The organism is Fictibacillus norfolkensis, from assembly GCF_014836645.1.
Lineage (GTDB): Bacteria > Bacillota > Bacilli > Bacillales > Fictibacillaceae > Fictibacillus > Fictibacillus norfolkensis.
Genome location: NZ_JACSQM010000012.1, coordinates 1 through 57,671 on the forward strand (window position 1 = coordinate 1; position 57,671 = coordinate 57,671).

Annotated in this window: 62 protein-coding genes and 1 tRNA gene (1 of these 63 running past the window's edge); 39 read left to right on the forward strand and 24 right to left on the reverse strand. The window is 38.6% G+C overall.

The window, feature by feature from the left end:
- Window positions 1-95 precede the first annotated feature (95 nt).
- A complete protein-coding gene (locus H9648_RS21025; RefSeq protein ID WP_191755235.1) occupies window positions 96-1,424 on the reverse strand; it encodes a glycosyltransferase family 2 protein in 1,329 nt (442 codons plus the stop codon).
- Window positions 1,425-1,866: 442 nt separating this feature from the next.
- Between H9648_RS21025 and sat the strand changes: the two genes are divergently transcribed.
- Both sat and cysC read left to right on the forward strand, forming a co-directional pair.
- Window positions 1,867-2,997 carry a sulfate adenylyltransferase gene (sat, locus tag H9648_RS18385; RefSeq protein ID WP_191755236.1) on the forward strand — a complete coding sequence of 377 codons (1,131 nt, stop codon included), beginning with the start codon at window positions 1,867-1,869 and terminating at the stop codon, window positions 2,995-2,997.
- 21 nt (window positions 2,998-3,018) lie between these two features.
- The gene (gene cysC, locus H9648_RS18390) at window positions 3,019-3,624 is read left to right on the forward strand and encodes an adenylyl-sulfate kinase (RefSeq protein WP_191755237.1); all 606 of its coding nucleotides are present in this window, start codon (window positions 3,019-3,021) and stop codon (window positions 3,622-3,624) included.
- A gap of 31 nt (window positions 3,625-3,655) precedes the next feature.
- On the opposite strand, the gene H9648_RS18395 is transcribed toward cysC, so the two are convergent.
- The gene (locus H9648_RS18395; protein ID WP_153238649.1) at window positions 3,656-3,808 is read right to left on the reverse strand and encodes a hypothetical protein; all 153 of its coding nucleotides are present in this window, start codon (window positions 3,806-3,808) and stop codon (window positions 3,656-3,658) included.
- A 50-nt stretch (window positions 3,809-3,858) separates the two neighbouring features.
- Window positions 3,859-4,833: a hypothetical protein gene (locus tag H9648_RS18400; RefSeq protein ID WP_191755238.1), complete on the reverse strand. Its 975-nt coding sequence runs from the start codon at window positions 4,831-4,833 to the stop codon at window positions 3,859-3,861.
- A gap of 120 nt (window positions 4,834-4,953) precedes the next feature.
- Between H9648_RS18400 and H9648_RS18405 the strand changes: the two genes are divergently transcribed.
- The 5 genes from H9648_RS18405 to H9648_RS18425 all read left to right on the forward strand — a co-directional run bounded on the left by H9648_RS18405 (window position 4,954) and on the right by H9648_RS18425 (window position 8,803).
- Window positions 4,954-6,069, forward strand: coding sequence for a BMQ_0737 family morphogenetic spore coat protein (locus tag H9648_RS18405; protein WP_191755239.1), 1,116 nt, complete (start codon window positions 4,954-4,956; stop codon window positions 6,067-6,069).
- Between the two features lie 134 nt (window positions 6,070-6,203).
- Window positions 6,204-7,091, forward strand: coding sequence for a hypothetical protein (locus H9648_RS18410; protein ID WP_191755240.1), 888 nt, complete (start codon window positions 6,204-6,206; stop codon window positions 7,089-7,091).
- Between the two features lie 63 nt (window positions 7,092-7,154).
- Window positions 7,155-7,484 carry a hypothetical protein gene (locus H9648_RS18415; RefSeq protein ID WP_191755241.1) on the forward strand — a complete coding sequence of 110 codons (330 nt, stop codon included), beginning with the start codon at window positions 7,155-7,157 and terminating at the stop codon, window positions 7,482-7,484.
- Window positions 7,485-7,615: 131 nt separating this feature from the next.
- Window positions 7,616-7,843, forward strand: a complete 228-nt coding sequence (locus H9648_RS18420) for a hypothetical protein (RefSeq protein WP_191755242.1) — start codon at window positions 7,616-7,618, stop codon at window positions 7,841-7,843.
- 45 nt (window positions 7,844-7,888) lie between these two features.
- Window positions 7,889-8,803 (forward strand): MBL fold metallo-hydrolase, encoded by a 915-nt coding sequence (locus H9648_RS18425; protein ID WP_191755243.1) that lies wholly within the window; start codon window positions 7,889-7,891, stop codon window positions 8,801-8,803.
- Here the strand turns inward: H9648_RS18425 and H9648_RS18430 are convergent.
- The 4 genes from H9648_RS18430 to H9648_RS18445 all read right to left on the reverse strand — a co-directional run bounded on the left by H9648_RS18430 (window position 8,775) and on the right by H9648_RS18445 (window position 11,302).
- Complete coding sequence (locus H9648_RS18430; protein ID WP_191755244.1) at window positions 8,775-9,470, reverse strand: YetF domain-containing protein; 696 nt, start codon at window positions 9,468-9,470, stop codon at window positions 8,775-8,777. The two genes, H9648_RS18425 and H9648_RS18430, sit on opposite strands and share 29 nt — an antisense overlap.
- 85 nt (window positions 9,471-9,555) lie before the next feature.
- On the reverse strand, window positions 9,556-9,990 hold the full coding sequence (locus H9648_RS18435) for a GNAT family N-acetyltransferase (protein WP_191755245.1): 435 nt from the start codon (window positions 9,988-9,990) through the stop codon (window positions 9,556-9,558).
- A 2-nt stretch (window positions 9,991-9,992) separates the two neighbouring features.
- Entirely contained in the window at window positions 9,993-10,511 is a 519-nt protein-coding gene (locus tag H9648_RS18440) for a YjcG family protein (protein WP_191755246.1), read from the reverse strand.
- A 62-nt stretch (window positions 10,512-10,573) separates the two neighbouring features.
- Window positions 10,574-11,302, reverse strand: a complete 729-nt coding sequence (locus H9648_RS18445) for an alpha/beta hydrolase (RefSeq protein ID WP_225218989.1) — start codon at window positions 11,300-11,302, stop codon at window positions 10,574-10,576.
- Window positions 11,303-11,443: 141 nt separating this feature from the next.
- Here H9648_RS18445 and H9648_RS18450 point away from each other — a divergent pair, with 141 nt between their 5' ends.
- Together H9648_RS18450 and H9648_RS18455 are read left to right on the forward strand one after the other, a co-directional pair.
- Window positions 11,444-12,001 (forward strand): phosphatidylglycerophosphatase A family protein, encoded by a 558-nt coding sequence (locus H9648_RS18450; RefSeq protein WP_153238641.1) that lies wholly within the window; start codon window positions 11,444-11,446, stop codon window positions 11,999-12,001.
- 150 nt (window positions 12,002-12,151) lie between these two features.
- A tRNA-Val gene (locus H9648_RS18455) sits at window positions 12,152-12,227 on the forward strand.
- Window positions 12,228-12,299: 72 nt separating this feature from the next.
- On the opposite strand, the gene H9648_RS18460 is transcribed toward H9648_RS18455, so the two are convergent.
- Window positions 12,300-13,625 carry a short-chain fatty acid transporter gene (locus H9648_RS18460; protein WP_191755247.1) on the reverse strand — a complete coding sequence of 442 codons (1,326 nt, stop codon included), beginning with the start codon at window positions 13,623-13,625 and terminating at the stop codon, window positions 12,300-12,302.
- Between the two features lie 175 nt (window positions 13,626-13,800).
- Here H9648_RS18460 and H9648_RS20810 point away from each other — a divergent pair, with 175 nt between their 5' ends.
- The 3 genes from H9648_RS20810 to H9648_RS18475 all read left to right on the forward strand — a co-directional run bounded on the left by H9648_RS20810 (window position 13,801) and on the right by H9648_RS18475 (window position 16,100).
- On the forward strand, window positions 13,801-14,250 hold the full coding sequence (locus tag H9648_RS20810; protein ID WP_225218990.1) for a CotD family spore coat protein: 450 nt from the start codon (window positions 13,801-13,803) through the stop codon (window positions 14,248-14,250).
- 121 nt (window positions 14,251-14,371) lie between these two features.
- A complete protein-coding gene (locus H9648_RS18470) occupies window positions 14,372-15,118 on the forward strand; it encodes an SDR family NAD(P)-dependent oxidoreductase (RefSeq protein WP_191755248.1) in 747 nt (248 codons plus the stop codon).
- 91 nt (window positions 15,119-15,209) lie between these two features.
- Window positions 15,210-16,100, forward strand: coding sequence for a cation diffusion facilitator family transporter (locus H9648_RS18475; RefSeq protein ID WP_191755249.1), 891 nt, complete (start codon window positions 15,210-15,212; stop codon window positions 16,098-16,100).
- Here H9648_RS18475 and H9648_RS18480 read toward each other — a convergent pair.
- A complete protein-coding gene (locus tag H9648_RS18480; protein WP_191755250.1) occupies window positions 16,092-16,457 on the reverse strand; it encodes a VOC family protein in 366 nt (121 codons plus the stop codon). The two genes, H9648_RS18475 and H9648_RS18480, sit on opposite strands and share 9 nt — an antisense overlap.
- 6 nt (window positions 16,458-16,463) lie before the next feature.
- Window positions 16,464-17,195, reverse strand: a complete 732-nt coding sequence (locus H9648_RS18485) for a sulfite exporter TauE/SafE family protein (RefSeq protein WP_191755251.1) — start codon at window positions 17,193-17,195, stop codon at window positions 16,464-16,466.
- A gap of 123 nt (window positions 17,196-17,318) precedes the next feature.
- Here H9648_RS18485 and ccpC point away from each other — a divergent pair, with 123 nt between their 5' ends.
- From ccpC to H9648_RS18510, 5 genes are all read left to right on the forward strand, one after another.
- Window positions 17,319-18,188, forward strand: coding sequence for a transcriptional regulator CcpC (gene ccpC, locus H9648_RS18490; RefSeq protein WP_191755252.1), 870 nt, complete (start codon window positions 17,319-17,321; stop codon window positions 18,186-18,188).
- Between the two features lie 69 nt (window positions 18,189-18,257).
- Window positions 18,258-18,974, forward strand: coding sequence for a 2,3,4,5-tetrahydropyridine-2,6-dicarboxylate N-acetyltransferase (dapD, locus tag H9648_RS18495; RefSeq protein WP_191755253.1), 717 nt, complete (start codon window positions 18,258-18,260; stop codon window positions 18,972-18,974).
- A gap of 24 nt (window positions 18,975-18,998) precedes the next feature.
- The gene (locus tag H9648_RS18500; protein WP_191755254.1) at window positions 18,999-20,123 is read left to right on the forward strand and encodes an N-acetyldiaminopimelate deacetylase; all 1,125 of its coding nucleotides are present in this window, start codon (window positions 18,999-19,001) and stop codon (window positions 20,121-20,123) included.
- A 270-nt stretch (window positions 20,124-20,393) separates the two neighbouring features.
- Window positions 20,394-20,639, forward strand: a complete 246-nt coding sequence (locus H9648_RS18505; protein ID WP_137789798.1) for a YkuS family protein — start codon at window positions 20,394-20,396, stop codon at window positions 20,637-20,639.
- A 116-nt stretch (window positions 20,640-20,755) separates the two neighbouring features.
- A complete protein-coding gene (locus H9648_RS18510; RefSeq protein WP_191755255.1) occupies window positions 20,756-22,075 on the forward strand; it encodes a hemolysin family protein in 1,320 nt (439 codons plus the stop codon).
- A gap of 7 nt (window positions 22,076-22,082) precedes the next feature.
- Here the strand turns inward: H9648_RS18510 and H9648_RS18515 are convergent, their stop codons facing one another.
- Complete coding sequence (locus tag H9648_RS18515) at window positions 22,083-22,286, reverse strand: ChaB family protein (protein ID WP_137789796.1); 204 nt, start codon at window positions 22,284-22,286, stop codon at window positions 22,083-22,085.
- Between the two features lie 254 nt (window positions 22,287-22,540).
- On the opposite strand from H9648_RS18515, the gene H9648_RS18520 reads away from it, so the two are divergent.
- Window positions 22,541-23,083 (forward strand): peroxiredoxin, encoded by a 543-nt coding sequence (locus H9648_RS18520; protein WP_066393264.1) that lies wholly within the window; start codon window positions 22,541-22,543, stop codon window positions 23,081-23,083.
- 176 nt (window positions 23,084-23,259) lie between these two features.
- The gene (locus H9648_RS18525; RefSeq protein ID WP_137789795.1) at window positions 23,260-23,925 is read left to right on the forward strand and encodes a potassium channel family protein; all 666 of its coding nucleotides are present in this window, start codon (window positions 23,260-23,262) and stop codon (window positions 23,923-23,925) included.
- Window positions 23,926-23,970: 45 nt separating this feature from the next.
- Here the strand turns inward: H9648_RS18525 and rnjA are convergent, their stop codons facing one another.
- Both rnjA and H9648_RS18535 read right to left on the reverse strand, forming a co-directional pair.
- Entirely contained in the window at window positions 23,971-25,641 is a 1,671-nt protein-coding gene (rnjA, locus tag H9648_RS18530; protein WP_191755256.1) for a ribonuclease J1, read from the reverse strand.
- A gap of 3 nt (window positions 25,642-25,644) precedes the next feature.
- Window positions 25,645-25,854 carry a DNA-dependent RNA polymerase subunit epsilon gene (locus H9648_RS18535; protein WP_144701031.1) on the reverse strand — a complete coding sequence of 70 codons (210 nt, stop codon included), beginning with the start codon at window positions 25,852-25,854 and terminating at the stop codon, window positions 25,645-25,647.
- Between the two features lie 380 nt (window positions 25,855-26,234).
- Between H9648_RS18535 and H9648_RS18540 the strand changes: the two genes are divergently transcribed.
- Entirely contained in the window at window positions 26,235-27,146 is a 912-nt protein-coding gene (locus H9648_RS18540) for a DMT family transporter (protein ID WP_191755257.1), read from the forward strand.
- Window positions 27,147-27,223: 77 nt separating this feature from the next.
- Window positions 27,224-28,657 (forward strand): carbon starvation CstA family protein, encoded by a 1,434-nt coding sequence (locus H9648_RS18545; protein WP_191755258.1) that lies wholly within the window; start codon window positions 27,224-27,226, stop codon window positions 28,655-28,657.
- Window positions 28,658-28,761: 104 nt separating this feature from the next.
- Here H9648_RS18545 and def read toward each other — a convergent pair whose 3' ends face one another.
- The gene (gene def, locus H9648_RS18550; protein ID WP_191755259.1) at window positions 28,762-29,313 is read right to left on the reverse strand and encodes a peptide deformylase; all 552 of its coding nucleotides are present in this window, start codon (window positions 29,311-29,313) and stop codon (window positions 28,762-28,764) included.
- A gap of 555 nt (window positions 29,314-29,868) precedes the next feature.
- On the opposite strand from def, the gene pdhA reads away from it, so the two are divergent.
- The 4 genes from pdhA (at window position 29,869) to lpdA (ending at window position 34,778) form a co-directional block, all read left to right on the forward strand.
- Complete coding sequence (pdhA, locus tag H9648_RS18555) at window positions 29,869-30,951, forward strand: pyruvate dehydrogenase (acetyl-transferring) E1 component subunit alpha (protein WP_066393280.1); 1,083 nt, start codon at window positions 29,869-29,871, stop codon at window positions 30,949-30,951.
- A gap of 1 nt (window position 30,952) precedes the next feature.
- Entirely contained in the window at window positions 30,953-31,930 is a 978-nt protein-coding gene (locus tag H9648_RS18560; RefSeq protein ID WP_144701024.1) for an alpha-ketoacid dehydrogenase subunit beta, read from the forward strand.
- 105 nt (window positions 31,931-32,035) lie between these two features.
- The gene (locus H9648_RS18565; RefSeq protein ID WP_191755260.1) at window positions 32,036-33,361 is read left to right on the forward strand and encodes a dihydrolipoamide acetyltransferase family protein; all 1,326 of its coding nucleotides are present in this window, start codon (window positions 32,036-32,038) and stop codon (window positions 33,359-33,361) included.
- A 4-nt stretch (window positions 33,362-33,365) separates the two neighbouring features.
- The gene (lpdA, locus tag H9648_RS18570) at window positions 33,366-34,778 is read left to right on the forward strand and encodes a dihydrolipoyl dehydrogenase (RefSeq protein ID WP_191755261.1); all 1,413 of its coding nucleotides are present in this window, start codon (window positions 33,366-33,368) and stop codon (window positions 34,776-34,778) included.
- A 567-nt stretch (window positions 34,779-35,345) separates the two neighbouring features.
- On the opposite strand, the gene H9648_RS18575 is transcribed toward lpdA, so the two are convergent.
- Together H9648_RS18575 and H9648_RS18580 are read right to left on the reverse strand one after the other, a co-directional pair.
- Window positions 35,346-36,839 carry a glycine betaine uptake BCCT transporter gene (locus H9648_RS18575; protein ID WP_191755262.1) on the reverse strand — a complete coding sequence of 498 codons (1,494 nt, stop codon included), beginning with the start codon at window positions 36,837-36,839 and terminating at the stop codon, window positions 35,346-35,348.
- 133 nt (window positions 36,840-36,972) lie between these two features.
- Entirely contained in the window at window positions 36,973-37,401 is a 429-nt protein-coding gene (locus tag H9648_RS18580; RefSeq protein ID WP_191755263.1) for a DUF1885 family protein, read from the reverse strand.
- Window positions 37,402-37,611: 210 nt separating this feature from the next.
- On the opposite strand from H9648_RS18580, the gene H9648_RS18585 reads away from it, so the two are divergent.
- The gene (locus H9648_RS18585; RefSeq protein ID WP_137789786.1) at window positions 37,612-37,911 is read left to right on the forward strand and encodes a DUF3055 domain-containing protein; all 300 of its coding nucleotides are present in this window, start codon (window positions 37,612-37,614) and stop codon (window positions 37,909-37,911) included.
- 113 nt (window positions 37,912-38,024) lie between these two features.
- Entirely contained in the window at window positions 38,025-38,147 is a 123-nt protein-coding gene (locus tag H9648_RS18590; RefSeq protein WP_082861350.1) for a GapA-binding peptide SR1P, read from the forward strand.
- A gap of 41 nt (window positions 38,148-38,188) precedes the next feature.
- Here the strand turns inward: H9648_RS18590 and H9648_RS18595 are convergent, their stop codons facing one another.
- On the reverse strand, window positions 38,189-39,664 hold the full coding sequence (locus H9648_RS18595; protein WP_191755264.1) for an aminotransferase class I/II-fold pyridoxal phosphate-dependent enzyme: 1,476 nt from the start codon (window positions 39,662-39,664) through the stop codon (window positions 38,189-38,191).
- 123 nt (window positions 39,665-39,787) lie between these two features.
- Here H9648_RS18595 and H9648_RS18600 point away from each other — a divergent pair, with 123 nt between their 5' ends.
- The gene (locus tag H9648_RS18600; RefSeq protein WP_191755265.1) at window positions 39,788-40,747 is read left to right on the forward strand and encodes an NAD(P)H-dependent flavin oxidoreductase; all 960 of its coding nucleotides are present in this window, start codon (window positions 39,788-39,790) and stop codon (window positions 40,745-40,747) included.
- A 105-nt stretch (window positions 40,748-40,852) separates the two neighbouring features.
- Here the strand turns inward: H9648_RS18600 and H9648_RS18605 are convergent, their stop codons facing one another.
- Window positions 40,853-41,482 carry a YktB family protein gene (locus H9648_RS18605; protein ID WP_191755266.1) on the reverse strand — a complete coding sequence of 210 codons (630 nt, stop codon included), beginning with the start codon at window positions 41,480-41,482 and terminating at the stop codon, window positions 40,853-40,855.
- A 166-nt stretch (window positions 41,483-41,648) separates the two neighbouring features.
- Here H9648_RS18605 and H9648_RS18610 point away from each other — a divergent pair, with 166 nt between their 5' ends.
- Together H9648_RS18610 and H9648_RS18615 are read left to right on the forward strand one after the other, a co-directional pair.
- A complete protein-coding gene (locus H9648_RS18610) occupies window positions 41,649-41,837 on the forward strand; it encodes a hypothetical protein (RefSeq protein WP_066393326.1) in 189 nt (62 codons plus the stop codon).
- 110 nt (window positions 41,838-41,947) lie between these two features.
- The gene (locus H9648_RS18615; protein ID WP_191755267.1) at window positions 41,948-42,742 is read left to right on the forward strand and encodes an inositol monophosphatase family protein; all 795 of its coding nucleotides are present in this window, start codon (window positions 41,948-41,950) and stop codon (window positions 42,740-42,742) included.
- Window positions 42,743-42,771: 29 nt separating this feature from the next.
- Here H9648_RS18615 and H9648_RS18620 read toward each other — a convergent pair whose 3' ends face one another.
- Window positions 42,772-42,942: a DUF5325 family protein gene (locus tag H9648_RS18620; RefSeq protein WP_225218991.1), complete on the reverse strand. Its 171-nt coding sequence runs from the start codon at window positions 42,940-42,942 to the stop codon at window positions 42,772-42,774.
- 152 nt (window positions 42,943-43,094) lie between these two features.
- Here H9648_RS18620 and typA point away from each other — a divergent pair, with 152 nt between their 5' ends.
- From typA to H9648_RS18635, 3 genes are all read left to right on the forward strand, one after another.
- The gene (typA, locus tag H9648_RS18625; RefSeq protein ID WP_191755268.1) at window positions 43,095-44,930 is read left to right on the forward strand and encodes a translational GTPase TypA; all 1,836 of its coding nucleotides are present in this window, start codon (window positions 43,095-43,097) and stop codon (window positions 44,928-44,930) included.
- A gap of 84 nt (window positions 44,931-45,014) precedes the next feature.
- The gene (locus tag H9648_RS18630) at window positions 45,015-45,293 is read left to right on the forward strand and encodes a YlaH-like family protein (RefSeq protein ID WP_225218999.1); all 279 of its coding nucleotides are present in this window, start codon (window positions 45,015-45,017) and stop codon (window positions 45,291-45,293) included.
- A gap of 13 nt (window positions 45,294-45,306) precedes the next feature.
- Window positions 45,307-45,585: a hypothetical protein gene (locus tag H9648_RS18635; protein ID WP_191755269.1), complete on the forward strand. Its 279-nt coding sequence runs from the start codon at window positions 45,307-45,309 to the stop codon at window positions 45,583-45,585.
- Here H9648_RS18635 and H9648_RS18640 read toward each other — a convergent pair whose 3' ends face one another.
- The 3 genes from H9648_RS18640 to H9648_RS18650 form a co-directional block, all read right to left on the reverse strand.
- Entirely contained in the window at window positions 45,586-46,032 is a 447-nt protein-coding gene (locus H9648_RS18640; protein ID WP_191755270.1) for a hypothetical protein, read from the reverse strand.
- Window positions 46,022-46,222, reverse strand: coding sequence for a YlaI family protein (locus H9648_RS18645; protein WP_191755271.1), 201 nt, complete (start codon window positions 46,220-46,222; stop codon window positions 46,022-46,024). The genes H9648_RS18640 and H9648_RS18645 overlap by 11 nt, the downstream gene beginning before the upstream one ends.
- A gap of 346 nt (window positions 46,223-46,568) precedes the next feature.
- Window positions 46,569-47,204: a YhcN/YlaJ family sporulation lipoprotein gene (locus tag H9648_RS18650; protein WP_191755272.1), complete on the reverse strand. Its 636-nt coding sequence runs from the start codon at window positions 47,202-47,204 to the stop codon at window positions 46,569-46,571.
- Between the two features lie 134 nt (window positions 47,205-47,338).
- Here H9648_RS18650 and H9648_RS18655 point away from each other — a divergent pair, with 134 nt between their 5' ends.
- A complete protein-coding gene (locus tag H9648_RS18655; RefSeq protein WP_191755273.1) occupies window positions 47,339-48,673 on the forward strand; it encodes a PhoH family protein in 1,335 nt (444 codons plus the stop codon).
- Between the two features lie 58 nt (window positions 48,674-48,731).
- Here H9648_RS18655 and H9648_RS18660 read toward each other — a convergent pair whose 3' ends face one another.
- Window positions 48,732-49,235, reverse strand: a complete 504-nt coding sequence (locus H9648_RS18660; RefSeq protein ID WP_191755274.1) for a peptidyl-prolyl cis-trans isomerase — start codon at window positions 49,233-49,235, stop codon at window positions 48,732-48,734.
- Between the two features lie 143 nt (window positions 49,236-49,378).
- On the opposite strand from H9648_RS18660, the gene H9648_RS18665 reads away from it, so the two are divergent.
- The 3 genes from H9648_RS18665 (at window position 49,379) to pyc (ending at window position 54,559) form a co-directional block, all read left to right on the forward strand.
- Window positions 49,379-49,648, forward strand: coding sequence for an Fpa/YlaN family protein (locus H9648_RS18665; RefSeq protein ID WP_370630111.1), 270 nt, complete (start codon window positions 49,379-49,381; stop codon window positions 49,646-49,648).
- A gap of 278 nt (window positions 49,649-49,926) precedes the next feature.
- A complete protein-coding gene (gene ftsW / locus H9648_RS18670; protein ID WP_191755275.1) occupies window positions 49,927-51,093 on the forward strand; it encodes a putative lipid II flippase FtsW in 1,167 nt (388 codons plus the stop codon).
- A 22-nt stretch (window positions 51,094-51,115) separates the two neighbouring features.
- Entirely contained in the window at window positions 51,116-54,559 is a 3,444-nt protein-coding gene (pyc, locus tag H9648_RS18675; RefSeq protein ID WP_191755276.1) for a pyruvate carboxylase, read from the forward strand.
- A 259-nt stretch (window positions 54,560-54,818) separates the two neighbouring features.
- On the opposite strand, the gene H9648_RS18680 is transcribed toward pyc, so the two are convergent.
- Window positions 54,819-55,706 carry a COX15/CtaA family protein gene (locus tag H9648_RS18680; RefSeq protein ID WP_225218993.1) on the reverse strand — a complete coding sequence of 296 codons (888 nt, stop codon included), beginning with the start codon at window positions 55,704-55,706 and terminating at the stop codon, window positions 54,819-54,821.
- 378 nt (window positions 55,707-56,084) lie between these two features.
- On the opposite strand from H9648_RS18680, the gene cyoE reads away from it, so the two are divergent.
- Both cyoE and coxB read left to right on the forward strand, forming a co-directional pair.
- A complete protein-coding gene (cyoE, locus tag H9648_RS18685; protein ID WP_191755292.1) occupies window positions 56,085-56,978 on the forward strand; it encodes a heme o synthase in 894 nt (297 codons plus the stop codon).
- 248 nt (window positions 56,979-57,226) lie between these two features.
- Window positions 57,227-57,671 carry the beginning of a cytochrome c oxidase subunit II gene (coxB, locus tag H9648_RS18690; protein WP_191755277.1) on the forward strand. It continues 575 nt past the right edge of the window, so only the first 445 of its 1,020 coding nucleotides appear in the window; its start codon is at window positions 57,227-57,229; the stop codon falls past the right edge of the window.

The following is a 57,671-nucleotide window of genomic DNA, read 5'->3' on the forward strand; positions in this document are numbered from 1 at the left end:
CCTAAAGAATATAGAGCTGAAGCCGCTTAGCTGGTTTTTATTATTTTCACTGTCTACTTGACAGGGTGCAGTTCATTTTCTAGGGACGCTTTTCTTTATTTCATTCGCTTATGGTACAGAGCCATATTCATCCAATGCATATGATCTGCTTTAGCATGCTGATTATAAAAGTGGGATTCAATTTGATCATCTAAAACGCCGCTTACATTTTTCTGCAGGGATCTAAGTCTATATAGAACTGCGTACGGTTGAGTGGTTTTGTTAAGAGCAACTTTTCCATATAGATTTCCTAGTATTATAGGTCCTGCAATCATTTTTCGTTGACGATCAAACCATACTTTATGATTGGTTAGTAACATTTCAATATTAGAAGGTAAAGTATCCATCTTTTGCACCATTAATTGCAAAGCCTGTGGATCTAGCCAATCCTCGCCAGTCATAAAAAGAACATAATCTCCGATGCAATATTCTAGGGCTATACCGATTGAATCGGATTTACCGCGGTGATTTAGCAATAATGGAACCATTCGGGAATCATGTGTAAGGTGTATCGAATCAGGAGTAAGGTCGGTTGATCCATCATCTATGACAACAAGCTGAAAATCGCTAAACGTTTGTTGAAGAATGCTGTTTAGGGCATGATTTATTGTTTTTACATGATTGTGTGCATAGAGGACAACACTTACTTTTGGCAATTTGCCTATTCTTTTTCGAACATCGATGCTGCTAGCCATGCTTTCCATCGTTAGCTGTTCAGGCGGTATATTCGTTGTAAGAGCAAACCTTCCATTGAACCGATATTCCATAATATATTCACGTAATAAAACAAACTCTCCATGCTGTAGCAACCTAATCCAAAAATCATGATCTTGCACGTTAGGAAAATCTGTCCTGTATCCTCCTGCTTTAGAAAATGCTTCATTCGTAAATAGAAATGAAGCGCCGATGAAACAATTTTGAAAAATCTCCTCTTTCTTTCTAGTCATAAAATGTTCTACATATTCATACCAAGCTTTTGTGTAAGTGATCGGTGTTCCATGTTGATCGATTCTTCTATAGAAAGAATAGACTAAAACGGTTTCTTTTGAAGCTTGATCCATCGTTTCGACTAAACGCTCTAAAAAATTTGGATCATATCTGTTGTCACTCGAGATCCATGTTAGATAAGGGCAATCTTGCAGAAGTTGAAAGCCCTCATTTAGAGTTGGAGAGATTCCGAGGTTAACTTTTCGATCGATAATCTGATGGGCGATTGTCAATTGTTTACTAGCCTCTTTTATTGCCGCAACCGTTTCTTCGTTAGGCCCATCGAGTACGATTACAAGTTTATAATCACGAAATGTTTGTTTCTCCATTGATTGTATACATTCAAAAATATACTCCCTTTCTTGATGGTATACAGGGAGTACTACGCCTACTTTCACTAAAGTTCCTCCTTAGTTCAATTGCTCTATGATTGATATTGTCATAGTGCGATACTAGCATTCTATTCGTCTATCCATGATTCGGACTGGTTATTTTGGTAAATAAATTATTTTCTAATATGACTTCTAATAAAGTAATACATGCTGTTTAAAAACCCAATAGCTTAAACGTAGTTGCTTTCCGTTATTGGATACCCGCTCTCTGCATTGTGCGGTGTTTTACTATTGTTTTGCATCTATTAGAGGTCTCACCTGTCTCGTCCGTCTTGTAGAAGTCTAGTACCTTACACTCCAATCAAATTAACAAGGAAGGACAAGAATTAAGGATCTAAATGATAAAATCCATTTGTAGTGTAATTAGTTTACTCACAGAACTTGTCTAACCTTCATACACTAGTAATGATTAGCAAGAGCTAATCGACTAATAGTTGAGGTGAAATCGATGCTCCTTCTTCCTCATGGTGGAAGTTTAATCAATCGACAGTTTTCTAACTTCGATTACAATGAAAACCAAATTAAAATTGAATTAGATCCAATCAGTTTATCTGATTTAGAATGTCTTTCTAACGGTGCATTTAGTCCTCTTGATTCTTTTATGAACAAAGCTGACTACGAAGGTGTTGTACACAATATGAGGCTATCTAGCGGACTTCCTTGGAGTGTACCTATAACGTTACCTGTTACTGATGAAAAGGCCAGACAATTAATAAAGCACCAAGAAGCTTTACTAATTTATGAGAATAAAATTTATGGAAAAATTGAAATCACGGATATTTATAAACCTGACAAACTTATAGAAGTAAGGAAGGTCTATCGTACGGTTGATCAAACCCATCCAGGGGTCCAGAATGTAATGAATAGAGGAAGCTGGTACGTAGGCGGACGAGTTACGCTGGTAAACAAACCGCCAAGAAAAGTTGGTTCTCCCTATTATTTAGATCCACAAGAGACGAGGGAACAATTTACTAAGAGCGGCTGGGAAAAAATCGTTGGGTTTCAAACAAGAAATCCCATTCATCGTGCACACGAATATCTCCAAAAAACTGCTCTAGAACAGATGGACGGGCTCTTATTGCATCCTTTAGTTGGTGAGACGAAACAAGATGACATACCTGCTGAAGTTAGAATGGAATCTTATGAAACACTTCTTCAGCATTATTATCCAAAGAATCGCGTTTTGTTAAGTGCCTTTCCTGGATCAATGAGATATGCGGGTCCTCGTGAAGCGATCTTTCACTCCATCATAAGAAAAAATTATGGATGCAGCCACATTATAATAGGAAGAGATCATGCCGGAGTCGGAGGTTTTTATGGTCCTTATGATGCGCAGCATATTTTTGCAGAGTTTGAAAAGGATGAGATAGGAATAACCCCTATATTCTTCGAGAATAGTTTTTATTGTACGAAATGTGGAACAATGGCCACGATTAAAACATGTCCTCATGACGAAAAAGACAGACTTACTTTTTCAGGAACAAGAGTAAGAGAAATGCTTAAAAATAACGAGCCGATACCAACAGATTTTAGCCGCAGTGAAGTCATTTCAATATTACGCGATTATTATGCTAAATAAAATGATAAGGAGGCTAACGAATTGACTCAAGAAGATAAAAATATAACATGGCAACAGCATAATGTGACGAAGGAAATGAGACAGAAACTTCATGGTCACAAGAGCTTTGTACTTTGGTTTACAGGATTATCTGGTTCTGGAAAATCAACGATAGCTTCTGAAGTTGAGAATATGTTATACAAAAGGCAGCACAGTACCATGTTGCTTGACGGTGATAATGTTAGACACGGATTAAATCGAGATCTAACTTTCTCAAAAGAAGCAAGAACGGAGAACATCAGAAGAATTGGAGAAGTAACCAAGTTATTTGTGGAAGGCGGATCGATTGTTTTAGTTGCAGCTATTTCTCCTATTGCTGCAGATCGAGATGCAGTCAGAAGTTTGTTTTCTGATGGAGAATTTGTAGAGGTCTATATAGATTGCAGTATTAGAGAATGTGAAAAAAGAGATCCAAAGGGACTCTATAAAAAAGTAAGAGAAGGATTGATTACTAACTTTACAGGTATCTCTGATCCGTATGAAGCACCAGTTTCTCCTGAAATTATTGTAAAAACCGATTTTCTTGAGGTAAAAGAAAGTGCTGAACAAATCATGAATTATTTGGTGACAAATCAATATATTTCATAATGAAAAAGCTGCACCCTTAGGTGGCAGCTTTTTAGTTAGATTTATTAGGTTTCCACGTTACTTTTCCGCATGAACTGCAGCCCTTCTTTACAGGAGGATTAATTAAAGATTGATTCTTTCCTGCGTTGTTCAATTTCTTTGTTTTGATTTCAGCATAAAGCTTCTGTAGATCTTCTTTATTCACTTATGATCTCTCCTCATGATTGGATATCTTTGAACAATAGCATTATATTCTCAATCTGAGGACGGGGTGTTCTTATTCGGTTGAAATGGACGAATGACTGATGTTTTCTTTGCATCAGAAGTATTCTTATTAAATGGTTGAATGGTTTTTTCAGTGGGGCTGTTTGATTTAAAAGGACTGATCGGACTTGCGTTTCTTGATAAAACCTTACTTTGCTCATAAGATTTTGGAATCTGGTTGGTGATGAGCGAACCCGCAGATGAAAAGGGTCGAATCTGCGGAACAGTGGCCTTTGGTGCATCTAATCGTTTATTAACAGGCTCCTGTTCGGTTGCCTCATAAAAAAGATCTTCCCTCTTGTTTTGTACAGGAGAAGAAGTTGGTGGCTTCTGTTTCGTTTCTACATTTGGACTTTCTTCAATACCGTCTACTAATGGGATTTGAGCGGCTGCAAAATAAGGATTAATAGGCTTTAAGATTTTGTTCGCACAAGAAAAGAAAGTTGATTCTGAAACGGAAGAAAGAGATTCAAAAGAAACACGTAAAAAGGTTTGAATGACTAAATAACTGATCCACTCTACAACTTTCTCTTCATAAGAAGGCTGGACGGCTAAGAAGAGAGGTCCATCTTTTCTTTTTAAGGTAATCCCCTTGTGAATGCCCGCTTGAACGGGAAGCCTGAATGTGGGTGAAGGGTTCAAATAATACAATTGTTTTTCAGGTGTATTCAGCGCGAGTGGCATAGGATGACCGCTATGAAAATCTACGTAGAAACGATGATCGCATTTAACGTGATCATCTGTCGTAATTCTAATTCCTGTATGACTTAAGTGCTGATTGAGTTCTTTTACTTTCTTTTGTGATAGCCCCTGGATACCAATGATAAATGTAGAAAGAGCTCCTGAAATGGTTTCTCCGTCATCAGAGATCTGCAATCCCCAATAAGGCAATAAAAGACATAAAGCCTCATATTCTATGGATGATAACTCACACACTTTCTGATCTTGATACCAGATTGGTCTCATGATAGCTTCCTCCTTAACGCTTATCTATAAAAATAGGCTTTCGTTCTTGTGTCATAACCCACTCTATTTCCATAGTATGTATGGAATCTTCAGATCATGATGAGGAAAGGAAGGGAAACAATGGGAAATAATCATAAACACTTGCAGGATGAGTGTATCCGCGTTCAGAAAGTTTACGACTGGGTGACTGATACACTAAACGTAAGAAAGACCGTTTCTTTTACTCCTGAACAAATTAAAGCCATAGAAGAAGCATTGGATGATCCTTCACGCCGTCCGTTAAGATTGGTTACGAAGGTACCTAAAACTCCTCCAGCATTCCCACTAACAGGTGAAACAAATGAAGCAGCATGCCCTGAATTATATCTATGCGAGCAAGTTGGAGATAAGAGAGATGTTACAGTAGCACTTAACGGAGGTTTTGCTGAAGCACAACTTGTAGAGCTACTCTTTACAACAGATATCAAAGTTCAAGTTGTCGACCGTAACGGTGCAATCGTTGTAGAAAAGTTGGTTAATGCATCAGTATTCGAATCTTTCGTCTTGTGTTATCCAGATGGAACAGACTTATACTGCCGAATTACTAAAATCTTTGCTCGCATCCCAACAGGGACTGTATTGTTGAATAGTCCATCACCAACTTCATTCGTTGTAGACATTACATTCTGTGTGGATATCCAAGTTGAAGCAGAAGTTAAACTAGAGGTATTGGCGAAGTTCTGCTCGCCTCGTGAAAATGACCTAAATGCAGAGGAAAGCGAGGGAGAAATGTGTCCAGAGGTAGTGTTTCCACAACAATGCCCGGACATATATCCCAGGCCAGGCTGCCTGTGTAGATCACGAGGAAGTGCCAGCGGATTAACGAGTGAAGAGGATGGAGCTACAGAAACTGGAAGAGTATCAGTATCTGTTGATATCTGTCCGAACTATAATCTATCAGGAAGTAGATTTCATTTCAGTCTAAACGATACAGGATATACAGCATCTGAATTTACCCAGGATACACTTTGTTGTGATGATTATAACAGTGGATTAAGATTAACTGTTTCAGGAAGAGGCGCGATGGATGCTTCTGGAGAACAGTATAAGTTTAACCTGGCTATCGTTGAGACAGAAGATGGAAACCAATTTGAGGTAGAACTTATTGACAGAGCAGGAAATAAAGTATTTAGTACAGGTGTTGTAAAAGCAGATTCTGGAGAAATTTCTATAGAAAATTGCCTTCAACATCAATAATCAATGGATCTGAAGAACAGAAAGACCTCAGGCGATTGCCTGCAGGTCTTTCTTGTTTATGAAAAAAAAGTGAACGAATAATTGTCGCTTACATACAATAGGGAAAGAGCCTAATTATGCAAGGGGGAAGATGCATGGGGACGAAGGATAAATTAAGTTATGAGCGGCTCGTTTCTAGGGTGGACTATTACAAAGATAAAGCACTTGATCTTGAAAAAAAGCTTGTCTTTGCTGAAGAGACTATTGAACGACTCGAGAATGAGACGAACAATGATCGATCCCTTAAAATAATTGAAGAGAATGAAAAAGAACTTCAACAACTGAGAAAACAAGTCGAAGAACTCACGAGAAAATTAAAACGGCTAGAAGAACATGAGATGGAGAAAAGGATGCAGGATTATGAGGAGTTACTAAAAAGCATACAAGAAGAAATGAACGATAAAGACCAACAGATCGATCTGTATCAACAGCGCATTAAAAGTATGGAAAAGCGGATCAACATTAACCGCACATCTGAACCGGTATTTGAAGAGCTTGATACGGAAAATAACTCAGAACCTCAGAAAAAAGAAGGTTTTAACAGTGCGTGCTATTTTGATTATTCGGTAATTTTCACAAAAGATAAGAAGGGATTTATTAGAGGCTCATTCTTTATCGAAAACACTGGAACAGAGACGATGGAAAATCCTTATATTTGTTTCAGGTTCCAACCAGCTGAAGCGTGCGCATTAAAAGGAAAAATCATATCGTTGATTGCGTCACCCTCACAGGAAGAGATGACCCAGTCTATTTGGATGTATATGGATAATGAGTGGGCAGAAAAAGCAAAAGAACGGGGAGAGATGTGGATCTGTCCACTACGTGAAACCAAGTTTAAAAGTGGTGACAAACTCTCTTTGGATGATTTCCAAATTCCTTTTAAGAGTGGTATCGATAAAAATATTACGGTAGAAGCGTTTGTTTATTTTAATAAACAAAACTATCGAACAAAAGCAGTTAATCATATAGCTATTAACTTTTAGTGAGACAGCCTATAACCAACTCGTCAGACTTGCATATGATGTACTATACGAGGAGGTTGTAACATGGAAGATTGTTATTATTGTAAAAGGAAGAAGAAGCATAAAAAACATAAGAAGGTTTATGCTGATAAAGTAATCATTAAAGCAGATAAAGTTATTATTCATGAAAAGAAGGTAGAGTGCGAATCAAGCTCTAGCAAATGGGAGTCTAGTCATAAACATGAGTCTAGCCACAAACATGAGTCATCTTCTAAACATGAATCTAGTCATAAACATGAATCTAGCTCAAAGCATGAATCTTCTTCAAAACATGAATCTTCTTCTAGCTCAAGCTCAAGTTCCAGCTCAAGCTCAAGCTCAAGCAACGGCTGCCACTATGATCCTTGGGTTTAAGCAATCTAAATGTTTCTTTAGAGTACTCTCAACAGAGTGCTCTTTTTTTTTTTAGTATTACACTTAAAAAACATAGATTTAGAAGGATTAGGGTAAGAATTATAGAAGTAATGATAAAGGAGAGGATATCGATGGGCTATATCTTGCCGTACCTACCAATTCAGCAGTTGCAATATGCTAGTCGGATGGAGAAAGCTGAAAGAGGATTACCTGTTGTTACTAGTGTTCCTCCGATCCAAAATGAAGACTTACGTTCATTTCAGAATAAGAAGAGATTGACATTTGAAGAAAAGTGTTCTTTTGATCAGATCTTAAGTGAGATGGAAGGCAAAGGGAATATAATTAACGAAACCATATGATGGTTTCTTTTTTTGTTCATAACACAATGACTTGGGGTGTTTAAAGTGGAATTTATTGAACTTTCGACTGATTGTTATTACTTCAAGAGTGCCGTTAACATAGGGTATATCGTAAATAATGATAAAAGCAAAGGTATGTTAATAGATGCTGGTCTTGATTCATCAGCAGCTAAAAAAGTGATAAAGCATCTTCATAATGAAAAGCTTCCATTAACCCATCTATTCATTACTCATGCTCACGCGGACCACTTTGGAGGTGCATCCTATTTACAGCAAAAGGTTAATGTACATACAATCGCCCCTCTACTAGAGGAAGCAATCATGAGGAATCCTGTACTTGAACCGATCTATTTATCTCATGGAAATTTTCCTTTAAATGAAATGCGCAATAAATTTTTAGAAGCACCCGCTATACGTGTTGATGAAATATGTTCAGAAGGAAATGTAGAAGAATTTCCAGAAGTTCAAATTATTCATCTCCCAGGTCATAGTTATAATCAACATGGCATCTTATTCCGCGGCATTTTATATGCTGCCGATGCGTTTTTAGGAAAAGATGTAATCCGAAAGCATAAAATCCCCTTTATTGTTGATGCTGGTGAAAACATAGCAACTTTAAAGAAGCTTAAGATGATGGATGTGGAAGGGATGATCCCTGGTCATGGTAAGTATGAAACTGAGTATAAGGATGTTATTCAAGAAAACATCCTCATATATGAAACAATTACTTTAGAAGTACAGAATGTGGTCAACCATTCAGGTAACTCTGGAATATCATTAGAGGATATGGTGGCGGCAATGTTAATGAAATACGAAGTTGAACCAGCAAACCTAGGGGCATATTCTTTGTTTCGAACGGCCATCGCTGCTCATGTTATATATTTGCTAGAGAATGGAAGCGCAGGATATCAGATCATAAAAGGACGGCCGGTCATTTTTTCGGCTTCGTACATGGCATGATTAACAGTTTATCGTCTGAGAATTCTGCATACACAATTTCTTTTATATCCGAATAACCTTGTTTGTGAATTTGTTCTAATAGTTTATTTTTTGAGAGTCCAGCTGTTGAGAGGTTATCATGGTTTAATTCACCGTCTAATATAAGTGTAACAGGCAATTCCGGCTGCTCCTGACTTTGCAGGTTCAAATCTTGTCTGTTTGGAGGGCCGTATTGATATTTAGGCAATATGCTTAAAGATCCATTAGATTCTAATATGGCATATTCAACTTCTCTTAAACCGAAAAACCCTTTTTGTCTAACTAAGTTTTGAAGCTGGTTGATATCGAGCTTGCTCTTTTTGAGCATATCACGATCGATCAGTCCGTTACGAATGACGATAGTGGGGGCGCCTTCCAGAAATTTTCGCGTACCTTTAAATTTCTGAGATATAATTTCAACTACATAAACCATGGAGCCCCAGATTAGAATGGCATACAAGATAACAAATATAGAAGTCTCATCATCATACATAGCATTACCGACTAATTCACCCAAGAAAATAGACGAAATAAAATCAAAGGGTGTTATCTGAGAAATCTGCGTTTTTCCTAATACTTTTGTTAACAAAAAGAGAGCGATAAACCCTACGATTAATTCGGTTGTCAATTGTCCAACATGAATGTCCATCAACCTTAGTCTCCTCAACTTACGTTTTATTGTACAGTTTTGACGAGATTAGACCGTAATAAACAAAAAAGCATTGAAATCGCCATTACGACGATTTCAATGCTTTTTTCATAGCAACATGCGGAATGTTAGCATCAAGAAATGGTTCTTTAGAGGTTGTGAGATACCCCAGTTTTTTATAAAAGTCTTCTGCTTGTGTTTGTGCATATAATATAAGGCTAGGTAAAGAACGTTTGATGGCTGCTGTTTCCATAGCGTTCATCAATTCTTCTCCTAGTCCTTTTTTTCGATGAGAAGACAATATACAGACGCGTTCTACTTTTCCTTCTCCATTGACTTCACGTAGTCTAGCGGCACCAACCGGCTTGTCTTCAGCGTAAAGAACAAAATGCAAGGAGTCATCTTCATTGTTGTCAATTTCTTCGTTTTCATCAATCTGCTGTTCGCGAACAAAAACATCTCTTCTTACAGCTAAGGCATCTTGAAATCCTTGCTCGCTCGTTGTAAACGTCTTAATCAATATTATTGTACTCCTTTTCCAAGACGAAATGTTTCATAGACCGTCCAAGAACCGTTATCAAGTTGATAGAGAAGCTGAAAACGATCGATTCGTTCTTCGTGTTCAATATCTATCATACGCAAACGTTCTAATACGTCTGAATGTTCTTCATCAGACAGCTTTTGTCCAAGTGTTAAATGCGGTACAAAATTGTACGGCTGTTGGTGTTCAAGCGGACCAGTATATAACTGCTCATGAAGTGATTTTATTTCATCTGCTTCATTAACTTTTAAAAAGATTACATTGTTCACAGGATGGAATGATCCTACTTTATTAATCATGATAGAAAACGGATCTATATTTTTTGCAACAGAAGAAATATAAGAGATCTGTTCTTGAATTTCTTCCTCGGTTGCCTCATAAGGTTCCTTAAGTGTGATATGAGGTGCGATAAGGGCATAATGCGGATCATAACGCTTTCGGTAGGAATTCACTTTATCTTGTAGATTTTTTGATGGAAAAATTGCAATACCGTATTTCATATTTCTTCCTCCCTCATCTTTTGAACTAGTATACCAAATATTCTATTTATTTCCCACAGTTACTAATCGCTGTAAAGAAACCTTAACGCGGGAACTAAGTCTTTCTGCCAATTTACCCAGAGATGATTTCCTTGAAACTCAGCGTACTCATAATCGAGAGCCAAATTGTTCAAAAGCTTACTCAGCTGTCGGTTGGGTGTTAAAAAATCTTTGGTTATTCCTTCAGGATTTGTAAATTTTTCTTCTTCATCACCTATTGAGTGATAGATGGTCAACGTTTGCATTTGTTCTATGGATTCAACGGTATCGATAAGGCTCTCAGGAACGTAAGGAGACTGTACGATTACTTTACCGAACGTATTCGGATACAGAATACTCAGCTTAAAAGCTATGTAACCACCTAAGGAATCACCAATTAACCCCATGCCTGCACCAAGTTGGAGCGTGTTAAACTTCTCATTAAGGTAAGAGGTAAGTTCGAATGCCATGAATCGAATGTAATTTTCGTGCTTTTTTCCTGTTGGGTCATATTTGGCTTTTCGATCTTCGATTCCTTTATGATTTACACCAACAATGATACAGCTTTGTAAATTTTCTTCTTCCATTAGTCGATCGGCGGTTTTCGCCAGCTTTCCTAACTGAAAGTAGTCTCTGCCATCTTGTGCGATTAAAATAGGGTATTTAACGAGTGGAGTAAACTTAGAAGGCAGATAGATGAGCAATTCAATCTCCTCATCCAAGTAGTTGCTGTATATTTTATCATCTGTAATAGAACCTTTAAGAATGGCCATAAAAAGTACCTCCTATGCTGACTGTCCTTTAAATTATAAGCGTTTTCATTCAACTCGTTTTATTGTATCACATAATGATATAATGAAAGAATCAATTCGTTTTGCCATAAGAGATCGAACATTAAGAAGAGGTGAAGTCTGTTGAATAATAGAGTGCACAGTCGAGAAGTTGAAGCAGCAGCTAGAAGGCTGTTGAATGAAAGAGGCGTCACAATTCCTGAAATCGCTGAAATCGTATATGAGATGCAGATCCCATTCTCACCTGGCTTAACGAAAGAAGAGTGTATCGAGAGCGTTGACGCTGTTCTTATGAAGCGTGAGATTCAGCATGCTATTCTAGTCGGTGTAGAACTTGATATACTTGCCGAACAAAGAAAATTATCTGAACCTCTACAAAGTATCGTTGAACAAGATGAAGGATTGTTTGGGGTAGATGAAACAATCGCACTAGGTGCTGTTTTCGGATATGGCTCTATAGCTGTTACAACATTTGGTCATCTAGACAAATTTAAAATGGGTATTATTCAAAAATTAGATACAAAGATAGCGAATGGTAAAGTGCATACATTCTTGGATGATTTAGTTGCAAGTATTGCAGCTAACGCATCGAGTCGACTCGCACACAGACTTCGAGATAAACAAGAGCGCCTTGATACAGAAGAGATAAAAATGCGAGATGAGGAAGAGAAGATCGGATAACAAAATAAAAAGAAGACACCTTCGATCATCGGAGGTGTCTTTTTTGATCCGTAATTTAAAGAATAAAAAATTTTTTTAAGTAACCGAAATTTAAGTGTTGTCAATACTCCTAAAAAGGATATATAATAACTTTTGTTAGATGAAGACATTGATTCGATAGCTCAGCTGGGAGAGCGCTACCTTGACAGGGTAGAGGTCGGGGGTTCGAACCCCTCTCGAGTCACCATACATAATAAGTTAACCTCCTTTGTGATAAGGAGGTTTTTTTGTACAGTGTTTAACTACATACATTAAAGTGTTACAGCAGCAAAAACACTCCAGAGATAAAGACACCTGTAATGATCATCATAACAAGGCCGTAACCCATGATGTCTTTTGCTTTTAATCCTGCAATGGCTAAAGCGGGAAGCGCATAGAATGGTTGGATCATGTTTGTCCATGCATCACCCCAAGCTACAGCCATAGCCGTTCTTGATAAAGAAACGCCTAAGTTTTGTGCCGCTTCTAACATAACGGGTCCTTGTACCGCCCATTGTCCACCGCCAGACGGAACAAAAAAGTTAACGAGACCTGCACTCCATAAAGTAAATAAATGAAAAGTATGTTCGTTCGAAAAAGAAATAAGCATATTGGACAGAACGGCCACTAATCCAGATGAAGTAACAATACCCATTAATCCGGCATAAAAAGGAAACTGTATAATAATTCCGCTCGCATTTTTCACAGCATCCGTAACCGCTTTCAAAAATAACCGAGGTGTTTTATGTAAGATGATACCGATGAATAGGAATAAAAAGTTTACGATATCCAGATTTAAGCTAAATCCATTTTTAGTGAAATAATAGACGAGGTATGAGATTCCTAAAAGTCCGATGAGTATTGATAATATCTGACTATTTTCAAGTCGATCAGCAGGAGTTTGAAGTGTTTCTTCTTTACTTGGTGCTTCTAAAGAATCCTTTTCCTCTAATAATGATGGATCGATGATAAACGCTTTTTCAATTGGAGGAACCATTAATCTGTTAATGAGCGGTACCATTATGAATAAGCCAGCTAGGATAATTAAGTTGAACGATGAAAAGATTGTCTCACTCGTTGGAACAACTCCCATAATATCCTCGGTAAAATGTCCCGGTGTAGCGATCGTTAAGACAACAGAGCCCGATAGACCTCCACTCCAAATGATAAAGCCACTATAAGCACTAGCGATCAATAACCGATAGTCCACGCCCTTTACTTTTAGCGCGATCTCTTTTGCGAATAGAGCACCTATTATAAGACCGAAGCCCCAATTGATCCAGCATGCGACGAGCGCGACTAACGTTACGAGTATGATAGCTTGTCCTGGTGTTTTTGGAATTTTTGCTAAAGAACCTAATAGTTTCTTAAATAACGGGGAGCTTGCCATAACGTGACCAGTCACTAATATTAATACCATCTGCATAGAAAAGGTTAATAAACTCCAAAAACCTGTACCCCAATAATTGATGATTTGTACAGGGGTGCTGTCTGTCGCAAATAGAGCTAAGCCACATACGAAGAATGTCAGCAAGATGACCAACAAAAAGGGATCGGGCATGTACCTTTGCATGAATCTGTTTGAAAACGAAATTAATAGTTTCAACTTTGTTCTTCCTCTCCTCTTTAATGTTATTTAAATAGTATGTATTTCAAGTACAGTTCGATTTTTTTCTACAAAATCCTTTTAATACTTATTGATAAATGGACGAACTTTTTAAGTCGTCCTACATAAAATATAGAGAAATAGGATATAAGGTTTTTGAAAGGAGAACATTTTTTTGGCTTTATTTAAACGCCCTGGCATTTTTGCCAAAAAGGGAATGGTTCCTAACATGGGTGCAATGGGACCTACAATGGGAGCAATGGGACAGATGGGTCCTACAATGGGAGCTATGGCACAGATGCCTCAGATGGGTGGATGTGGATACCCAGCAGTATCACCGTCTCAATACTATCCTCCACAAGTTATGCCTGCACAGTTTAGTCCTACGAATCAACAAGTTCAATATAACCAGCAAGATGTATATGTTCCGATGATTCATCCAACTCAAACGACTCAAGTCAATCAGATGAACTATAAATATGTACATTACTTTCCGCAGAACACGAACGTCGTAAACCAAGCAACGCAGCAAAACCTTTGTGGAACGGTCCAACCAATCATGGCACCTTGTCCCCCGCCATGCCCTCCTCCATGTGGTCCATGTGGTCCTTGGAGAAAGAAGTAATAGTGAAGCTGTCGACAGTGTCGGCAGCTTTTCTATTCTATTTTTGTATGAATTTGTGTGAAATTAATACGGTATGGGGAATGAATAGATTAGTACACATAAAATTCTGGAGGTTATGAAGATGAGTCGTGATACAAAAGTTGTAATCGTTACAGGAGCAGCAAAAGGGATAGGTAAACAAATCGCAATTGATTTTGCCAAAGCAGGTTATATTCCTTCATTAATAGATTTTGATAAAAATGAACTTGAATCAACTTTGTCTGAGGTTACATCGATTCAAAAGGATGCAATCGCGATAACATGTGACGTTAAGAATCCCGATGAAATCATTCAAGCAGTAGCAGAAACACATGATAAATTAGGTGACATTCAATGTTTGATCAACAATGCTGGTCTCTCGAAATGGAAATCCCCCTATGAATTATCTGTAGATGAATGGGATGATATTTTAAACACAAACTTAAGAAGTGTATTTCTTTTTTCAAGAGAAACAGCCAAGTACATGTCTCAATCAGGTGGAGGATCCATTATCAATATGGCCTCCACTCGTGCGGTAATGTCTGAGCCTCATTCCGAAGCATATGCCGCAACTAAGGGCGGAATCGTTGCTTTAACTCACGCGTTGGCTGCATCGTTTTCTGAAGATTTTATTACTGTAAACTCCATTAGTCCTGGTTGGATACATACAGGAGATTATAAGGAGCTGCGTGAAGTTGATCACGATCAGCATCTCTCGAAAAGAGTGGGTATGCCAGCTGATATTTCAAGGGCATGCTTATTCTTAGCGCAGTCTGACAATAATTTTATTACCGGGGAAAATATTACGATCGATGGCGGGATGACTAGAAAAATGATCTATGAACATTAATGTTTCCTATAGGGAAAAAGATTGCTCTAGACCCACCCGGAATCCATTCTTTATGATGTAAAAGGTATTATTTAACGAAGGAGAATAGAGAATGCAATCTGATCAGCAAAAAAGAGTGGAACGCGGTGTTTATCTTAGTCTAGGAGCATATATTTTTCTATCAATTGTTAAACTTGTGTCAGGTATTTTCTATAATTCCGATGCATTAGTTGCTGACGGATTAAACAATGCAACTGACATAATCGCTTCTATCGCAGTATTAATAGGATTGAAAATTTCAAGGAAGCCAGCAGATGAGGATCATCCTTATGGACACTTGCGTGCAGAAACGATTGCATCGATGGTTGCTTCCTTTATTATGGTAGTTATCGGTATAGAAGTATTGATATCTTCTATTAAAAAGATGTTTAACGGAGTGGAAACGGAGCCTTCGCTGACTGCAGCCTTGATCGCACTGTTTGGTGCAGCAGTGATGATCACCGTTTATTTGTATAATATTAAGGTAGCAAAAGAAACAGACAGCCAAGGGCTAAAAGCAGCCGCTCTTGATAACCGTTCAGACGCTTTCGTTAGTATAGGAGCAGCAGTCGGAATCTTTGGTGCACAGATCGGCTTACCGTGGCTAGATCCTGCCGCAGCAGTTCTTGTTGGTCTAATCATCATTAAAACTGGTTGGGAGATTTTCACTGAAACCTCCCATAACCTTTCAGATGGTTTTGATTATGAAGAAGGCAAGGAAATGGAACACAAGATTTTAGATGTTGAAGGTGTAGAGAATGTGGGAGACCTGAAAGCTCGTAAACACGGTAATCGAGCGATTATCGATGTAACGATTAAAGTTGATCCTTCCCTTAATGTAGTTGAAAGCCACGAAATCACAGAAAAGATAGAAGACACGATCAAAGAAGCTTATAATGTCGAGAGTATACAAGTTCACGTTGAACCAGAGGACGGAAAGAACAAAGATAACCCATTAAAGTGAAGAGGACTGAATGAATTCTATCCGATTTCCGAATGGATCTCTTATCGTAAAGCGATAAAATCCAGGAATAGGGAGTTCTTCTTGTATCTGTAATTGGTGAAGAGTTAAATGTTTCTTGAAGCTTAAGAGGTCATCAACTAAAAATGCGGGATGGTGTTTACCTTTGTAAACCTGATCTTCCACTCCGATGTGTAGTTGTTGCTGACCGAATTGGAACCACATCCCACCATTTTTTCGAAGAGCCTCTGGTTTTGGAATTTCTTCAAGTTGCAGGATTCCTTCATAAAAAGCTCGTGCTTCATCTTCCTTTTCTCGTGGAATACATATTTGGACATGATGGATGCCTGTTATTTTCATGGTTTATTACCTCCATTGAATAATTAATTGAAGAATAAGCAGAACAGTTACAGTCCTCATAAGGATTGTAACTTGTTTTGTTTTTAAGCGAGGTGCAAGCTTTACAGCAACTTGTGCTCCACAGATGCTTCCGATCGTAAGCGGTATCGCTACGTTCCACATATAATGACCAGCCCACAAGTAAGTGAATACAGCTCCCGTGCAGCTTAAGAACGTATTAAATCTTGTAAATGAAACGGTGCGAATATATGTAAAGCCGTTTCGTAAAAAAAGCTGCATCTGTAAGGTTCCCTGACCTGGACCAAATAAGCCATCGTAAGCTCCGATACCAAAAAGATAGGGATATTTACTTACAGGCAGCTGTTTGATCTCATCATTAGGGTCTGTTTCTCTTTTTGTTTTTAGAAAGGTTAAGAAGAGTGCACCTGTGAGTAAGAAAAGAGCGATGATGGTTAAATTTTCTCTAGAGATTGAGGAAGCAGTCAAGCCGCCTGCAATTCCCCCTAGTAGACTGATGACACCTGAAATGAGGTAAGGGGTAAGCTTCGTATCATTTTTTCGTAAGAGAACAAAAAAGCTGGAAAAAGAACTGAACATGTTGGCAAATTTATTCGCTGCGATCGCAGAGTGAACGGGAACACCTAGTAATAACATGATCGGAAAATTAATCATGCCCCCACTTCCAGAAAGGGTGCCGATAAAAGTAGCGATAAAGCCCACGAATATGAGAATATACAATGAATTCACATCCCTTCATTTTCTCTTTACATATCTATCCTATGTTAAGGTATACTTAAAATAAATTACATATATTAGATAATTTTCAATAAGAAAAACTTATGAATGCTAAAAGGAGAAATAATGCAGTTATCTGAATTTCGTATATTAAAAGTTCTTGCTGAAGAATTAAATATGAGAAAAGCATCTGAGCGTTTATATGTATCTCAACCCGCTCTCAGTCAGAGGCTTCAAACGATTGAGAACAATTGGGGAACCATTATTTTTATTCGTTCTCAAAAGGGATTGAATTTAACACCAGCTGGAGAAAAGATTCTAGCTTTTGTTACGGAAGTTCTTCAAAAAGAGGAGCTTGTAAAAGAAGAACTTCAATCTCTCTCAGAGCATGTTCACGGCACATTAAAGCTTGCGGTAGCCTCTATCATAGGTCAATATTGGTTGCCTCATGTGCTAAAAGAGTATGTGAATCTATACCCTCATGTAAATATTTCACTAATAACGGGTTGGAGTTCGGAGATCATTAAACACCTTTATGAAGATAAGATCCACCTTGGAATTGTTAGAGGAAACCCAGAGTGGAGAGGCAGCAAAGAACATATTTTGTCAGACCACTTATATTTAGTCGATACGACGATCTCATCCATTGATGAGCTTTCTGATACGACGAAACCATTTATTCAGTTTAGGAGTCACTCAACCTATTATCAAGAAATACAAGATTGGTGGCATACTCATTTTAAAACAACGCCACAAAAAACAATCGTTGTTGACCAGATTGAAACGTGTAAACAGATGGCCCTAAATGGAATTGGTTATGCGATTCTCCCATCGATCAGTCTTCGGCCAGAGGACGATATCTATAAGATCTCATTAACAGATAAAAAGGGCAATGCCATTAAACGAGATACTTGGCTCATCCATCACGGCACAGGATCCGAGCTCAAACAAGTAAATGTATTTATGGATTTGATTCGAAAACTAACGAATGAATAAGGTTTGAATCTTTCTATATTTAGTGGTTTAATACAATACAGAATGATTTTTAAGGAGGAACTACCAAACATGAAAATGATGGATGCAAACGAAATTATCTCATTTATCCAAAACGCAACAAAATCTACACCAGTAAAAGTTTATGTAAAAGGAAATCTTGAAAATATCGATTTTGGACAAGAAACGAAAGTGTTCCCTTCAGGCAACACAGCTGTACTATTCGGCGAGTGGAAAGATATTGAAGCTGCTCTAAAAGCAAATGAAAGCAGCATTGAAGACTTCGTGATCGAGAATGACCGCCGCAACTCAGCGATTCCATTGTTAGATATGAAAAACATCAAAGCTCGTATTGAACCGGGTGCAATCATTCGTGACCAGGTTGAGATCGGTGACAATGCCGTAATCATGATGGGTGCTTCTATAAACATCGGAGCTGTAATTGGCGAAGGTACGATGATCGACATGAACGTCGTTCTAGGTGGACGAGCTACAGTAGGTAAGAACTGCCACATCGGTGCAGGAACTGTACTCGCAGGTGTTATTGAACCACCTTCTGCAAAACCAGTGGTTGTAGAAGATGATGTAGTCATTGGAGCGAACGCAGTTGTTCTTGAAGGTGTTACAGTAGGTAAAGGTGCTGTCGTAGCTGCAGGTGCCATTGTGATCGAAGACGTAGAACCATACACAGTAGTTGGTGGAACTCCTGCTCGTGTACTAAAGAAAATCGATGAAAAAACAAAATCAAAAACAGAAATTAGACAAGAGCTTCGTCAGTTAAACGACTAATTTTAGCGTAGGGGATGAGAGAAGATGAAATCGTTGCTTGAGATAAGAAAAGACTTGCACCGTATACCGGAGCTAGGATTTTTAGAGTTTAAAACTCAGAGTTATATCCTTGATCTCATCTCTACTTTTCCTCAGAATCATCTTGAAGTTTACACGTGGGAAACGGGTATATATGTAAAAGTGATCGGAAGAAATCCCTCAAAAACGATCGCTTATCGAACAGATATGGATGGACTGCCTATTGTTGAAGAAACTGGTTATGAATTTTCTTCCCTTCATGAAGGAATGATGCATGCCTGTGGACACGATATTCATATGACGATTGCGATCGGTTTATTGTCTCATTTTGCACAGAACCCGATAGATGACCATCTGTTATTTATTTTTCAGCCTGCAGAAGAAGGACCAGGGGGAGCCCTCCCGATGAGAGAGAGTGAGCTGTTTAAACAGCTGCAACCTGACATGATCACAGCGCTTCACATCGCACCGGAATATCCGGTCGGTACGATTGCTGTAAAGGAAGGATTATTATTTGCGAATACATCTGAATTGTTTATCGATCTGATCGGAAAAGGCGGTCATGCTGCTTATCCGCACTTAAGCAACGATATGGTAGTTGCCGCAAGCCATCTGGTTACACAGATGCAATCGATCGTTTCACGTAATATTGATCCACTGGATTCTGCAGTTGTTACGATCGGCAAGATAACGGGTGGAACCAAACAAAATATTATCGCTGAAAAAGCAAGGCTAGAAGGCACGATTCGAACTTTGTCTCCAGAAGCGATGGATAAGGTTAAAAAGAGAATTGAAGCCCTAGTTGAAGGTATTTCAGGCAGTTTTGAATGCGAGACCGCGATTGATTATGGTTCAAACTACCGTCAAGTAGATAATGAACCGATCTTAACTAGAGAATTCATGAAATTTGCTAAGCAGCAAGGAACTGTGAATGTTATTGAATGCAAAGAAGCTATGACAGGTGAAGACTATGGATACTTTTTAGAAAAAATCCCTGGTTTCATGTTCTGGCTTGGGGTTGATACCCAATATGGTCTTCATCATTCTAAGTTAAAGCCGCATGAAGAAGCGATTCAGCATGCGGTAGATCTATTAATTCAATATTTCCTCTTTAAAGGGAGTAGAATGTAGGAAAACGGCCACTTCGGCCGTTTTTTGTTTGTGCATTTCCCGGGTGTAAGACACTTAAGCACGCTTAATCCACGAAATTCACCCTACTCTCCACGAATTTTAACCGTCAATCCACAAGTTTCGGTGCTCCATCCAAAAGTTTTTATGATTTATCTGCTAATCGACACATAACGCCATATATCGACATGCGTGCTTAGAGCAACACTTCATTCTGCCTTACATATTCCCAATATGAGTTGGAAACATTAAGAAAAGTAAGGAGGTGGGAATATGGCTAGAATTGGTGTAGAACAATCGTTATCGAATGTATCAGATGCTTTGCGATCAAAGGGATATGATGTAGTAGAACTTCGTCAAGAACAAGACGCGAACGGCTGTGATTGCTGTGTAATTTCCGGACAGGATCAGAACGTTATGGGCATTCAAAATGCAGCAACACAAGGTTCTGTGTTAAATGCTCATGGCATGTCAGCTGATGAAGTATGTCAGGCTGTTGAAAGCAGATTACAATCATAACACTCCTGGGGACAGCCATGCTGCCCCTTTATTTCTGTTTAACGCACGTTTTAACAGGGAATTAATTGACCAATCACAAAAATATATGTTGTTTAGCAGCAGATGGGGAGGTCCATATGCCAATCGTAAATGTAATCATGATTATTTTACTTATTGTATTAACCGCATTTTTTGTAGTCACTGAATTTGCCATCGTAAAAGTACGAAGAACTCGAATTGACCATTTAGCTTCAGAGGGTAATAGTAAAGCGATCGCTGCACAAAAAGTTATCGGAAATCTTGACGGTTATTTGTCAGCCTGTCAGTTAGGAATAACGATTACAGCATTAGGACTTGGGTGGTTGGGTGAACCGACTGTTGAAATCTTTTTAAGACCCTTATTTGAAAACGCTGGTTTGACTGAAGGCCTCACGCACACGCTCTCGTTTTCAATCGCCTTTTTCTTAATTACATTCTTACACGTGGTACTAGGTGAATTGGCACCGAAAACAGTTGCGATTCAAAAAGCTGAGATGGTCTCGTTAGCTACAGCAAAACCAATTATCCTGTTTTATAAGGTTATGTATCCTTTTATTTTCTTGCTAAATGGATCAGCGAATCTTTTGACACGGATGTTTGGCATTAGTCCAGCTAGTGAACATGAAGTAGTACATACAGAAGAAGAGTTGCGTCTTATTCTTTCTGAAAGTTTACAGGGTGGAGAGATCAATCAATCAGAATACCGTTATGTGAACAGAATTTTTGAATTTGATGACCGTGTAGCGAAAGAAATCATGATTCCTCGAACAGAGATGGTCTGTTTATTTCTAGAAAATACGTGTGAACAGAACATGGCGATCATGCGTGAAGAAAAGTTTACGAGATATCCTGTTGGGCATGATGATAAAGATCATATTGTAGGGATTGTAAACATTAAAGAATTCTTTAACGAAAATTTCAGCAAAGAAAATTTTGACTTAAATGACTATATTCGTCCCATTATTACCGTCCATGAATCTATACCGATTCAAAAACTGCTAGTCAAAATGCAAAAAGATCAGACACATATGGCGGTGCTCGTAGACGAGTACGGAGGAACTGCAGGAATTGTTACGGTTGAAGACATCTTAGAAGAAATCGTTGGGGAGATCAGAGATGAATTTGATATCGATGAAGAACCCGAAATTCAACAAATCGATCAAAATCAAACGGTAGTGGACGGTAAAGTGCTCATCTCACAGATCAATGAATTATTTGCACTCGATATTGATAACAGTGAAATCGATACTATTGGTGGGTGGGTCCTAACCAGGTCTGTTGATTTAGAAACAAACCATTCGTTTAATTACGAAAGTTATCGATTTACGATTTTAGAGCTGGATGGCAGACAGATTAAAAAAATTGGAATTGAAAAGATATCAGAAGAAAAGAATGCTGATACTAGTAAAGACTCCTGAACATTGTTCAGGAGTCTTTACTTTTCCATTGCCCATTTTCTGTTTTTTCATATTTATGTTTTACTGCGCTCCATGCTACCTTATGAGCTGTCTCTTCTTCTTTGTATTCTTCAAGTGCAGAATTGAATGCTTCCTTATATATTTCCTGACCGTGATGAGGAAGGTGATCTCTTACTCCCTCAGGCAGATCTTTAAGTGAATCATACGGCATATGAATCCCTCCTAATTAAAATAAAGAGTTCCCTTGAAATCCTCAATATAAACTCTTTATTGAGAATGAATAGAATCTGAAATGAGCGGATAATTTCACATTTTTAGTTTAAGTTGCTATGATTAAGGAGAAGTTAAGACGTGGGAACAACTTTCCTTATTTAAATTAATTATTATTTAACATTGACTAAAAATAAGGACTGTACTATAATTACCCATGTAAATAAAACAGTTTTTTTGGAGGGATTTTCACCTATGGCAGAACGTATGGTAGCAAAACAAGCACCTAGATTTGAAATGGATGCAGTATTACCTAACAAAGAATTTGGAAAAGTTAGCTTAGAAGAAAACATGAAGAATGACAAGTGGACTGTTCTTTTCTTCTATCCTATGGACTTCACTTTCGTTTGTCCTACAGAAATCACATCACTTAGCGACCGTTTTGACGAGTTCGAAGATTTAGATGCTGATGTAATTGGTGTTTCTACAGATACAATCCACACTCACAAAGCTTGGATCAACACGCCACGTGACATGAATGGTCTAGGTGAGTTAAAATATTCTCTAGCAGCTGATACTAACCACACTGTAGCTCGTGATTACGGTGTACTAATCGAAGAAGAAGGTATTGCTCTTCGCGGTTTATTCATCATCTCTCCAGAGGGTGAATTAATGTACTCTGTTGTTAACCATAACAACATTGGCCGTGATGTTGATGAAACATTACGTGTACTTCAAGCACTTCAAACAGGTGGACTTTGCCCAGCAAACTGGAAGCCTGGTCAAAAGACTCTTTAATCGTTAAATAGCGTACATTTCATAACCCAAGACGTTGTTCTTGGGTTATTTTTGTAATTAATAATGAAAACGCGAACATATTCTGTGAATTTTACATAAGAGGTATTAGTTAGAGATTGATTTTCAAATAATGTGGTAAAATAAGGCTATACCGCGAGAGATTGGAGTGATGGACTTTGAAAAAGCAATATGCTGTAATCGGACTAGGTCGTTTCGGCGGTAGTATGTGTAAAGCATTGGCCGATCAAGGAATGGAAGTCTTAGCGATTGATATCGATGAAGATCGAGTAAACGAGTTTTCCAACGTTGTTACACACGCTGTAATTGCCGATTCTACAGATGAAGGTGTATTGAAAAGTCTTGGGATCAGAAACTTTCAGCATGTTGTGGTGGCGATTGGTGACAACCTGCAATCGTCTATTCTTACAACACTGATTCTAAAAGAGATGGGTGTAGAAAAGATCACGGTTAAAGCTCAAAATGATTATCATGAAAAGGTATTAAGAAAGATCGGAGCAGATAAAATCATTCATCCAGAGCGTGATATGGGTGTTAGGATCGCTCATCAAATCGTCTCGAACAACGTTCTTGATTATTTAGAACTATCCGATGAACATAGCATTGTTGAATTGGTCGCAACCAAAAAGATGAACAATAAGTCTTTGATCGAGTTAGATATAAGGGCTAAATATGGTTGTAACGTTGTGGCTGTCAAACGAGGAAAAGACATATTCGTTTCCCCACAGGCTGACCAGAACATTCATCAAGGAGATGTATTGATCGTAATCGGTGGAGATAAAGACATCAATCGCTTAGAAAAACAAATGGCAAATGAAGAATAAAAAAAACCGTTACCCTTGAAACAGGGAACGGTTTTTATTATGAAACTAAATCTCCATGATGATAGGAAGAATCATTGGGCGTCTCTTCGTTTTTTCATATAAGAAAGGTGACAATGTATCTGTGATTTCATTCTTGATCTCAGACCATTGTGTGGTTCTTTTTTCGTTCATGATCGTTTCTAGATGTTTGCTTAGAAGACTTTGAGCATCGTGAATCAAGTCTCCAGACTCACGCATATAAACAAACCCTCTTGAAATAATATCAGGTCCTGCTTCAATTCTAAACTCTTTCATGTCCATACTAACGACTACGACTACGAGACCTTCCTCTGAAAGAATTTTACGATCTCGAAGAACGATGTTTCCGATATCACCAATTCCACTTCCATCGACATAGACAGAACCGGAAGGAATCTTTCCTGCTACCATCGCCTCGTTATGAGAAAGAGCTAATACTTCGCCATTATCCATTACAAATGAATTCTGAGAAGGAACATCACAATCAGAAGCAAGTTTCGTGTGCATCTTAAGCATTCGATATTCACCATGAATCGGCATAAAGAACTTAGGCTTCATAAGACGTAACATAAGCTTTTGTTCTTGCTGCCCACCATGACCCGATGTATGGATATCATTTAATGATCCATGAATCACTTCTGCACCTGCACGGAACAACTGGTTGATCGTCTTACTTACACTTAATGCATTTCCTGGAATAGGTGAGGATGAGAAGACAACTGTATCTCCAGGAATGATTTGAATCTGTCTATGTGTTCCGTTAGCGATTCTTGAGAGAGCTGCCATTGGTTCACCTTGGCTACCTGTACATAGAATAGTAACTTGGTTATCAGGCAGACGATTGATCTGATTTGCATCAACAAACGTATTTTTAGGTGCTTTAATAAAACCAAGCTCTTGTCCAACGGTAATGGCAGAATCCATACTACGGCCAAACACAGCAATTTTTCTATTGTTTGCAACAGAAGCTTCAACCACTTGCTGCAATCTATGAATGTTTGAAGCAAATGTAGCGAAGATCACTCGGCCTTCCATTTTTCTGAAGATGTCTTGAATGCTTTCTCCGACACGTCTCTCTGAAAGTGTAAACCCAGGAACCTCACTGTTTGTGGAATCAGAAAGTAAGCAGAGTACACCTTCTTTTCCGATCTCTGCCATCTTTGTTAAGTTCGCAGGTTCACCAACAGGCGTGAAGTCAAATTTAAAGTCACCAGTATGAACGATGTTTCCTGGTGGCGTTTTCACTACAAGTCCATAAGAATCTGGAATACTGTGAGTAGTTCTAAAGAAACTTACAGATGTTTTACGGAATTTGATCACATCGTCCTCAGTAATTTCATGTAACTGTGCCCTACGCAGCAAACCGTGTTCGTCTAGTTTGTTCTTGATCAGAGCAAGCGCGAGTTTACCACCATAGATAGGGATGTTCACTTGTCTTAAAAGATAAGGAATACCGCCAATATGATCTTCGTGTCCATGTGTGATAAATAACCCTTTGATCTTTTCTTCGTTCTTAACAAGATACGTGTAATCTGGTATTACGTAATCAATTCCTAAAAGTTCATCTTCTGGAAATTTAATTCCTGCATCAATAAGGATGATCTCATCTTGAAATTGAACGGCATACGTATTTTTACCGATTTCTCCTAGACCGCCAAGTGCGAAAACGGCGGCTTGATGATTTTTTACAAATTTCATAAATTATACATTCTCCAATTCCAATGAATTCGTGTCTTTTTCATACTCAAGAAATTTACCGTTAATTTCTTGTATGTATTCAATGTTGTATTTGCGATCAGCAAGCTTTTTACGTACGTCGTTAATTGTTTCAGCTTCTACATATACTGTTTGAGTGTGTTCACGAACAGGAACCTCTGTTAAGCTAGTTTGAAAAAATACTTTAAAAATCATATTTCATGTCTCCTTACCGGTCTGTAGTTTTTGAGTATCTTCGTCCTATTATAAAGGAAAGTGACATGTTTTTCATGTTTTTTCATAATGCTTCATTTGAAATCCATAAAAATATAAAAATAATAACTGTTAACCTATAGGTATTATCCTATATAATTACTTTAGTTAAGAGAGAAACTTAACCTAGTTAAGAATTAATTTCCCGTTATTATTTTGTTGTCTTACCCATTTCCTAAGTCTTTTTAATAAGCGCGTTCTCATCTTCATTTATTACCCTCCACGACTCTTTTTATTACTAGTATGTGTAGTTGAATCGATATTTTTGGAGGGAAATTGTTACATTTTTATTTGCTATATTTTATATGAGAAGGGGTTAACCAATGAAATTATATTCTGCCCTCTTTGTCTTAAGTTTGATATGGGGAATGTCTTTTTTATTTATAAAAGTCTTACTTGGTATTTTCGATCCATGGCAGATTGTATTTATTCGATGTTTGCTAGGAATATTGACAATCGTTCCTTTGTTTATGATTAGCAAGCAAGCTGTTCACTGGAAAACACTTCCCGTGAAAAAGTTGCTTCTTGTAGGTTTTTTGAATGCTGGTCTTCCTTGGGGACTGATTGCTTGGAGCGAAACTTTTTTAGATAGCGGGTATACCGCTATATTAAATGCTACTACTCCGATTTGGACGTCAATGATGGGTGTGTTCTTTTTCTCCATATCATTGCAATGGAAACAATGGGGTGGGGTACTCGTCGGTTTTGTAGGTATTTTATTGTTAATGGACATTGATGCTCCTGGACTGACTAAGAATCAGTTGGGCTTAGGGATTGTTTTGATGCTCGTAGCTACGTGTTGCTATGGATATAGTTCACAATACGCAAAAAAACATCTTCAGAACACAACGGTTTGGATCACGGCTTCTTCCACACTATTTGCAGGTATGCTTCTAAGTGCTCTCATGATGATACTGACGGACAGTTGGACATTGCCTGAAAATCCTATTAACTACAATACTTTATTATCCCTTATCGGTCTCGGAGTCTTTGGTTCAGGAATTGCCTACTTGCTATATTATTATATGATCTCTGCTGGTTCAGCCGAGTTTGCTACACTAGTCACTTACTTAGTGCCTGTATCTGCCGTCATGTGGGGTAGCGTCTTGTTAGATGAACAAATACACTCAAGTGCATTTTGGGGCTTGCTGCTTATTTTTGTAGGAGTCTATCTAACAGGTAAGAAAAAGAAGAAAAAGGACGTTTTACACCTGGAACGTGATAGAACAGCTTGAAAACATTCAATTTAAAATTGAGTGTTTTTTTTGTTTCGTGTAGAATGTAAGCGTATACAACGTGAGGAGGAATCTGGTTGAATACATTCTTAGTTTCAATTGTATTGTTAGTCGTTGGTTATTTTACGTATGGAAAGTACGTTGAAAAAGTGTTTGGAGTAAAACAGGAAAGAAAGACCCCTGCTTATGCACAAGAAGATGGAATTGATTATGTCCCGATGGGTACAAAAACGAACTCTCTTATTCAATTATTAAACATTGCAGGAGTAGGTCCGATTTTTGGACCTATCATGGGTGCATTATATGGTCCGGTAGCGTTTCTTTGGATCGTACTGGGAGCAATATTTGCAGGCGCTGTTCACGATTATTTAACGGGCATGATTTCTATTCGAAATCGAGGAGCGCATTTACCACAACTCGCAGGTAAGTTTTTAGGAAATGCGATGAGACATGTTGTAAATGGTTTTACTCTTCTTCTTTTATTATTAGTAGGAACAGTTTTTGTTAGTGCTCCAGCAGCGCTAATTCATGATCTTACGGGAGATTGGGTAAGTTTAAGTCTCATCATTGGATTGATCTTTGTTTATTATATTCTTGCTACACTCTTACCAATCGATAAGATTATTGGGAGAGTCTATCCATTCTTTGGTGCGTTGCTCGTACTTAGTGCAATTGGAATAGGTGGGGGATTAGTAGTTACAGGTGCACCGATTCCAGAACTCTCATTTGAGAATATGCATCCCGATAACGTACCGATTTTCCCACTCTTATTCTTGACCATTTCATGCGGAGCACTTTCAGGATTTCACGCTACACAATCGCCCATTATTTCACGAACAACTAAAAATGAAAAAGAAGGAAGAAAAATTTTCTATGGCATGATGATAGCAGAAGCTGTTATTGCAATGATCTGGGCAGCAGCTGCAATGAGTCTATTCGATGGAAAATCATTATCAGGCATTATTGCAGACGGCGGACCTGCAGCAGTTGTTAGTGAAGTGTCAGTAACGATGCTTGGAGCAATTGGAGGAACGCTTGCGGTAATCGGTGTCATCATTTTACCAATCACCTCAGGAGATACTTCATTCCGAAGTGCTAGAATGATACTAGGTGATTACTTCAACATCAGTCAAAAGAAACTATCTTCGAGACTTTGGATTGCGATACCCATGTTCGTTATTTCATTTTTATTAACAAAGATTGACTTTACATTACTATGGCGTTATTTTTCATGGGCAAACCAATCTACTGCTATGCTAGCTCTTTGGGTAGGAGCTATGTATTTAAAAAGATCGAAAAAGAATCATTGGATCGCTACATTGCCCGCCATTTTTATGACGATGGTGACTGTTACTTACATTTGTAATGCTCCAATCGGCCTCGGTCTCTCGAACGGAATAGCTTATACGATTGCAGCAATAACAACAATAATAGCAACTTTCTTGTTCGTGCGAAGTAAACCAAGCGACGAAGAAGCAATGCTCGTTGATGATGATCGCGATGTAGCTTAACAGAGGATCATTAGATAAAATCTATAATTTGATAGAAAAACGAGCGTCAAAGAATAAAAAAAACTCACTAAGGTGGTATGTCAGCTTAGTGAGTTTTTTTATCGTTACCTTATTACTACAGAGTTTGCAGGAGGTTCAAAGGGCTGCTTTTCATTGATTCGGTCAAAGAACATGATGCCGTTTAAATGATCAAGTTCATGTTGAAAACATATACCAGGAAGTCCTTTTAGTTTCAAGCTCACTTCTGATCCGTCAGGTGTGAATCCTTTTACCGTAACTTTAGCATATCGAGGTACAAGTCCAGGTACTTCTCTGTCTACAGATAAGCACCCTTCTCCTCCGTCTAAATAAGTCATCTGAACCGAATGACTAATGATTTTCGGATTTAACAGTGCATAACTGTATAAATTCCCATGTTCATCAGAAACATGAAAAGCAAAGATTCGTTTTGAGATTCCAATTTGAGGAGCAGCAATTCCGATACCGGGTCTTAAATTATATTTTGCTGCAATCTCTGGATCTTGGCTGTTCTTTACAAATTCAAGAAGCTCATTCGCTGTTTTAATGTCTTCATCTGAGAATGGAAAAGGTACTTCGACCGCTTTTCCCCTTAGTGTTGGGTGACCTTCTCTTAATACATCTTTCATTGTTAACACAAGCAAAACCTCCGTGCCGATATACTTTTAAGTTAATTTAATTTCCTCTTATCATAACATAGAGGATTTTTAATAAAAAAGAACGGGAATAAAATATTTTGGGCAATATTCTAGTTCAATCTTATCTTGTAAGGTGGTCTACAATTGTCAAAAATAAGCTAATAACGACTGATACAGCGGAAAAATTAATATGAAACAGTTAGGTTAATGAGACTGGATAAACGTTTGATGAAACAAGGTCGTAAATATGTGATAACTATATACAACCTATAGATTGACTGTATATGAGCAGTGGTGTAAACTAATTTACGTGAAAAGGATTGTTGTGTTACTCTATTTATATTAATTAGTAATACAGTTAGGGTGCCGCAAGATGGTTTAGCTCTTGAATTCAAGGGAAAACTTCAGGTGGGTACACAAAGGCATACCTAAAAGCCTTTTAATAATATAAACCTGTCTTAAAAATGTTTCACTTTGGGCAACCTGTTAAATATGTGCATGTTTTTAAGATTAGGGAAAATTGACAGGGTAAAAGAAAGGAAGAGGTGACTTTTCATGACGAAAACAATTGATGCAGTTCAAGATCAATTTGAAACGTTCCAGATTCTTTCTGAAGACGGAGAAGTTGTTAACGAATCGGCAATGCCGAATTTGTCTGATGAAGATCTGCAAGAACTAATGCGCCGCATGGTTTACACTCGAATTTGGGATCAGCGTGCTATCTCTTTAAACAGACAAGGGCGTCTTGGATTCTATGCTCCAGTAGCAGGACAAGAAGCATCTATGCTTGGAACTCACTATGCTTTAGATAAAGAAGACTGGATTCTTCCAGGATACCGTGATATCCCTCAAATGGTTTTCCACGGCTTCCCATTAACACAAGCATTCTTATGGTCTCGCGGACACTTCCAAGGTGGACAGATTCCTGAAGGTGTTAACGTATTGATGCCTCAAATCATCATCGGTGCTCAAATCATTCAAGCGGCTGGTGTTGGTTTTGGACTTAAGAAACAAGGTAAAAAGAACGTGTGTATCACTTACACTGGTGACGGTGGAGCATCACAAGGGGACTTCTACGAAGGATTAAACTTTGCAGGAGCATACCGTGCAAATACGATTTTTGTTGTTCAAAACAACCGTTTTGCTATCTCAGTTCCAGTTGAAAAGCAATCTGCAGCAAAAACGATCGCTCAAAAAGCAGTTGCAGCTGGTATTGAAGGAATTCAAGTTGATGGAATGGATGTTCTTGCAGTTTATGCAGCGACTCAACAAGCTCGTGAACGTGCAGTTTCTGGTGAAGGTCCTACTTTGATCGAAACTCTTACTTATCGTTACGGACCACATACGATGGCAGGAGATGATCCTACTCGTTACCGTACAAAAGATCTTGATAACGAATGGGAAAAGAAAGATCCACTAGTTCGTTTCCGTAAGTTCTTAGAGAAGAAGAACCTTTGGTCTGAAGAGCAAGAAAACAAAGTTGTAGAAGAAGCAAAAGAAGATATTAAAGCTGCGATCAAAAAAGCAGACGGAGCGCCTAAACAAAAAGTTACTGACCTTATCGGCTTCATGTTTGAAGACCTTCCGTTCAACCTTCGTGAGCAGTTAGAAGAATACACAGCAAAGGAGTCGAAATAATATGGCTCAAATGACTATGATTCAAGCAATTACAGACGCTATGCGCAATGAATTAAAAAGCAATGAACAAGTTCTTGTTTTCGGTGAAGATGTTGGCCAGAACGGTGGAGTATTCCGTGCTACTGAAGGACTTCAAAAAGAATTTGGAGAAGATCGCGTTTTTGATACTCCGTTAGCTGAGTCTGGAATTGGGGGACTTGCAATAGGTCTAGGGCTTACAGGTTTCCGTCCAGTAATGGAGATTCAATTTTTTGGTTTCGTCTTTGAAGTATTTGATTCAGTTGCTGCACAAATGGGTCGTATGAGATACCGTTCAGGCGGGGTATACACTTCTCCAGTAACAATCCGTTCACCATTTGGTGGAGGCGTTAAAACACCTGAGCTTCATGCAGACAGCCTTGAAGGTTTAATGTACCAAACTCCTGGTATCAAAGTTGTTATTCCTTCAACTCCATATGACGCAAAAGGTCTATTAATCTCTGCGATTCGTGATAACGATCCAGTAGTTTACCTAGAGCATATGAAATTATACCGCTCTTTCCGTGGCGAAGTGCCAGAGGAAGAATACACGATCGAACTTGGGAAAGCAGATGTGAAGCGTGAAGGTAAGGATGTATCTATCATTACTTACGGTGCTATGGTTCACGCATCATTAAAAGCTGCTGAAGAATTAGAAAAAGAAGGCATCTCTGCTGAAGTTATCGACCTTCGTACAATCAGCCCGCTTGATATCGAAACAATCATGGCGTCTGTTGAAAAAACAGGACGAGCGATTGTCGTGCAAGAAGCACAGAAACAAGCTGGTATTGGAGCGTTCGTTGTAGCTGAAATCAACGATCGTGCAATCCTTCACCTAGAAGCACCTGTATTGCGTGTAACTGCACCAGATACAGTGTTCCCGTACGCTTCTGCTGAAGATGTTTGGATTCCAGATCATCGTGATATTGTAGATAAAGCGAAGAAAGTCTACAATTTCTAAGAAAAAATGAATGTTAGCTGAAAGAGACGTCAGTTCATGACTGTTTCTTTCAGCTCTTTCACATCAGTGACGAAAAAGATTGTTATAAAATAGGAGGCGTTAATCGTGGCATTTGAATTTAAGCTTCCCGATATTGGAGAAGGAATTCACGAAGGTGAAATTGTAAAGTGGTTTGTAAAAGCAGGGGACGAAGTTAAAGAAGACGATATCCTGCTTGAAGTACAAAACGATAAAGCTGTAGTTGAAATCCCATCTCCTGTAGACGGTAAAATTCTTGAACTTAAAGTAGACGAAGGAACAGTATCTGTAGTTGGTGATGTTCTAGTAACAATTGAAGCAGAAGGTGAAATTCCTGCTGATGCTCATGGCGGTGGTGATGAAGCTCCGGAACAACCTAAAGCTGAAGAAGAAAAGAATGTGACTGCTGATCAAGCTAAAGAAGCTGACAAATCAGAAGACAAAACAGATAAAACTGAAGATACAGCTAAAGAAGAACCAGCAGACGAATCTAAGCGTGTTATCGCAATGCCTTCTGTTCGTAAATATGCTCGTGAAAAAGATGTAGATATTCGTAAAGTACAAGGTTCTGGAGATAACGGCCGTGTACTTAAAGAAGACATCGACAAATTCGTAAGTGGCGGCGGAGCAGCAGAAGCAGCACCACAAGCTACTGAAGAAGCTCCTAAAGCTGAAGCGAAGAAAGAAGCGCCTCTAGCAATTCCTGCTGGTGAAATGGAAACTCGTGAAAAGATCAAAGGAATTAGAAAAGCGATCTCAAAAGCGATGGTTAACTCCAAACATACAGCTCCACATGTTACACTTATGGATGAAGTGGACGTTACTGATCTTGTTGCACACCGTAAGAAATTTAAGCAAGTTGCTGCTGATAAAGGCATCAAGCTTACTTATCTTCCATACGTGGTAAAAGCATTAACTTCTGCATTGCGTGAATACCCTGTGCTTAATGCATCTATCGACGATGCAAACGAAGAAATCGTATACAAGCACTATTACAACATCGGTATTGCGGCAGATACAGATAACGGACTAATGGTACCAGTTGTTAAAGATGCTGATCGTAAATCGATCTTCAAAATCTCTTCTGAAATCAATGAACTAGCTACTAAAGCACGTGATGGTAAGCTTTCTGGTGAAGAGATGAAGGGCGGATCTTGTACGATTACGAATATCGGTTCTGCAGGCGGTCAATGGTTCACACCAGTAATCAACCACCCAGAAGTAGCGATCTTAGGTATCGGCCGTATTGCTGAAAAAGCAGTTGTTAAAGATGGAGAAGTAGTAGTAGCTCCTGTTTTAGCTTTATCTCTTAGCTTTGACCACCGTCTGATCGATGGTGCAACAGCTCAAAATGCATTGAATCACATTAAGCGTTTATTGAACGATCCACAACTATTAGTAATGGAGGCGTAATTCGATGGTAGTAGGAGATTTTCCAATTGAGTTAGACACACTTGTCATAGGTTCAGGTCCTGGGGGATATGTTGCAGCAATTCGTGCAGCACAATTAGGACAAAAAGTGGCTATTGCGGAAAAGGCAGAAATGGGCGGCGTTTGTTTGAACGTTGGTTGTATTCCATCAAAAGCTTTGATTAATGCAGGTCACCGTGTAGAACATGCTAATCACTCTGAAGATATGGGAATTACTGTTGATAACGTAACAGTTGATTTCAGCAAAGTTCAAGACTGGAAAGCAGGCATCGTTAAGAAGCTTACTGGCGGAGTTGAAGGACTTTTAAAAGGAAATAAAGTTGAAATCATTCGTGGTGAGGCTTATTTCGTAAATGAAAACACTGTACGTATTATGGATGAGAAGAACTCTCAGACTTACACGTTCAAAAATGCGATCATCGCTACTGGTTCACGTCCTATTGAAATCCCAGGATTTAAATGGAGTGACCGTATTATCTCTTCTACAGGAGCTCTTGCTCTTCAGGATATCCCTAAAAAGATGGTAGTTATCGGAGGCGGTTATATCGGTATGGAGCTTGGAACAGCTTATGCGAACTTCGGTACGGAAGTAACAATCCTTGAAGGAAGCAAACAGATCCTACCTGGTTTTGAAAAGCAAATGAGCCAAGTCGTTTCTAAACGCTTAAAGAAAAAAGGCAATGTGGAAGTATTTACTGAAGCTATGGCTAAAGGCGTTGAAGAAACTAAAGACGGTGTTACTGTAACAGCTGAGATCAAAGGTGAGTCTAAGACTTTTGAAGCTGATTATGTTCTCGTAACGGTTGGACGTCGTCCAAATACTGAAGAACTTGGTCTTGAGCAAGTTGGTGTTGAAATGACTGAACGCGGTCTTATCAAAATCAATAAAAAAGCTCAAACAAGTGTTAACGGCATCTATGCAATCGGTGATGTAGTAGAAGGTCCAGCACTTGCTCATAAAGCTTCTTACGAAGGTAAAGTAGCAGCGGAAGTGATTTCAGGACATGCTGCAGAGATCGATTACATGGCTATCCCTGCTGTAGTGTTTACAGATCCTGAACTTGCAACAGTTGGTTACGATGAGAAATCTGCTAAAGAAGCAGGATTTGATGTGAAAGCTTCTAAATTCCCATTTGCAGCTAACGGTCGTGCTCTATCTATGAACGAGACAGATGGGTTCATGAAACTTATTACTCGTAAAGAAGATGGACTTGTACTAGGAGCTCAAATTGCTGGTGGAAATGCATCTGATATGATCGCGGAACTAGGTTTAGCGATCGAAGCGGGTATGACTGCTGAAGATATCGCTATGACGATTCACGCTCATCCGACTTTCGGAGAGATTTCTATGGAAGCAGCTGAAGTTGCAATCGGACTTCCTGTACACATTGTAAAATAAATAAACAAATGAAAACCCCTTGTGGCTGTTCGCAGCTCACAAGGGGTTTTTTTCTGTTCAATCATATATAAGTAATCGCATCATAATCTTTATTTAGAAGCACTTGTCTAAAAAGAAGGATTTAGACAGTGGGTTTTTCTAATTTGATTAGGTCCCTATCAAAATAATTAATATAGTTAAAATGGAGGAAGCGATGAGAGTTTTATTATGCACTTTCATTCAGATTGTAATGTGGTGCGGTTATTCAATCGTGCTGTTTCTCTCACATCATGACCATAATTTTTTTGAAACAATACTAATGTTGATGTTTGGGTATTTCAACTTTCTGGTAGCCCAGCGATTGAACATAAACAAATCAGTTGCTCTAAACATGACAATATCGTTAACACTTATTTATGTCACAGGTAAAATGATGATTGGATAATCGTAGATGCTTCCTAAGCAATGTGGCGAGACTCTGAAATGGCGCAAAAGCCGCATGACGCTCACCATACGCGACATGGAATACGAGCAAATCTGAGCGTATATCAACTACTTTAGGTAGCAACAATGAATACCATAAACAGCTTATTTTAATTTTGTCTCTTCAGAAAGGGCCTTTTTAAGAGAAATCATCATAAAGATCAATACAAATGCAAATGGGAAAGCTGCGATGATTGATGCTGTTTGTAACCCTTCTAATCCTCCTGTATACAACAAGATGGATGCTGCCGCTGCTATAACAATACCCCAAATGAATTTTGTCATAGAAGAAGGATTCAATCGACCGTCACTTGTCTGCATTCCTAGGACGAAGGTAGCTGAATCAGCAGATGTAATGAAGAATGTACTGATCAGGAAAATAGCTAATATAGACATGATCGTTCCGAACGGAAGATGCTCAAATAGTGCGAAAAGCGCTACCTCAGTACCTTTATCTGCAATGATCTTGTTTAAACCAACATTATTAAAAATTTCTAAATGTAGAGCTGCACCTCCGAAAATTGAAAACCATAGTGCACCAAAAATGGTCGGGACAAGCAATACACCCATAATGAATTCACGAATGGTTCTTCCCTTTGATACACGGGCGATAAATGTACCAACAAACGGTGCCCATGCGATCCACCAAGCCCAATAGAAGACTGTCCACCCTTGAATCCAGCCGGCTTCACTAGGTCTGAACGGACTGAGTTTTAAACTCATACTAGGAAGGTACTGCAGATAGTTACCAAGAGATTGTACGAATACATCCATGATAAAGTTCGTTGATGACGCAAAAAGCAAGAACGCCATTAAAATAACAGCTATTATAATGTTCAAGTTACTTAAATATTTTATTCCTTTGTTTAATCCTGTTTGAGCAGAAAGAGTAAATAATACAGTAACGATGGCGATAATAATTAATTGTGTGGTGAAGTTATTTGAGATGTTCGTTAAATAAGAAACACCACCACTAATTTGTACGGCACCAAGTCCTAAAGAAGTTGCAACTCCAAAGATAGTGGCAAAGACAGCAACAATATCTATCGTTTTACCAATCGGTCCATTAACTCTGTCTCCTAACAATGGAGTAAATATTGCACTGATCAATCCTGGTGCACCTTTTCTAAATTTAAAATAAGCAAGTGACAATCCGATTAACGTGTATATTCCCCAAGGGTGTAATCCCCAATGAAAAAAGCTGTATCGAAGCGCAGCTTGAGCAGAGGCAGCATTTCCTCCTTCGCCGGATGCTGGCGTATAAAAGTGGCTGATTGGTTCAGCTACACCCCAAAAGACAAGCCCTATACCCATACCAGCACTAAACAGCATAGCAAACCAAGTGACTGTTGAGTACTCAGGCTTGTCATCTGGCTCTCCAAGTTTAATTCTTCCGTACTTACTAAAAGCTAGATATAATACAAAAATTAAAAAACTTGTAGCTGAAAGCAGGTAGAACCATCCAAATTTCTCTTGTAAGAAATTTTGAATAACGGTAGCCTTAGCTTGGAATTCGGTAGGAAATAAACTTCCTATGATAACAAAAACGACAGAAATAATTAGTGAAACGATAAAAACAATATTCGGTTGTTTTTTCATTTCTTCACATCCTTTCATGATATGTATTCATTTTATTTTCCCCTAAGGGCCCGAAAGTTTACATTGTAGTAAAAATAAAATAAGAAGTCCAATCATATGATTGGACTTCTTATAGAAAAAACCTTGATCCTCTTTACTTTTTAGGATAATAATACATCACTCTTCCGTTAAATAGATGAAGTTGACCCTTAAGTTTTGAAGCGATAAACTTACAAAACTCATTGGCTTTCCCCTTATCGCCATGAGTGGAGATGTCAGTTAAAGTAAATTGTATGTAACATTGTTCAAGGTTAGGATCATTGTTATTATCTGTTCCGATACCAACTAAAATATATTTATTTTTTCTTTGATCTAATCCTTTTAAGTAAAACCATTTTCCTTTAGCTTCTTTCTTTTCTTCAATCGTGTAAGGAAAAGCTGCGTCTGCATAGCCCCATGATAATTGTTCGCCTGTTTTAGTCGTGATAGAACGGTAATAAAGCAGAAGGTCTTTGAGTTCCTCTATAGTGATCACTTGTTTTAAAGATGCGGGAACAAGCTTGACATAGGCGCTTTGAGACATCTGATCCACTCCAATTTGTAATTTTTATCGTCATAGAAACATACTAATAGTATATCATATTGTAAGAAGATTTTGACAAATCGAGTTTAAAAAATCTTAGATGAGGGAATTACTCTTACATTCAATGACTTTCTTATTAGTATAACTCATTTAATTCCAGTAATGAACGACCCGATCGATGAACGAGGTAATCATACGAGGAGGGGTAATATGGAATGGTTTGAAAAATTGTATGACGAGAGTGAGTCCGTGAATGTCCGGTTTGTAGGTTTTACTACAGATACGGTTAGGTATGATTTTGGTATTGTTTATACGAATATGTTTTTTGGTAAACCATTAGTAGTATGCATGCAAACAGGAAGGTCAGCATTATTAGATTCAAATGATATAGGGAATCTTGAATATATCAAGCAAGCCTTTCACATTAAAACACTTAAAGAAGCTGAGGATCTGGCGCTTTTCTTTGAAGAAGCTGTACCGAACATTCAAACGATAGAACAATATGATTAAATAACATATTAATTTTAATGTGTTATACTAAATGTGTTGACAAATCAAATGTGACATAATATTATAAAGATATAAACGTAAGCGCTTTCAAAATGTGAAGGGAGATGGGACGGATGGGAGTAATCATTTGCCAAACGTGTGAAACAACAATTGAACATTTTGAAGAGGAAAAAGTGACCACTTTATATTCAAACACATGCCCGCATTGTCATGAGCAAACGAACTTAGATAAGTAAGAAAAAAAGAAGACCCCATGGGTCTTCTTTTTTGTGGTTAATTATCGAATAGCAACTTGTTCTTGAATAACCTTCAGATACTTTAAATCTGCATTTTCTGGGCCTTGAACGGGTAGACCGGCTTCAAGGTTTTCTTTAATATAATCCAAATTTTCCTTCGTGATGATTTCACCAGGGATGAAGATCGGAATTCCTGGCGGATAGACCATCACGAACTCTGCAATAATCCTACCGGCAGATTCTTCGAAAGGTACACTCTCTGTATTTGCGTAAAATGCATCACGAGGCGATAGTGCGAGCACAGGTATATCTGGAACATGTACAGGTATCGATTTTATCTCTTCATTCTTTGAATGGCTTAATTCATCAGAAAGTTGAGATAACGCTTGAACGAGGACCATGGTATCTTTTTCATGATCGGCCGTTGTAATCAAACATAGGATGTTGTACAGGTCAGATAATTCCACTTCAATATTAAAGTTTTGACGAAGCCAAGTTTCCGCGTCATATCCTGTAATGCCTAAGTCTTTTACTGATATTAAAAGCTTTGATGGATCATAATCAAAAGTAGCAGATGTGCCAAGCTTTTCTTCACCTACACAGTATAGGTTTGGGATATCATTAATCTTTGCTCTCGTTTCATTAGCAAGTCGAATTGTTTTTTCAATAAGTGTATATCCTTCAGTAGCAAGTCGGCGACGAGCTGCATCCAAAGAGGCAAGAAGGATATAGGATGTAGATGTCGTAGTCATCATACTTAGAATGGTTTGCACGCGTTCTGGTGAAACAAGACCTTCTCTTACGTTTAATATAGAGCTTCCCGTCAAAGACCCGCCAAGTTTATGAACGCTCGTTGCTGCCATGTCTGCTCCAGCTTGCATTGCAGATAGTGGCATGTGATCATGAAAGTGGATCAAAACACCATGTGCCTCATCTACAAGGACAGGTACGTCAAATCGATGAGCAATATCGACGATTCCTTTTAAGTCAGCAGCGAAACCAAAATAAGTTGGGTTGATAACAAGCACAGCTTTTGTGTCAGGATGCTGATTTAAAGCCTTTTCCACACTGTCTGGCGTTATTCCGTGTGAGATCCCTAGTTCAGGATCGATCTCAGGGTGGATAAAGATCGGCGTTGCACCTGAGAATACGATAGCTGTCATAATCGATTTATGAACGTTTCGCGGTACAAGAATCTTATCTCCTGGTGACACAACAGACATGATCATCGTCATGATGGCACCGCTTGTACCTTGTACAGAAAAGAAAGTGTGATCCGCACCAAATGCTTGTGCAGCAAGTGCCTGTGCTTTTTTAATCATTCCTTTTGGATGATGCAGGTCATCTAGTGGTGTAATGTTAATAAGGTCAATTGATAATGCGTTCGGTCCGATAAAATCTTTAAATTCTTCATCCATTCCTTGTCCCTTTTTGTGACCAGGAATGTGAAACTGCAATGGGTTCTTGTTTGCATGTTCACGCAAACCAGTAAATAAAGGAGTTTCGTGTTGAGACAATGTAATCTACACCTCATCTATCGTTAACTTATAATGAATTTCATCTTTCTATAAAACAAAAGAAGTATAACAGAAAATGCATGAAGATGTAAGTAAATGATTTAATTTTCAAGGAGGAAATAAATGAACACTAGACTTACTGAACTTTTACATATTAAATTTCCGATTATTCAAGGGGGGCTCGCATACTTGGCGTATTCTGAACTTGCTTCAGCTGTTTCAAACGCGGGTGGTCTAGGTCAAATTACAGCTATGTCATTACCAGATTCAAAAGCGTTGACAACTGAAATTCAAAGAACAAAAAAATTAACATCAAATCCTTTCGGAGTTAACTTTGCGATCGGACAACATGGAAGACCGTATGAAGAGATGCTTGAGGCGGCAATCGAAGAAGGGGTTGAAGTAATAAGTGTAACTGGAGGGAATCCTGCGCCTGTATTAGATCGTTTAAGAGATACAGGTATTAAAACATTAGTACTTGTATCAAGCGTCAGACAAGCTGTGAAAGCAGAACAATTAGGAGCTGATGCTGTGATGGCAGTAGGTCAAGAAGGCGGCGGCCATATCGGGAAGGATGACACGGGAACATTTGTCTTAGTTCCTAGAGTTGTTGAGAACGTTTCAATTCCAGTGATCGCCTCAGGAGGTATAGGTGATGGCAAAGGACTGATGGCTGCGCTTGCTTTGGGAGCAGAAGGAGTTGAGATGGGTACAAGGTTTATAGCGACAGAAGAATGTGTTCACGCGCATCCCTTATATAAACAGCTTGTTGTTGAAAGCTCAGAATTAGATACAGTGGTTATCAAGAGAACACTAGGAGCACCCGGCAGAACGCTACGGACAGATTTCACACTTGAAATTTTAGAAGAAGAAAATAAAGGTGGTACCTACCAACACTTAAAAGATTACATTAGTGGTGAAGCGAATAAGAAATTAATCTATGAAGGAAAGAATGAAGAAGGGTATGGTTGGGCTGGACAAATTATTGGAAGGATCAACGATGTACCTTCAGTAGAAGAGTTGTTCAACAGGATGAATGCTGAAGCTGAAACCATTAAACAAAAATTAAACAACCTTATCTAACACTTTTCTAACAATGAGGATACTTACCCATACATTTCTGTTGTACGGCAATATACTAGTGGTAAGAAGCAGCGGAAATTCTGCTTCCTGCCACTATTTTTTTATCTACAGCTTCTTCTTAAGCTCATATAGAGGTAGCAGCGTTTTAAACGTTTCATCAATTCGTTCGTACCAATCATTCTCAGTCATGGCTGCAGCCTCATCTCTATCAATACGAACGCCACAAAGTAGTTCTGCTTTTTTTACAGTGCTAAGACGGGTTGCCATTTCTTCAAGACGATCCTTTTTTACCTTACGATGAGGAAAGCTATCAGGTTTCATGTGATCATCAGACCATACAAAATCGTTAGGTATATTCTTCTTAATCTTGTTTAAGTTCTTTCGGATTATTTGTCCGAATGCATCCTTGATTGGTGCTTCGTAAATGAGCGCGAACCACAGAAATACATGTGTTTCCCAAAGTCCTATCTGAAAATGCGGCAGCATTTTATAGCCTCTTTTGTTAGGTGCGAAGGCTACCCATGTATCCTTTGGAGGATTTACCGTTCTTCTAGCATGTTTAGCAACGTGAAAGAACATCTCTTCTCCAGTAAGAGCAGTAAGTTCTTCTGCATATTTATTCCCTAAGGCCTCTAGTTTTGGCCGAATCTGGTTGATGATTTCTTCCATACGCTCATCAAGTCCTTGCGTTTGGAAAACCTTAAAGTCTGAATCATTGAATCCGTTAAATGTCATTTGAAAATCCTCCTGGTCGTCAAGTGCTACAAAGAATTTTAACATATGAAAAGCTTTATAAAAAAATGTTTGCATTAGATTCCGCAAAGTGCCGTTTCCATATACATGGCTGCTTCATAAAATGGAGAAAAGAAGATAACGAGAAAAGAAAGGATGTGCCGGTGAAATGAAACAAGTAATGAACACTTTGAAAAGAACGGATGCAGAAAGAAGAATTCCTGTATTAAAACTTGAGATTGATTATGAACTAGCTACTTTGTTTGATGCTTTAAAAGCGAAAGATCAAAAACAGATCAACGAATCAAAACGTAAGCTCGAACGATTAAGGCTGGAGCTCGTGAGATTAGAAGCATGATCCAAGCTGATAGCGGATAACAAAAACGAATCCATCATGTACGGATGGTTCGTTTTTTTGTGAAGAGAATGAAATTGACTTATACTATAAGAAAGGTAAGGAGTGAAAACATGACGAATGAAGAAATGATAACGTTAGAGAAACACTTGAAGACATGGACACTTGAAGCCGCACAGCTCTTAAAAGATTCTTTTCAGAACACATTAACGATTACATATAAATCACATATCGCTGATCTCGTAACAGATATGGATAAGAGTATTGAGAAATTTTTTATCACTAAGATTCAACAAACCTTCCCGGAACATAGAGTACTTGGGGAAGAAGGATATGGAGATGAAATTAAAGGGAACTCCAAAGGTGTTATTTGGATAATCGATCCGATCGATGGAACGACAAACTTTATTCATCAACAAGCTAATTTTGCGATCTCTATAGGAATATATGAAGATGGTATAGGGAAATTAGGACTCATTTACGATGTGGAAGGAAGTAACCTATATTTTGCTAAAGAGGGTGAAGGTGCTTATTTAAATGGTAAGAAATTACCGAAGTTAGAAGAAGTAACTTTATCAGAATCTGTTGTTGGTGTTAATGCAACTTGGGTTAGTCCGAACAGACGCATCAATCATGAACATGTACAACAGATCATCAGAAAATCTAGAGGGACTCGCTCATACGGATCTGCAGCGATCGAACTTGCTTATGTTGCATCCGGTAGACTTGATGCATATATGACACTCCGACTATCACCGTGGGACTTTGCGGCGGGTTTAATCCTTTTGAATGAGGTTGGTGGAATTGTGAGCCGAACGGACGGTGAACCTGTTCAACTTCTCGAACAGAACAGTATTCTGGCGGCAAAGCCCGGATTGCATAAAGAAATATTAGATCACTTAATATAAAACGAGTCTTAAAAAAAGAGAGCGTTCGATTATGAACGTTCTCTTTGCTTCTTTTTAAGAGTAAAACCATATCCCATAAGTAAAAATACAGAAACGATCGATATAAGAAAGACCAACCAGCTTTTTTCACCAATAGCTATTCCGATGCCGCAAATTGCAAATGCCGTCAATAGAGCTATAAAAAAGAAAATAATATTCATGATGACCTCCAAAGCCAAAAACTTGTCTATATTGTATTAAGTGTACCGAATTTACATAAAAAGAAAAAGCCTTTCTGTAAATTTGTGATATAATAGTCGAGTTGAACAAAAAATGATAAGAAAAAGAGATAGGATATAAGGAGAGAATACATTTGAATAGAAGAGATGATTTACGCAATATAGCAATTATTGCCCACGTTGACCATGGTAAAACGACATTGGTGGACAAATTGCTACATCAGTCAGGAACTTTCCGTGACAATGAACAAGTTAATGAACGTGCTATGGATTCCAATGCTCTAGAACGTGAGCGTGGAATTACAATTCTAGCTAAAAATACAGCGATTAACTATAACGAGAAACGCATTAACATCATGGACACGCCTGGACATGCCGATTTCGGTGGTGAAGTAGAACGTATCATGAAAATGGTTGATGGTGTTCTACTTGTTGTAGATGCATATGAAGGATGTATGCCTCAAACGCGTTTTGTTTTGAAAAAAGCGCTAGAGCAAAAGCTAACGCCAATCGTAGTTGTAAACAAAATTGACCGTGACTTTGCACGCCCAGAAGAAGTAGTAGACGAAGTAATCGATCTATTCATTGAACTAGGTGCTGAAGAAGATCAATTAGAATTCCCTGTTGTTTATGCATCTGCACTTAAAGGGACTGCTTCAATGGACCCAAGCAAGCAAGATGAAGATATGACAGCTCTTCTTGATACGATTATTGACACAATTCCTGCACCAGAAGATAACAGTGCTGAACCACTTCAGTTCCAAGTTACGATGCTTGATTACAACGACTACCTTGGCCGTATCGGTATTGGTCGTGTATTCCGTGGAACGATCAAAGTAGGTCAAGCCGTTTCATTAATGAAGCTTGATGGATCAGTTAAAAAGTTCCGTGTAACAAAGCTATTTGGTTTCTTAGGATTAAAGCGTATCGAGATTAACGAAGCAAAAGCGGGAGACTTAATTGCCGTTTCTGGAATGGAAGAGATCAACGTTGGGGAAACAGTATGTCCTGAAGGTCAAGAAGAAGCGCTTCCTGTTCTTCGTATCGATGAGCCAACATTGAAGATGACTTTCTTAGTTAACAACTCACCGTTCGCTGGTCGTGAAGGTAAATATGTAACAAGCCGAAAAATTGAAGAGCGCTTGATGTCTGAGCTTGAAACAGACGTAAGTCTTCGTGTTGAAAACACGGATTCTCCGGATGTTTGGACAGTTTCTGGTCGTGGTGAACTTCACCTTTCAATCTTAATTGAAAATCTTCGCCGTGAAGGATTCGAACTTCAAGTATCAAAACCTGAAGTAATCGTACGTGAAATCGATGGCGTAAAATGTGAGCCAGTTGAACATGTTCAAATTGACATACCTGAAGAGTACACAGGTGCAATCATGGAATCTTTAGGAGACCGTAAAGGTGAAATGAAGAACATGGTGAACAATGGTTCTGGTCAAGTGCGTCTTGAATTCATGGTACCTGCTCGTGGTTTGATCGGTTACACTACTGAGTTCTTAACACAAACACGCGGTTACGGCATCTTAAACCATACGTTCGACAGCTATCAGCCAATGGTTGCTGGAAACGTTGGTGGACGTCGCCAAGGTGTACTCGTTTCAATGGAAAACGGGAAAGCTTCTCAATACGGAATCATGGGGGTTGAAGACCGTGGTACGATCTTTATTGAGCCAGGAACAGAAGTATACACGGGTATGATCGTTGGAGAACACACTCGTGAGAATGACATTACAGTTAACATCGTAAAAGTAAAGCAGATGACTAACATGCGTTCTGCGAACAAAGACCAAACAGTAAGCATGAAGAAGCCTCGTATCATGTCACTAGAAGAAGCATTAGAATATTTGAACGATGACGAGTATTGCGAAGTAACACCTGAAAGCATCCGTCTTCGTAAAAAAGTACTTGATAAGAACGAGCGTGAAAGAGTAGAAAAGAAAAAGAAACTTGCTCAAGGCTAAACATATTTCTTAACAAAACGATCGGGAGTGGGAATCGTGGAGGAACAAGAAATCATGAAAGCGACAGGGGAAGATTCGTCCTCCATGGCATTGCTGCTAGGGATTGAGAACGACCCTGTCAGAGCTTTTCTGCTGTTATATCTCATCATAACAGCGTTAAGCATCATTGTTTTTAAGTTAGGATTTGCTAAGAAACTACCGCCGTTAAAAGCGGTAGTGATCTATTTGTTTTTGATTATCGGATGTTTGCCACTAGCATTTTTCGGTATTGGTTTGCCGGTTGCTGAAGGATTGATGGTAGCGGCACTTATTTTAATCATCTATAAAGTCCGGCTTCATCAGAGCAAGAAAGAAAAAAGCTGATAGGGGGTTCGTTATGCAGCTTGTTGACGCTCTATCAAATTGGTTGAGCATTAAGAAAGTACATGAAGAAAGACCCCATGATCTAGCAGCTAAGGAGACTTTTGAATTTTTCACTGAGATTCTTACAGAAGATCATCATGTGAATATTTCTGCTGTAACGACTTCAGGTCCGTTTTACATCGTAATGTATGAGGTGAACGGGAAAGAAAACTCTGAAAAGTTTTTTATCGACAGCATCGATGCTTTATACGAAGGGATTCAAAGTGAACCAAGATTTAACGAGGAGTACTGATTAATCAGTACTCCTTTTTTTGTTTAATTCTGTAACGAAAAAAGCAATGATAATCGCGAAGATTAGATGGCCGAGCAGCCAAATGATAAAAGGTAGCGTAAGTGGGGCTGAAAAAGGTTTTTCAACAGCTAAGCGGTAAAGAGGGAAGAATGTGAAAGACATAATTGCGTTGATGACTAAAGAGATCTGATAAGGATGGTTATAGACTTTGCAAAAAACATCTGCAAAAGCGATAAGGATGATCGCGATGATGATATGAAGGACAAACTGAAAAGGCTTATTATAGAGAACATAATCGGGAAGAGGCAGGAAATCAATATTTAATAGAAATGTGTAAAGATTTATTCCAAAAAGTACTTCTGGAATGTAAAAAAAACAAGCCAGCAGAATGCCGGCGATGGTCCCAAATAAAATCCATGAAATAATCCTTATGTTATTACCAATCATTGTTTGTATCCGGGCTTCGATACAATGTGAAATTACCGGTAGCTTCACGCTCCGCGGTTTTTCGCGTTATGCGTTCTCTGCAAGATTCGCACATAAACGTGTGTATAGGACGGTTTCTTAGTTTTTTTGCAAGGGTGCATTCATTTTCAATAACTTCGATCGTATCGCATAATACGCATTTTACACGCATTGTATTTCACCTCTTTCAAACAGTATACCATAAAGAAATTGGAAAATTAAATGATCGATGCTTCGTATGCGAGAAGAGAGTATTGAAACAGATAGTTTTTATGAAAATGCAGTATACGTAATCCTCAGGTGAACAAAATTAACAGAGTGTCTTTCGGAAGCGAACACACATCGTTTTAAACGAGGTAATTTGTATTTTATCCGAAGAAAGCTGCCATAATTACGAGGTAATTCAGATTAATTACGAGTATAAAATTTTTTATCCGATTTTCGACAAAACCCCTGTGTTAACGTATAAAAAAGACTCATGAGCTAAAGCGTCATAAGTCTTTTTCATTTCTCAAAAATCACGTTTCATTCAATCTTTGAGGCTGATTTTTATCTGATTTTTCTTGTTTTTGTTGTTGGTTTTTAAGCTCTTGTTGTTCTCTTTTAGATAATTGGCTATCGTTTGTTTCCGTTGGAGACGGCTTTTTCGTTTGTATGCTATGAGGTACTTGTGGCATTAATCTTCCAACAATACCTGCTAGCTCTTTCATAATTCCGCCGATTGGATGACCTTGACGGATTTGCTTACCCATCTGACGAAGTCTTTCTACTGTATCAGGATCAGCTGTAACGAGAGCATTCTTTCCGTTAGGATCATTTTTCAATGATTCAGCAACTGAATACTTAATCGATCCAACTTTAGAATTATCAAGCTTTCGATCTACATCAATCCCTACTACGGCATAAGGACCTAATACAACAGCTGTAGCATCCTCTACACCAGGAATTCCAGTAGCTAATCCTACCAGGTGCCTCGATATCTCCTGAGAGCCTTTTGGTTGGTGAGGCTTTTTGCTGTTTGCCGTTTGGTTCACTTTTGTAAGCCTTGGAGTGTTCTGGTCATTTTGAGCATTATCTTTATTATTGTTCATGCAGCCAAAAAGTACAAATATTGCACTAAGAACGGCTACGATTCGAAATATTTTCAATGACATTCATCCTTCCAGTTCATTTTCGTTATTTTTTGTACATTCTTCTAACTTTATTCCTTTGTACATACATTTTTAATAGGCAGTCCATAAACATGCTTAAATAACGATCTCTAGAACACATTAAGTCAGGAGGCTGAATGTTGAATAAACGATACGTCCTAGATACGAACGTACTGTTGCAGGATCCGTATTCCATACAATCTTTTGGAGATAGTGAAGTAATCATTCCTGCAGTCGTGTTAGAAGAAGTGGATTCAAAAAAACGTTATATGGACGAAATTGGAAGAAATGCACGTGAGGTTTCTCGTCTGATCGATAGAGTCAGACAAAAAGGACAGCTTCATAAAGGAGTTCCGCTTGAAAATGGGGGTACCCTTCGTGTAGAACTCAATCATAAATCCTTCAAAAGGCTTCAGGAAACCTTTGTTGAACAAACGAACGATAATCGAATACTCGCTGTAACATTAAACCTTAAACAAGAAGAAGAAGAAAAGAAAAGCGGCGTCAAAGTTATACTTGTCTCAAAAGATGTGCTCGTTCGTGTAAAAGCAGACGCACTTGGAATTGAAGCTGAAGATTTTCTGAGCGATCGAGTTATAGACAAGAATGATCAAACGTACACAGGTTACAAAGAAATATATGTACAAGGTGATCTATTAAATAAATTTTACGAAAAAAATGAACTTCAACTGATCGAGCTGACAGGTCACTCTTTCCATCCTCATCAATTTGTAATCTTAAAAGATGTGTTCAGATCATCGGTTTCTGCTCTTGGAAAAGTCGATGAACACGGTAAGACGTTAAAGCCGCTTCGATATGATTCAGAACAAATATGGGGAATTCGGGCAAGAAATGTTCAGCAAAAGATGGCCTTCGAGTTACTTCTTAGAAAAGATTTACCTCTCGTGACGCTGATCGGTAAAGCAGGAACAGGAAAAACACTGATTACACTCGCGGCAGCACTGCTTCAAACAGAAGATTTAAAGGATTATATAAAACTTTTTATCGCTCGTCCAATCGTTCCGGTGGGGAAAGATATTGGGTACTTGCCTGGAGAAAAGGAAGAAAAATTAAAACCGTGGATGCAGCCGGTCTATGACAACTTAGAATATTTATTTAATACAAAAAAATCTGGAGAACTTGAAAAGATTCTAGCTGGAATTGGTTCTATTCATGTTGAAGCCCTGACTTATATCCGTGGAAGAAGTTTGCCAGACCAATTTATTATTATTGATGAAGCACAGAATTTAACGAAGCATGAAGTGAAGACCATCTTAACTCGGGTAGGAGAAGGCAGTAAGATCGTTCTTTTAGGAGATCCTCAACAGATCGATCACCCTTATCTTGATGAGTTTACGAATGGATTAACGTATGTAGTAGAGAAGTTTAAAGATCAAGCGCTGAGTGGTCATGTTCGTTTAGAAAAAGGTGAACGTTCTTCTCTAGCTCAGATCGCTGCTGACTTATTATAGATAATGTGAATGACAAGTAAAAAAAGACAGCCCATATATGAGCTGTCTGCATTTTGAATTAAAGAATAGTAACGGCTGTAATGTGTTTGATCGGATTTTCTTTGTTGCGTCCATCACCAAAATAAAAATGAACAGGGCCGTCATCTTTGAGCGGTTTTCCATTATTAGAAAAGGCGAAATAGCCGTTTTGAGCTTCCTCAAGTGTGATTTCAACGCTGCCGTCTCCTGACTCTATCCTAACTTTTTTTGCGTCAGGGTACGGTTGTGCATTATAGATAAAATAAGATAAAGAAATAGCGAATGAACTTGTTAACAGTGTTTCTTTCAAAGTGCTCTTTGAGCTTTGCTTTTTTTGTTCAGAAGGGGGAACAGCGCCTTCCTGTAATTCGCGGTCCCAGTGTGCAGATACTTCTCTTAAGTATTTTTCTTGCTCGTTTTCCTTTGATATATCTAAATCGAACAATGTGTGTAAATCCTCTTTTCTATCATCAAAAATCCATACACCTGGATCTAATGTAAGGGGATAGTTTACTTTTCCGTTTAATGCAACGATGAATTCCATATAAACCTCCTTGAATTTGAAAACGCTATGAAAAGCATAGCACGATTATAAGAATACTGTAATATGTTGATTTTTTTTATGCAAACCTTTATATTTAAAGGTAGAAATCGTGTCGAACGGAGGGATGATCATTGTCAGCTGAGATGGCAACTGGACATCGGGAAAGGGCATTTGAACTATTAAAAGCAGATGCAGACAAAATCCTGAAACTAATTGAAGTTCAAATGGAAAACTTAACAATGCCACAATGTCCCCTCTATGAGGAAGTATTGGATACGCAAATGTTTGGTTTATCCCGTGAAATAGATTTTGCAGTCCGTTTAAACCTGGTCGAAGAAGAAACAGGTAAGAAGTTATTAGAATCACTTGAAAAGCAGTTAACTGCTTTGCACGATGCGTCAATGAAAAAATGATCGACACCCAGTCCGAGAAAGTAAATTGGACTGGATTTTTTTATATACATACATTTGTTTGCATGTTCTTGGGAATGTTGATCTCTTGTACAAGTTCCGCATTTCCGGAGAGACATTATCAATTATGAGAGGATGTTCATCAAAAAGCTGACAGATCCTTCGAAATAGTATAAGAAGCTGAAGCTGTAGTGTTGTATCATAAATAAAAAAGGTTTATGTGTTACAATATCTAATAATTATAATGATGCAGTTTCGAGACTTCACAAGAGAGGAGAAAGGTGAACAACGTGAAAAAAGCAGTAAGACCCTATGACTATTCGTTGATAGTAGCCGTACTATTATTGTGCAGTGCTGGATTAGTCATGATCTACAGCGCGAGTATAGGGGTAACGATCAATAAATACGATTATAGCAGCAGCTTTTTCTTTACAAGACAACTTGTCTTTCTGCTAGTTGGGCTTGGACTCATGTATTTTACCATGAGGTTCAATGTTCAAATCTATAAGAAGCTAATGATGCCTATCGTCGTCTTCTCAATTCTAATATTGATATTTGTTTTATTGTTCGGACGAGAAGTAAACAACGCAAAAAGCTGGTTATACATAGGTCCGATCGGTATTCAGCCTGCTGAATTTATCAAGCTGACCCTAGCTATCTATTTGGCTGCGATCTATTCAAAGAAACAAGGAAAGATGCAAGATTTCAAAAAAGGAGTCATCCCGCCACTAACGATTTTTGCCATCATGTTTCTATTGATTTTAAGGCAGCCAGACTTAGGGACAGGCATTATCGTTGCCGGTGTTGCTGGAGTCATTCTGTTTTGCTCCGGAATAAAGTTCAAACATATTTTTTCAATGGCGGCTTTAGCGGGTATCGTAGGATTAGGGATATTCCTTCGTTTAACACCAGAGCAGCTTTCCCGTTTTGATGCGGCTTTTGCGCCATTTAAAGATCCTGCTGGCGACGGATATCAGCTCGTGAATGGATATATCTCAATCGCTGCGGGTGGAATGACAGGATCAGGTCTAGGTGAAAGTATTCAGAAATATGGATTCCTCCCAGAACCGCATACTGATTTTATCATTGCCATCATCGCAGAAGAGATTGGTTTTATCGGAGTATTTGCAATCATCGCTTTGTTAGGGTATATCGTTTTAAAAGGATTTTATATTGGCATGCAGAGTAATGATACATATTCAAGTTTATTAGCTTTTGGTATCGCTGGAATGATAGGTATACAAACAGTGGTCAATCTAGGGGCGGCAGTTGGGTTATTACCTATTACTGGTGTTCCGCTGCCATTTATTTCGTACGGGGGCTCATCCCTTCTGTTGTTTCTAACATCGATGGGGATTCTCATAAATATTTCTGCAAAAGTAAATTTGAACAAGAAAGTGCCTGATAGAAAGCCCGAAGTAAACAGAAAGATAAAAGCTATCATGTAACGGTAAAAGGAGAGGAACTTGTATGAGTAGAAAAATCAGCAAAGTCTTAGTAGCAAACCGTGGGGAAATTGCAATTCGGATTTTCAGAGCTTGTACCGAACTAGATATACGAACAGTAGCTATTTATTCGAAAGAAGATACGGGATCTTATCATCGTTATAAAGCGGATGAAGCCTATCTAGTAGGCGAAGGAAAGAAACCGATCGATGCATATTTGGATATTGAAGGTATTATCGAGATTGCAAAAACAAATGGTATCGACGCGGTTCATCCTGGATATGGTTTTTTATCAGAGAACAAGGAATTTGCAGAACGCTGTAGTGAAGAAGGCATCATTTTTATAGGACCGAACGAAAGTCATCTTGATGTATTCGGGGATAAGGTTAAAGCTAGACAAGCAGCTATTGATGCTAACATTCCAGTAATTCCAGGTAGTGATGGACCTGTTAACAGTCTTTCAGAAGTGAGAGACTTTGCTGAAAGTAATGGTTTTCCAATCATCATCAAGGCATCTATGGGCGGCGGTGGACGCGGAATGCGTATCGTCAGAAGTGAAAACTCCCTTGCAGAAAGTTACGATCGTGCTAAATCTGAGGCTAAAGCCGCGTTCGGTAAAGATGAAGTATATGTGGAAAAATTTGTAGAGAACCCAAAACATATTGAAGTACAGATCCTTGGAGATCATGAAGGAAACTTAGTGCATTTATATGAGCGTGACTGTTCTGTACAAAGAAGGCACCAGAAGGTAGTTGAAGTTGCACCAAGCGTCTCGCTATCTGAAGAGCTTCGTCATGATATCTGTAAATCAGCTGTATCGTTGATGGAGCATGTAGGGTATATCAATGCAGGTACCGTTGAGTATCTAGTAACACCAGACGGCAAATTTTATTTCATAGAAGTAAATCCGCGCGTTCAGGTAGAACATACAATTACTGAGATGGTCACTGGAATCGATATTGTCCAATCGCAAATCCTTATCGCAGAAGGATACCCGTTGCATGGAAAAGAGATTGGAATTCCAAAGCAAGAAGATATTTATTGTCATGGCTATGCGATCCAATCACGTGTAACAACAGAAGATCCTTCTAATCAGTTCATGCCTGATACGGGTAAGATCATGGCTTATCGTTCTGGTGGAGGATTTGGTGTTCGATTAGATGCTGGAAATGGATTCCAAGGCGCTATTATCACGCCTTATTATGATTCTTTACTCGTGAAAGTATCTACGTGGGCATTATCGTATGAGCAAGCCGCTTCTAAAATGTTAAGAAACTTAAAAGAGTTTCGTATCCGTGGTATCAAAACAAACATTGCTTTCCTTGAGAATGTAGTCACACATCAAAAGTTTTTGTCAGGTGATTATGATACTTCTTTTATTGATACGAGCAGTGAACTCTTCGTCTTTCCAAAGCGTAAAGATAGAGGAACGAAGATGCTTTCCTATATTGGTGCGACTACCATCAATGGTTTCCCGGGACTTGCCATGCAGGAGAAACCTAATTTTGCTAAACCTCGTATTCCAAAAATAAAGCAAACAGAATCGATTCCTAATGGAACGAAGCAATTGTTAGACGCTGAAGGACCAGAGGCAGTGGCTCGCTGGATAAAGGATCAAAAGAAACTATTACTTACGGATACTACGTTCCGTGACGGTCACCAATCCTTGTTGGCAACTCGCGTTCGTACGAATGACCTTCTGCACATCGCTGAACCGACTGCAAGATTATGGCCAGAGATGTTCTCACTCGAGATGTGGGGTGGAGCAACATTTGATGTTTCTTATCGTTTCTTAAATGAAGATCCATGGGATCGGTTAATTAAACTGAGAGAAAAAGCTCCGAACGTCTTGTTCCAAATGCTGCTTAGAGCTTCTAATGCGGTAGGATACAAAAACTATCCAGATAATGTTGTTGAGGAGTTTGTTAAAAAATCAGCAATGGCAGGGATCGATGTATTCCGAATCTTTGATAGCTTAAACTGGGTAGAAGGCATGAAAGTTGCAATCAGGGCTGTTCGAGAGACAGGAAAGATCGCGGAAGCTGCAATCTGCTATACAGGAGATATTTTAGATCCGAACCGCACGAAATATGATTTGAAATATTATGTGAATCTCGCAAAAGAGCTTGAAGCAGAAGGGGCACATATTCTAGCTATTAAAGATATGGCTGGGCTTTTAAAACCTCAAGCTGCCTTTGACCTTGTATCAGCGCTAAAAGAAGCGGTTAGTATTCCGATCCATCTTCATACGCATGATACGAGCGGAAACGGTATCTATACTTACGCTAAAGCGGCTGAAGCAGGTGTTGATATCGTAGATGTTGCTGTAAGTTCAATGGCCGGCCAGACATCTCAGCCGAGTGCAAATTCACTATATTACGCATTAGCAGGGAATGAAAGACAACCAGATTTGAACATTGATCATGTGAAAGACTTATCTTCTTATTGGGAAGATATCAGAAAATACTACTCAGGTTTTGAAAGTAATTCTGCTGCACCAGACCCAGAAGTATATGAGCATGAGATGCCAGGCGGGCAGTTTAGTAATCTTCAGCAGCAAGCAAAAGCAGTTGGTCTTGGAGACCGCTGGGATGAAGTGAAACAGATGTATCGTAGAGTGAATGATATGTTTGGCGATGTGGTTAAAGTTACTCCATCATCAAAAGTTGTAGGTGATATGGCTCTCTATATGGTTCAGAACAATTTAACAGAAGATGATGTATATGATCGAGGAGAATCCTTAGATTTCCCAGACTCAGTTGTAGAATTCTTTCAAGGGTACCTAGGGCAGCCGTATGAAGGTTTTCCTAGGGAGCTGCAGCGCATCGTATTAAAAGGCAGAGAACCTCTGTCAGTGAGGCCTGGAGAGCTTTTAGAAGCGGCTGACTTTAATGACATCAAAGAAACGTTATTCCATAAGATTAATCGCCAAGTTACAAGTTTTGATGTTTTGGCGTATGCGTTATATCCAAAAGTATTTTTGGATCGGGAGAAGATGTATTCACAATTTGGTGATATATCTGTTCTTGATACCCCTACTTTCTTCTATGGAATGAAACTTGGTGAAGAGATTGAAGTCGAGATCGAACAAGGTAAGACTTTAATCGTGAAGCTCGTTTCAATCGGTGAAGCACAGAATGATGGGTCACGAGTTCTTTACTTTGAACTTAATGGTCAATCGCGTGAAATCGTAGTAATTGATGAGAGTGCAAAAGTAACCGTATCAGCAAAACAAAAAGTAGATCCTTCGAACCCTGCTCAAATTGGTGCGAGTATGCCAGGAACGGTGATCAAGGTTTTAGTTGAAAAAGGAGAAAAGGTTAAAAAAGGTGATCATCTGATGATTACTGAGGCCATGAAGATGGAAACTACCGTTCAAGCTCCATTCGATGGAACCGTTAAAGAAATTTCCGTTCAAAACGGGGAAGGGATCGCTGCTGGCGATCTTTTAATAGAGTTGATTAAGTAAAAATAAAAGACTGTTTTCGTAAACTTTTTGCTCTTGGAAGTATTGATTTCCGTTACAGGATGCTCGCTTTCCACGGGGCAGGCGGTGAGCCACATTCGTACGTTTCACTCTTAAGTGTCTCACCTGCCCGCCTGTCCCGTAGGAGTCTCGCACCTTCCACTCCAATCAATTGTCAGGTGACAGGTAGTCAAAAGCAACAATCATTTAGAGGAAAGCAAAATAATAAAACCAAGGTGCAAAAGTAGCACCTTGGTTTTATTTATTTTCGATATACGATTAACGCTAAGTAACTCAGCGTTCCGAACAAGAAGGAAATGATCAATCCATGACCAAGGGCCACGAATAAGTTTAAGTTGGAATAAACGATCAGTGCTCCTGATACACCTTGAAGAATCACAAATAATAGAGCGAACTGAAATCCTTTTGTTACTGCTTTTTGATCGCTATAGTATTTTCTAGCGTGATACCAAGCATATACGATCCAAATAAACAGGACGATAGCAGCGATACGATGCAAGAGATGAATGCTTGCTTGAGATCCGATTGTTGCGAATATGGTTCCATTGCAAAGAGGGAACTCAGGACCACACCCCATGCTTGAGCCAGTATGTCTTACGAGTGCACCCGTGTATACAACAGCATACAGATAAGCGAATAACCAATAGATGTTCTTTTTAAATGCGGGAGACACTTTCGCAATAAAAGGACGGTTAGGATCTTCAAAAGAAAGAATCGCTATCAAAAGAACACTTGCGAACGAAACGAGCGAAAAGCCGAAATGGGAGGCAAGAACAGCCGAAGATTGACTCCAAATAACGGCAGCGGCTCCTAGAAGACCTTGAAGGATAATAAAGAATACAGCTGATCCAGCCAAAATCTTTATCTCTTTTCTATGTGGATCTCGTCTCCAAGCCCATATCGCGAGTATGATAACGAGAAGGCCGAGCCACGCTGATACAAAACGGTGACTCACTTCAATGATCGTTTCTAGTTTCGGTGCAGTAGGCAAGATTTCTCCATAACAGAGAGGCCATGAGTTACCGCATCCGTCACCTGAGCCTGTTTTTGTTACTACAGCTCCCATAAGCAATACGAGCAACATACCTAACGAAGTAATAATAGAATAAATCTGATAAAATCTTTTCAATTCAATCACCTGCTTTTTAGTCCAATAACCGTTCACAAATTTGTAATATTTTCAACAAGTAATACAGACACCCACATCGTACAGATAATATAAGATAGTGTCTATATTAGTCGAAGTATACAAAGTACTTGATTTGTTTTATAATGTTAGAGGACATTTTCTTTATATATCACTATCCTATCATATAGGTAAAACGTTCTACTTTACATATTGTGAACAGATGAAGACATTTTTTTACCGTTGATTTTAGAGTCAAGCCCATATAGAATGAATGAGGGCTTAAATAACAGCAAAAGCAAGAATTGGAACATTTTACTCTAAAAGGAGGTGTATCTGTTGAGCAAAACTCCAACTGCATATGAAGTCGCTAATAAAGTAATGGAACCTGGACCTCTATCTGAAGCGAATCCTACAGGCACCTGGAAAGATTTTTTGACCATCGCGAAGCTCGGGATCGTTATGAGTAACTTGATTACGACATTTGCTGGATTCTTTCTAGCTTTAAAATATAACAATCTTTTATTTTCTGACAAGATTGGTGATTTAGTTCTTTGTATTTTAGGTGCTGCATTAGTTATTGCAGGGGGCTGCTGCCTGAATAACTATATTGATAGAGATATAGACCAGCTGATGGAACGTACGATTGAACGGCCGACAGTTACGGGGAGGATCAGCGCGAATCAAGTCCTCTGGGTAGGTATTATTCTTTCCGCAATCGGAACAGTTATGCTTGCCATGACAACCTTAACTGCAGCAGTAATGGGATTGATTGGACTTTTTGTATATGTTGTCGTTTACACGATGTGGCTCAAAAGGACTCATTCTATAAATACTGTAGTCGGAGGCATATCTGGGGCTGTGCCACCTTTAATCGGTTGGGCAGCTGTCGATGCAAACCTTCATTGGGTTGCTTGGATCTTATTCCTAATCATGTTTTTATGGCAACCTCCACACTTTTTGGCGCTTGCGATGAAACGATGTGAAGATTATAGAAAAGCTGGAATTCCAATGCTTCCTGTTGTATCCGGTTTCGCATTAACGAAACGTCAGATGATCTGGTACGTTGCCGCATTACTTCCTGTGTCTCTTTACCTGTTCGAATTTGGTATCGTCTACTTGATCTTGGCTGCTGTGTTAGGAACAGGTTGGCTGATTCTAGCTTTATCAGGGCTAAAGACAAAGGATGACATGAAGTGGGCTCGTATGATGTTCGTATATTCATTGAATTATATGACCATTATGTTTGTTGCTATGATCTTAGTGAACGTATAGATTTTATACTGGAACAGCGCGATTGTGCTGTTCCTATAATCGCCTTTACATAAAAGGGCTTTCATAAAAAAGTATAGATGAAGGCTTATCGTTTGTAATCACTCATAAGAGTGAAACTCCTAGTTTTATAAACAAAGGTTTTAATGCGTAAGATTTATTTTGCTATTTCCATTCAAATTTATTTGAATTGAATAGATAGAACATTCAGTCAAAACAGACTACAACGAGAAAGTGGGGTATATGCAGTGATGAAAAAATGGCTACAAAAAGGGCGTTTTCTTTCCTTATTTGCCATGTTGGCTCTTCTTTTGATGGGGTGCGGAGATCCGACTCTATCAGCTTTAATTCCGCAAGGTGAAGTTGCTGACAAACAGTTCCAGCTGATGCTGATCTCTATTAGTATTATGATTCTGGTTCTGGTGGTAGTTTTCGTTCTTTATGCATTCGTATTATTAAAGTTTAGAAAGAAAAAAGGTGACAATTCTACACCTAAGCAAGTGGAAGGTAACCACATGCTTGAATTATTATGGACAGTTATTCCGATTCTTTTGCTTATCATCTTAGCTGTACCAACTGTAATGAGAACGTTTGAATTCTCTGCAGATGCGAAACCAGCTTCAAAGAACGAGTTAAGTATTAAGGTTACTGGACACCAATATTGGTGGGAATTTGAATATCCGAAAGAAGAATTAA

Coding starts and splice junctions, on each gene's coding strand:
- sat (WP_191755236.1), top strand. CDS start 1,867: ATGCTCCTTCTTCCTCATGGTGGAAGTTTAATCAATCGACAGTTTTCT.
- H9648_RS18400 (WP_191755238.1), bottom strand. CDS start 4,833: ATGAGACCAATCTGGTATCAAGATCAGAAAGTGTGTGAGTTATCATCC.
- H9648_RS18405 (WP_191755239.1), top strand. CDS start 4,954: ATGGGAAATAATCATAAACACTTGCAGGATGAGTGTATCCGCGTTCAG.
- H9648_RS18410 (WP_191755240.1), top strand. CDS start 6,204: ATGGGGACGAAGGATAAATTAAGTTATGAGCGGCTCGTTTCTAGGGTG.
- H9648_RS18415 (WP_191755241.1), top strand. CDS start 7,155: ATGGAAGATTGTTATTATTGTAAAAGGAAGAAGAAGCATAAAAAACAT.
- H9648_RS18420 (WP_191755242.1), top strand. CDS start 7,616: ATGGGCTATATCTTGCCGTACCTACCAATTCAGCAGTTGCAATATGCT.
- H9648_RS18430 (WP_191755244.1), bottom strand. CDS start 9,470: ATGGACATTCATGTTGGACAATTGACAACCGAATTAATCGTAGGGTTT.
- H9648_RS18440 (WP_191755246.1), bottom strand. CDS start 10,511: ATGAAATACGGTATTGCAATTTTTCCATCAAAAAATCTACAAGATAAA.
- H9648_RS18445 (WP_225218989.1), bottom strand. CDS start 11,302: ATGGCCATTCTTAAAGGTTCTATTACAGATGATAAAATATACAGCAAC.
- H9648_RS18470 (WP_191755248.1), top strand. CDS start 14,372: ATGAGTCGTGATACAAAAGTTGTAATCGTTACAGGAGCAGCAAAAGGG.
- H9648_RS18475 (WP_191755249.1), top strand. CDS start 15,210: ATGCAATCTGATCAGCAAAAAAGAGTGGAACGCGGTGTTTATCTTAGT.
- H9648_RS18480 (WP_191755250.1), bottom strand. CDS start 16,457: ATGAAAATAACAGGCATCCATCATGTCCAAATATGTATTCCACGAGAA.
- ccpC (WP_191755252.1), top strand. CDS start 17,319: ATGCAGTTATCTGAATTTCGTATATTAAAAGTTCTTGCTGAAGAATTA.
- dapD (WP_191755253.1), top strand. CDS start 18,258: ATGAAAATGATGGATGCAAACGAAATTATCTCATTTATCCAAAACGCA.
- H9648_RS18500 (WP_191755254.1), top strand. CDS start 18,999: ATGAAATCGTTGCTTGAGATAAGAAAAGACTTGCACCGTATACCGGAG.
- H9648_RS18505 (WP_137789798.1), top strand. CDS start 20,394: ATGGCTAGAATTGGTGTAGAACAATCGTTATCGAATGTATCAGATGCT.
- H9648_RS18510 (WP_191755255.1), top strand. CDS start 20,756: ATGCCAATCGTAAATGTAATCATGATTATTTTACTTATTGTATTAACC.
- H9648_RS18515 (WP_137789796.1), bottom strand. CDS start 22,286: ATGCCGTATGATTCACTTAAAGATCTGCCTGAGGGAGTAAGAGATCAC.
- H9648_RS18520 (WP_066393264.1), top strand. CDS start 22,541: ATGGCAGAACGTATGGTAGCAAAACAAGCACCTAGATTTGAAATGGAT.
- rnjA (WP_191755256.1), bottom strand. CDS start 25,641: ATGAAATTTGTAAAAAATCATCAAGCCGCCGTTTTCGCACTTGGCGGT.
- H9648_RS18535 (WP_144701031.1), bottom strand. CDS start 25,854: ATGATTTTTAAAGTATTTTTTCAAACTAGCTTAACAGAGGTTCCTGTT.
- H9648_RS18540 (WP_191755257.1), top strand. CDS start 26,235: ATGAAATTATATTCTGCCCTCTTTGTCTTAAGTTTGATATGGGGAATG.
- pdhA (WP_066393280.1), top strand. CDS start 29,869: ATGACGAAAACAATTGATGCAGTTCAAGATCAATTTGAAACGTTCCAG.
- H9648_RS18560 (WP_144701024.1), top strand. CDS start 30,953: ATGGCTCAAATGACTATGATTCAAGCAATTACAGACGCTATGCGCAAT.
- lpdA (WP_191755261.1), top strand. CDS start 33,366: ATGGTAGTAGGAGATTTTCCAATTGAGTTAGACACACTTGTCATAGGT.
- H9648_RS18575 (WP_191755262.1), bottom strand. CDS start 36,839: ATGAAAAAACAACCGAATATTGTTTTTATCGTTTCACTAATTATTTCT.
- H9648_RS18580 (WP_191755263.1), bottom strand. CDS start 37,401: ATGTCTCAAAGCGCCTATGTCAAGCTTGTTCCCGCATCTTTAAAACAA.
- H9648_RS18585 (WP_137789786.1), top strand. CDS start 37,612: ATGGAATGGTTTGAAAAATTGTATGACGAGAGTGAGTCCGTGAATGTC.
- H9648_RS18590 (WP_082861350.1), top strand. CDS start 38,025: ATGGGAGTAATCATTTGCCAAACGTGTGAAACAACAATTGAACATTTT.
- H9648_RS18600 (WP_191755265.1), top strand. CDS start 39,788: ATGAACACTAGACTTACTGAACTTTTACATATTAAATTTCCGATTATT.
- H9648_RS18605 (WP_191755266.1), bottom strand. CDS start 41,482: ATGACATTTAACGGATTCAATGATTCAGACTTTAAGGTTTTCCAAACG.
- H9648_RS18610 (WP_066393326.1), top strand. CDS start 41,649: ATGAAACAAGTAATGAACACTTTGAAAAGAACGGATGCAGAAAGAAGA.
- H9648_RS18615 (WP_191755267.1), top strand. CDS start 41,948: ATGACGAATGAAGAAATGATAACGTTAGAGAAACACTTGAAGACATGG.
- H9648_RS18620 (WP_225218991.1), bottom strand. CDS start 42,942: ATGAATATTATTTTCTTTTTTATAGCTCTATTGACGGCATTTGCAATT.
- H9648_RS18630 (WP_225218999.1), top strand. CDS start 45,015: ATGGCATTGCTGCTAGGGATTGAGAACGACCCTGTCAGAGCTTTTCTG.
- H9648_RS18635 (WP_191755269.1), top strand. CDS start 45,307: ATGCAGCTTGTTGACGCTCTATCAAATTGGTTGAGCATTAAGAAAGTA.
- H9648_RS18640 (WP_191755270.1), bottom strand. CDS start 46,032: ATGATTGGTAATAACATAAGGATTATTTCATGGATTTTATTTGGGACC.
- H9648_RS18645 (WP_191755271.1), bottom strand. CDS start 46,222: ATGCGTGTAAAATGCGTATTATGCGATACGATCGAAGTTATTGAAAAT.
- H9648_RS18650 (WP_191755272.1), bottom strand. CDS start 47,204: ATGTCATTGAAAATATTTCGAATCGTAGCCGTTCTTAGTGCAATATTT.
- H9648_RS18655 (WP_191755273.1), top strand. CDS start 47,339: ATGTTGAATAAACGATACGTCCTAGATACGAACGTACTGTTGCAGGAT.
- H9648_RS18660 (WP_191755274.1), bottom strand. CDS start 49,235: ATGGAATTCATCGTTGCATTAAACGGAAAAGTAAACTATCCCCTTACA.
- H9648_RS18665 (WP_370630111.1), top strand. CDS start 49,379: ATGGCAACTGGACATCGGGAAAGGGCATTTGAACTATTAAAAGCAGAT.
- pyc (WP_191755276.1), top strand. CDS start 51,116: ATGAGTAGAAAAATCAGCAAAGTCTTAGTAGCAAACCGTGGGGAAATT.
- cyoE (WP_191755292.1), top strand. CDS start 56,085: ATGGAACCTGGACCTCTATCTGAAGCGAATCCTACAGGCACCTGGAAA.